Annotated in this window: 47 protein-coding genes, 3 tRNA genes and 1 pseudogene (2 of these 51 running past the window's edge); 31 read left to right on the top strand and 20 right to left on the bottom strand. The window is 68.3% G+C overall.

Annotation, left to right across the window (positions count from 1 at the left end; genetic code table 11):
- The 8 genes from pstA to rnt form a co-directional block, all read left to right on the top strand.
- Positions 1–504: the 3' portion of a phosphate ABC transporter permease PstA gene (gene pstA / locus AC5P9I_RS10800; protein WP_049466993.1), read on the top strand. The gene continues 360 nt to the left of window position 1, outside the view; only the last 504 of its 864 coding nucleotides appear in the window; the start codon falls outside the window, past its left edge; the stop codon is at positions 502–504.
- A 19-nt stretch (positions 505–523) separates the two neighbouring features.
- Complete coding sequence (gene pstB, locus AC5P9I_RS10795; protein ID WP_005408788.1) at positions 524–1354, top strand: phosphate ABC transporter ATP-binding protein PstB; 831 nt, start codon at positions 524–526, stop codon at positions 1352–1354.
- Between the two features lie 65 nt (positions 1355–1419).
- Positions 1420–2127 (top strand): phosphate signaling complex protein PhoU, encoded by a 708-nt coding sequence (gene phoU, locus AC5P9I_RS10790; RefSeq protein ID WP_005408787.1) that lies wholly within the window; start codon positions 1420–1422, stop codon positions 2125–2127.
- A gap of 236 nt (positions 2128–2363) precedes the next feature.
- On the top strand, positions 2364–2717 hold the full coding sequence (locus AC5P9I_RS10785) for an HvfA family oxazolone/thioamide-modified RiPP metallophore (RefSeq protein ID WP_049466995.1): 354 nt from the start codon (positions 2364–2366) through the stop codon (positions 2715–2717).
- A complete protein-coding gene (locus tag AC5P9I_RS10780) occupies positions 2704–3579 on the top strand; it encodes an HvfB family MNIO-type RiPP peptide maturase (RefSeq protein WP_049466996.1) in 876 nt (291 codons plus the stop codon). The genes AC5P9I_RS10785 and AC5P9I_RS10780 overlap by 14 nt, the downstream gene beginning before the upstream one ends.
- Positions 3572–4327, top strand: a complete 756-nt coding sequence (locus AC5P9I_RS10775; RefSeq protein ID WP_049466999.1) for an HvfC family RiPP maturation protein — start codon at positions 3572–3574, stop codon at positions 4325–4327. The genes AC5P9I_RS10780 and AC5P9I_RS10775 overlap by 8 nt, the downstream gene beginning before the upstream one ends.
- 24 nt (positions 4328–4351) lie before the next feature.
- Positions 4352–4873: an HvfX family Cu-binding RiPP maturation protein gene (locus tag AC5P9I_RS10770; RefSeq protein WP_049467001.1), complete on the top strand. Its 522-nt coding sequence runs from the start codon at positions 4352–4354 to the stop codon at positions 4871–4873.
- 144 nt (positions 4874–5017) lie between these two features.
- A complete protein-coding gene (gene rnt, locus AC5P9I_RS10765) occupies positions 5018–5668 on the top strand; it encodes a ribonuclease T (protein WP_014036542.1) in 651 nt (216 codons plus the stop codon).
- A 318-nt stretch (positions 5669–5986) separates the two neighbouring features.
- On the opposite strand, the pseudogene AC5P9I_RS10760 reads toward rnt, so the two are convergent.
- The 3 genes and pseudogenes from AC5P9I_RS10760 to AC5P9I_RS10750 form a co-directional block, all read right to left on the bottom strand.
- Positions 5987–9008, bottom strand: a pseudogene (locus AC5P9I_RS10760) (two-component regulator propeller domain-containing protein).
- 176 nt (positions 9009–9184) lie between these two features.
- Positions 9185–10594, bottom strand: coding sequence for an ATP-binding protein (locus AC5P9I_RS10755; protein WP_049467003.1), 1410 nt, complete (start codon positions 10592–10594; stop codon positions 9185–9187).
- Positions 10595–10600: 6 nt separating this feature from the next.
- On the bottom strand, positions 10601–11329 hold the full coding sequence (locus tag AC5P9I_RS10750; protein WP_005408779.1) for a response regulator: 729 nt from the start codon (positions 11327–11329) through the stop codon (positions 10601–10603).
- 204 nt (positions 11330–11533) lie between these two features.
- Here AC5P9I_RS10750 and AC5P9I_RS10745 point away from each other — a divergent pair, with 204 nt between their 5' ends.
- From AC5P9I_RS10745 to AC5P9I_RS10735, 3 genes are read left to right on the top strand one after another with little or no spacing between them, the layout of a single operon-like run.
- Entirely contained in the window at positions 11534–12775 is a 1242-nt protein-coding gene (locus AC5P9I_RS10745; RefSeq protein ID WP_049467004.1) for an efflux RND transporter periplasmic adaptor subunit, read from the top strand.
- A complete protein-coding gene (locus AC5P9I_RS10740) occupies positions 12772–14730 on the top strand; it encodes a MacB family efflux pump subunit (RefSeq protein WP_049467006.1) in 1959 nt (652 codons plus the stop codon). Before AC5P9I_RS10745 ends, AC5P9I_RS10740 begins: the two co-directional genes overlap by 4 nt.
- The gene (locus AC5P9I_RS10735; protein ID WP_049467008.1) at positions 14727–16178 is read left to right on the top strand and encodes an efflux transporter outer membrane subunit; all 1452 of its coding nucleotides are present in this window, start codon (positions 14727–14729) and stop codon (positions 16176–16178) included. The genes AC5P9I_RS10740 and AC5P9I_RS10735 overlap by 4 nt, the downstream gene beginning before the upstream one ends.
- A gap of 66 nt (positions 16179–16244) precedes the next feature.
- Here AC5P9I_RS10735 and rlmB read toward each other — a convergent pair whose 3' ends face one another.
- From rlmB to rnr, 3 genes are all read right to left on the bottom strand, one after another.
- Positions 16245–16988 carry a 23S rRNA (guanosine(2251)-2'-O)-methyltransferase RlmB gene (gene rlmB / locus AC5P9I_RS10730; RefSeq protein WP_049467010.1) on the bottom strand — a complete coding sequence of 248 codons (744 nt, stop codon included), beginning with the start codon at positions 16986–16988 and terminating at the stop codon, positions 16245–16247.
- 159 nt (positions 16989–17147) lie between these two features.
- The gene (locus AC5P9I_RS10725; RefSeq protein WP_049467012.1) at positions 17148–17630 is read right to left on the bottom strand and encodes a GFA family protein; all 483 of its coding nucleotides are present in this window, start codon (positions 17628–17630) and stop codon (positions 17148–17150) included.
- A 94-nt stretch (positions 17631–17724) separates the two neighbouring features.
- Positions 17725–20190 carry a ribonuclease R gene (rnr, locus tag AC5P9I_RS10720; protein ID WP_049467013.1) on the bottom strand — a complete coding sequence of 822 codons (2466 nt, stop codon included), beginning with the start codon at positions 20188–20190 and terminating at the stop codon, positions 17725–17727.
- Positions 20191–20318: 128 nt separating this feature from the next.
- Between rnr and AC5P9I_RS10715 the strand changes: the two genes are divergently transcribed.
- A tRNA-Leu gene (locus AC5P9I_RS10715) sits at positions 20319–20403 on the top strand.
- Between the two features lie 204 nt (positions 20404–20607).
- Positions 20608–20692 (top strand) — tRNA-Leu (locus AC5P9I_RS10710).
- Positions 20693–20748: 56 nt separating this feature from the next.
- Here AC5P9I_RS10710 and AC5P9I_RS10705 read toward each other — a convergent pair.
- On the bottom strand, positions 20749–21495 hold the full coding sequence (locus tag AC5P9I_RS10705; protein WP_049470799.1) for a sulfite exporter TauE/SafE family protein: 747 nt from the start codon (positions 21493–21495) through the stop codon (positions 20749–20751).
- Positions 21496–21595: 100 nt separating this feature from the next.
- Here AC5P9I_RS10705 and AC5P9I_RS10700 point away from each other — a divergent pair, with 100 nt between their 5' ends.
- Positions 21596–22495, top strand: coding sequence for a LysR family transcriptional regulator (locus AC5P9I_RS10700; RefSeq protein WP_088475795.1), 900 nt, complete (start codon positions 21596–21598; stop codon positions 22493–22495).
- 50 nt (positions 22496–22545) lie between these two features.
- Positions 22546–22630, top strand: a tRNA-Leu gene (locus AC5P9I_RS10695).
- Between the two features lie 155 nt (positions 22631–22785).
- Here AC5P9I_RS10695 and emrB read toward each other — a convergent pair.
- From emrB to emrR, 4 genes are read right to left on the bottom strand one after another with little or no spacing between them, the layout of a single operon-like run.
- Positions 22786–24372 carry a multidrug efflux MFS transporter permease subunit EmrB gene (gene emrB / locus AC5P9I_RS10690; RefSeq protein ID WP_049464943.1) on the bottom strand — a complete coding sequence of 529 codons (1587 nt, stop codon included), beginning with the start codon at positions 24370–24372 and terminating at the stop codon, positions 22786–22788.
- Between the two features lie 7 nt (positions 24373–24379).
- Entirely contained in the window at positions 24380–25561 is a 1182-nt protein-coding gene (gene emrA, locus AC5P9I_RS10685; protein ID WP_049464945.1) for a multidrug efflux MFS transporter periplasmic adaptor subunit EmrA, read from the bottom strand.
- An 11-nt stretch (positions 25562–25572) separates the two neighbouring features.
- Positions 25573–27066: a multidrug efflux transporter outer membrane subunit EmrC gene (emrC, locus tag AC5P9I_RS10680; RefSeq protein ID WP_049464947.1), complete on the bottom strand. Its 1494-nt coding sequence runs from the start codon at positions 27064–27066 to the stop codon at positions 25573–25575.
- Positions 27063–27506, bottom strand: a complete 444-nt coding sequence (emrR, locus tag AC5P9I_RS10675; protein WP_049464950.1) for a multidrug efflux system transcriptional regulator EmrR — start codon at positions 27504–27506, stop codon at positions 27063–27065. Before emrR ends, emrC begins: the two co-directional genes overlap by 4 nt.
- Before the next feature lie 172 nt (positions 27507–27678).
- Here emrR and AC5P9I_RS10670 point away from each other — a divergent pair, with 172 nt between their 5' ends.
- Both AC5P9I_RS10670 and parC read left to right on the top strand, forming a co-directional pair.
- The gene (locus AC5P9I_RS10670) at positions 27679–28560 is read left to right on the top strand and encodes a helix-turn-helix domain-containing protein (protein ID WP_049464952.1); all 882 of its coding nucleotides are present in this window, start codon (positions 27679–27681) and stop codon (positions 28558–28560) included.
- A 60-nt stretch (positions 28561–28620) separates the two neighbouring features.
- Positions 28621–30864: a DNA topoisomerase IV subunit A gene (parC, locus tag AC5P9I_RS10665; protein ID WP_049464954.1), complete on the top strand. Its 2244-nt coding sequence runs from the start codon at positions 28621–28623 to the stop codon at positions 30862–30864.
- Positions 30865–31225: 361 nt separating this feature from the next.
- Here the strand turns inward: parC and bfr are convergent, their stop codons facing one another.
- Positions 31226–31714 (bottom strand): bacterioferritin, encoded by a 489-nt coding sequence (bfr, locus tag AC5P9I_RS10660; protein ID WP_005415872.1) that lies wholly within the window; start codon positions 31712–31714, stop codon positions 31226–31228.
- 123 nt (positions 31715–31837) lie between these two features.
- On the opposite strand from bfr, the gene AC5P9I_RS10655 reads away from it, so the two are divergent.
- The gene (locus tag AC5P9I_RS10655; RefSeq protein ID WP_049464956.1) at positions 31838–34165 is read left to right on the top strand and encodes a penicillin acylase family protein; all 2328 of its coding nucleotides are present in this window, start codon (positions 31838–31840) and stop codon (positions 34163–34165) included.
- A gap of 82 nt (positions 34166–34247) precedes the next feature.
- Here the strand turns inward: AC5P9I_RS10655 and AC5P9I_RS10650 are convergent, their stop codons facing one another.
- The 8 genes from AC5P9I_RS10650 to map form a co-directional block, all read right to left on the bottom strand.
- Positions 34248–35636, bottom strand: a complete 1389-nt coding sequence (locus tag AC5P9I_RS10650) for a cation:proton antiporter domain-containing protein (protein WP_049464958.1) — start codon at positions 35634–35636, stop codon at positions 34248–34250.
- Between the two features lie 97 nt (positions 35637–35733).
- Positions 35734–37425, bottom strand: a complete 1692-nt coding sequence (gene asnB, locus AC5P9I_RS10645; RefSeq protein WP_049464960.1) for an asparagine synthase B — start codon at positions 37423–37425, stop codon at positions 35734–35736.
- Between the two features lie 373 nt (positions 37426–37798).
- On the bottom strand, positions 37799–38926 hold the full coding sequence (dapE, locus tag AC5P9I_RS10640) for a succinyl-diaminopimelate desuccinylase (protein ID WP_049464962.1): 1128 nt from the start codon (positions 38924–38926) through the stop codon (positions 37799–37801).
- On the bottom strand, positions 38923–39294 hold the full coding sequence (locus AC5P9I_RS10635; protein WP_176421996.1) for an arsenate reductase: 372 nt from the start codon (positions 39292–39294) through the stop codon (positions 38923–38925). Before AC5P9I_RS10635 ends, dapE begins: the two co-directional genes overlap by 4 nt.
- A 31-nt stretch (positions 39295–39325) precedes the next feature.
- On the bottom strand, positions 39326–40192 hold the full coding sequence (locus AC5P9I_RS10630) for a hypothetical protein (RefSeq protein ID WP_130768553.1): 867 nt from the start codon (positions 40190–40192) through the stop codon (positions 39326–39328).
- Positions 40193–40194: 2 nt separating this feature from the next.
- Positions 40195–41274 carry a 2,3,4,5-tetrahydropyridine-2,6-dicarboxylate N-succinyltransferase gene (gene dapD / locus AC5P9I_RS10625; RefSeq protein WP_049464966.1) on the bottom strand — a complete coding sequence of 360 codons (1080 nt, stop codon included), beginning with the start codon at positions 41272–41274 and terminating at the stop codon, positions 40195–40197.
- The gene (locus AC5P9I_RS10620; protein ID WP_462442525.1) at positions 41274–43883 is read right to left on the bottom strand and encodes a [protein-PII] uridylyltransferase; all 2610 of its coding nucleotides are present in this window, start codon (positions 43881–43883) and stop codon (positions 41274–41276) included. Before AC5P9I_RS10620 ends, dapD begins: the two co-directional genes overlap by 1 nt.
- Positions 43884–43903: 20 nt before the next feature.
- Entirely contained in the window at positions 43904–44689 is a 786-nt protein-coding gene (gene map / locus AC5P9I_RS10615; RefSeq protein WP_049464969.1) for a type I methionyl aminopeptidase, read from the bottom strand.
- Positions 44690–44919: 230 nt separating this feature from the next.
- Here map and AC5P9I_RS10610 point away from each other — a divergent pair, with 230 nt between their 5' ends.
- From AC5P9I_RS10610 to AC5P9I_RS10550, 13 genes are all read left to right on the top strand, one after another.
- Positions 44920–45450, top strand: coding sequence for a Csu type fimbrial protein (locus AC5P9I_RS10610; protein ID WP_049464971.1), 531 nt, complete (start codon positions 44920–44922; stop codon positions 45448–45450).
- On the top strand, positions 45450–46199 hold the full coding sequence (locus AC5P9I_RS10605) for a fimbrial biogenesis chaperone (RefSeq protein ID WP_049464974.1): 750 nt from the start codon (positions 45450–45452) through the stop codon (positions 46197–46199). The genes AC5P9I_RS10610 and AC5P9I_RS10605 overlap by 1 nt, the downstream gene beginning before the upstream one ends.
- A 7-nt stretch (positions 46200–46206) precedes the next feature.
- Positions 46207–48573 carry a fimbria/pilus outer membrane usher protein gene (locus AC5P9I_RS10600; protein WP_049464975.1) on the top strand — a complete coding sequence of 789 codons (2367 nt, stop codon included), beginning with the start codon at positions 46207–46209 and terminating at the stop codon, positions 48571–48573.
- Entirely contained in the window at positions 48570–49619 is a 1050-nt protein-coding gene (locus AC5P9I_RS10595) for a Csu type fimbrial protein (protein WP_049464977.1), read from the top strand. The genes AC5P9I_RS10600 and AC5P9I_RS10595 overlap by 4 nt, the downstream gene beginning before the upstream one ends.
- Before the next feature lie 161 nt (positions 49620–49780).
- Positions 49781–49996: a hypothetical protein gene (locus AC5P9I_RS10590; protein ID WP_049464979.1), complete on the top strand. Its 216-nt coding sequence runs from the start codon at positions 49781–49783 to the stop codon at positions 49994–49996.
- Positions 49996–50706, top strand: a complete 711-nt coding sequence (locus tag AC5P9I_RS10585) for a fimbrial biogenesis chaperone (RefSeq protein WP_049464981.1) — start codon at positions 49996–49998, stop codon at positions 50704–50706. The genes AC5P9I_RS10590 and AC5P9I_RS10585 overlap by 1 nt, the downstream gene beginning before the upstream one ends.
- A 220-nt stretch (positions 50707–50926) precedes the next feature.
- The gene (rpsB, locus tag AC5P9I_RS10580) at positions 50927–51733 is read left to right on the top strand and encodes a 30S ribosomal protein S2 (protein WP_005408748.1); all 807 of its coding nucleotides are present in this window, start codon (positions 50927–50929) and stop codon (positions 51731–51733) included.
- 125 nt (positions 51734–51858) lie between these two features.
- A complete protein-coding gene (tsf, locus tag AC5P9I_RS10575) occupies positions 51859–52734 on the top strand; it encodes a translation elongation factor Ts (RefSeq protein WP_049464983.1) in 876 nt (291 codons plus the stop codon).
- Between the two features lie 261 nt (positions 52735–52995).
- Positions 52996–54534: a GGDEF domain-containing protein gene (locus AC5P9I_RS10570; RefSeq protein WP_064237986.1), complete on the top strand. Its 1539-nt coding sequence runs from the start codon at positions 52996–52998 to the stop codon at positions 54532–54534.
- A 120-nt stretch (positions 54535–54654) separates the two neighbouring features.
- Complete coding sequence (gene pyrH / locus AC5P9I_RS10565; protein WP_019659122.1) at positions 54655–55383, top strand: UMP kinase; 729 nt, start codon at positions 54655–54657, stop codon at positions 55381–55383.
- A gap of 96 nt (positions 55384–55479) precedes the next feature.
- Positions 55480–56034 carry a ribosome recycling factor gene (gene frr, locus AC5P9I_RS10560; protein ID WP_014646499.1) on the top strand — a complete coding sequence of 185 codons (555 nt, stop codon included), beginning with the start codon at positions 55480–55482 and terminating at the stop codon, positions 56032–56034.
- Between the two features lie 5 nt (positions 56035–56039).
- Positions 56040–56807 carry a polyprenyl diphosphate synthase gene (gene uppS, locus AC5P9I_RS10555; RefSeq protein ID WP_049464404.1) on the top strand — a complete coding sequence of 256 codons (768 nt, stop codon included), beginning with the start codon at positions 56040–56042 and terminating at the stop codon, positions 56805–56807.
- Positions 56804–57129, top strand: the 5' portion of a protein-coding gene (locus AC5P9I_RS10550) for a phosphatidate cytidylyltransferase (protein WP_049464402.1). Its footprint extends 511 nt past the window's final position; only the first 326 of its 837 coding nucleotides appear in the window; its start codon is at positions 56804–56806; its stop codon lies beyond the right edge, outside the window. Before uppS ends, AC5P9I_RS10550 begins: the two co-directional genes overlap by 4 nt.

The following is a 57129-nucleotide window of genomic DNA, read 5'->3' as shown; positions in this document are numbered from 1 at the left end:
TCGATCGTGCTCGGCCTGTTCGTCTACACCCTGTACGTGATGCAGACCGGTGGCAACTTCTCGGCGTTCGCCGGTGCCCTGTCGCTGGCCTTCATCGTGCTGCCGGTGGTGGTGCGCACCACCGACGAGATGCTGCGGCTGGTGCCCTCGCAGATGCGCGAAGCGGCCCTGTCGCTGGGCATCCCGCAGTGGAAGGTGATCGTGCAGGTGCTGTACCGCAGTGCCTCGGCCGGCATCATCACCGGCATCCTGCTGGCGCTGGCCCGCATCTCTGGCGAAACCGCACCGCTGCTGTTCACCGCCTTCGGCAACCAGTACTGGAACAACAACATCTTCCAGCCGATGGCCTCGGTGCCGGTGGTGATGAACCAGTTCGCCGGCAGCCCGTATGAATCCTGGCAGGTGCTGGCCTGGGCCGGTGCCCTGGTGCTGACTGTCTTCGTGTTGCTGGTCAGCCTTGCCGCCCGCGGCATCCTGCTGCGCAACCGTATCTCCCATGACTGACCTTTCCGTGGATAACGCCATGAACGACCTTTCCAACGCCGTGCCGATGCAGCGCATCGCCGTGCCGTCCTCGCACGAGAGCCTGCACACGCCGTCGCCGGTGAAGCTGGCTGCGCGTGGACTGGACTTCTACTACGACAAGTTCCACGCCCTGAAGGGCATCAACCTGGAGATCCCGGAAAAGCGCGTCACCGCGCTGATCGGTCCCTCCGGTTGCGGCAAGTCGACCCTGCTGCGCATCTTCAACCGCATCTACGCGCTGTACCCGAAGCTGGAGGCGCGCGGCGAAGTGCTGCTGGACGGCGAGAACATCCTGTCGCCGAAGTACCCGATGAACCGCCTGCGCAGCAAGGTCGGCATGGTGTTCCAGAAGCCGGTGCCGTTCCCGATGACCATCTTCGAGAACGTGGCCTACGGCATCCGCCACCACGAGAAGCTGAGCAAGGCCGACATGGCCGACCGCGTCGAGCAGGCGCTGCGCCAGGGCGCGCTGTGGGACGAGGTGAAGGACAAGCTGGGGCAGAGCGCACTGGGCCTGTCCGGCGGCCAGCAGCAGCGCCTGTGCATCGCCCGTGCCGTGGCGCTGCGCCCGTCGGTGCTGCTGCTGGACGAGCCGACCTCGGCGCTGGACCCGATCTCGACCAGCCGCATCGAGCAGCTGGTGGAAGAGCTCAAGCACGAGTACACGATCGTGATCGTCACCCACAACATGCAGCAGGCCGCGCGCGTGTCCGACTACACCGCCTTCATGTACCTGGGCGACCTGATCGAGCACGACCGCACCGAAGTGATCTTCTCGCAGCCGTCGCAGCGGCAGACCGAGGACTACATCACCGGTCGCTTCGGCTGATCGACGCTGATCCTTCGCCACATGTCCCAGCCAGGCACGGCCTGGCTCTACCCGGATTGCAGACCATGAACCTTCCCAACGACCACATCGTCAAGAGCTACGACGAAGAGCAGCAGCGGCTGGTGGCCGAAATCGTGCGCATGGGCGAGATGGCGGTCGCCCAGCTCGAAGCGTCGATGGACGTGATCGAGAAGCGCGACGAGAACGCCGCCCATCGCATCATCGCCAACGACGAAGCCATCGATGCGCTGGAGCAGCAGATCAGCCATGACGTGATGCGCCTGGCCCTGCGCGGCCCGATGGCGCGCGACCTGCGCGAGATCCTTGCCGGCCTGCGCATTCCGGCCGACATCGAGCGCATCGGCGACTACGCGGCCAATGTTGCCAAGCGTTCGATCGCGCTGGGCAAGGTACCGCCGCTGCCGCAGATCCAGGGCCTGCGTGCGCTGGGCCGCCTGGCCGCGCAGCAGGTGCGCCGCGCCATTGCGGCGTACCGCGACAACGACGCCGACGCCGCGCTGGAACTGCGCGAGGACGACGCCCGCCTGGACGCGCAGTACACCGCGCTGTTCCGCGAGCTGCTGACCTACATGATGGAAGACCCGCGCAACATCACCCCGTGCACGCACCTGTTGTTCATGGCCAAGAACCTGGAGCGCGTGGGCGACCACGCCACCAACATCGCCGAGAACGTGTGGTTCCTGGTGCACGGTGAGCAGCCGCTGCCGCCGCGCGAGAAGCGCGACGAGACCTCCAGCACCGGCCAGCCCTGACGCTGCACTGCAACACCGGAGTCGACTCCAAGGTGGCCGCTGTCCTGGTGACAGCGGCCTTTTTCTTTGCGGTGTTCCCCAGGATTGTGGGCGCCGGGCTTGCCCGGTGCGGACCTGCCGGAGGCTTCTGTAACAGATCTCACGAAAATTTGAGGTCTCGGCGAGGATTCGTTGAGTAGGATCGCTGCAGCATCGAATCACCCCGGGCAACCGCCCACCACCCAGGAGTAATACCGATGAGCAGTTCGAACAAGACCCTGTCCCTGCTGACCGCGACCGCCCTGGCCGCCGGCCTGGGCATGACCGCCAGTGCCTCGGCCCTGAGCATGAGCGACCTCGCCCAGGGTTACCTGGTGGCCGGCCAGGCAGCCAAGGCCAGCACCGACGCCAAGGCCGCCGATACCAAGATGGCCGCCGACGCAACCAAGCATGCCGAAGGCAAGTGTGGCGCCGACGGCAAGAGCGGCGAAGGCAAGTGTGGTGCCGACAAGGGCAAGGCCGCAGGTGCAGCCGGTGCCAAGGCCAAGACCGGCGACACGAAGTCGGCCGAAGGCAAGTGTGGCGAAGGCAAGTGCGGTGGCAAGCACTGACGTCGGCGCCCGCCTCGTCCACCCGCAGTCGCCGCTTCGTGCGGCGGCTGCAGGGCTGGGCCTGCGCCGGGCGCTGCTGCAGGATCTGCGTGATGCCCCGGCAGGCGACTTCGACTTCCTCGAATGCGCGCCGGAGAACTGGATCCGTGTCGGCGGACCTGCCGGTGATGCGCTGGCCGAACTGGCGCAGCGCCATCCACTGAGCTGCCACGGCCTGTCGCTGTCGCTGGGCGGCAGTGCCCCGCTGGACACCCAGCTGCTGGAACAGGTCAGGCAGTTCCTGGAAACACACCGGGTACCGCTGTACAGCGAGCACCTGAGCTACTGCAGCGACGACGGCCACCTGTACGACCTGCTGCCGATTCCGTTCACCGATGAAGCCGTACGCCACACCGCCGCGCGCATCCGCAGGGTGCAGGAGCTGCTCGGCCGCCGTATCGCGGTGGAGAACGTGTCCTACTACCTGGCGCCGGAACCGGCGATGGACGAACTGGCGTTCACCAATGCGGTGCTCGCCGAAGCCGACTGCGACCTGCTGCTGGACGTCAACAATGTCTACGTCAACGCCTGCAACCACGGCTACGATGCCGATGCCTTCATCGCCGGCCTGCCCGCGCAGCGCATCGTCTGCCTGCACGTGGCCGGGCACCTGGACGAGGCACCGGACCTGAAGATCGACACCCATGGCAGCGCGGTGATCGATCCGGTCTGGGAGCTGCTGGCGCGTACCTATGCACGCATCGGCCCGCGCCCCACCCTGCTCGAACGCGATTTCAATTTCCCGCCCTATGCGGAACTGCGGGGCGAACTGCAGACCATCCGGCGCCTGCAGGCCGCCCACGCCGGGGCTGCATATGGCTGACGCCACCGACACCCTGCGCGCGCAGCAGCACGCGTTCACCGCGCACCTGCGCGACCCCCAGGCAGTCCCCGCGCCGGCCGGACTGGATCCCCGCCGCGTGGCGGTCTACCAGCACCTGCTGTTCAACAACCTGCTGGGCCTGCTGAGCAATGGCTTCCCGGTCTGCGTGCGCCTGCTCGGCGAACCGGCCTGGAGCGCACTGGTGCGCCACTACTTCGCCAACCATCGCTGCCAGACGCCGCTGTTCACCGAACTGGCCGCCGAATTCGTGCAGTGGCTGCAGGTGCAGCCGCAGCTGCCGCACCCGGCGCTGGCCGAACTGGCCCATTACGAGTGGGTGGAAACCGCGCTGTACCAGCTGCAGGCCGATCCCCTTCCCGCACCCGGCGCTGCCGATCCGCTGCACGTGCCGCTGCAGCGCTCGCCGCTGGCCTGGCCGCTGCTGTACCAGTGGCCGGTGCACCGCCTGGGTGCCGACGATGCACCGACCCGGCCTCCAACCGAACCGACCGGCCTGCTGGTCCGCCGCGACGCCGGCGGCGAAGTGCGATTCGCCGAACTCAGCCCGTTGGCGGTGTACCTGCTGTCCAGCATTGGCGAACAGCCCGGGCTGGAAGGCCAGGCCTACCTGCGGCAGCTGGCCCGCGCGCACGGGCTGGCCGAGGACGCCCTGGCCGAACCGGGTGCTGCGCTGCTGCAGCAGTTCGTGCAGGCCGGCGTGATCGGTCCGCTCGCCTCCCCACCCTGACACCCCCTCCCCGGAGATCCACCGATGAAGCTACCGCTCCTGGCCGCCGCACGCGGCCAGCTGGACCGTCTCGCCCCCTGGTTGGCCCCGCTCGGCCTGCGCCTGCTGCTGGGCTGGGAATACTTCGAATCCGGCCGCGAGAAACTGCATGGGCAGAACTGGTTTGCCGATCTGCAGGACGCCTTCCCGTTCCCGTTCAACCAGCTGCCCGCCGCGCTGAACTGGCAGCTTGCCACGTGGTTCGAACTGATCGGTGCGGCCTGCCTGCTGATGGGCTTCGGCACCCGCTTTGCCGCCGCCAGCCTGCTGGTGCTGACCATCGTGGCCACCTACGCAGTGCATTGGCCGATGGACTGGCAGTCACTGGGCGACCTCGCCATGGGCTATGTGATCAGTGACCAGGGCTTTGGCAACTACAAGCTGCCGGTGCTGTTCATGGCCATGCTGCTGCCGCTGGTCTTCACCGGCGCCGGCAGGCTGAGCGTGGATGCATGGTTGGCTCGGTGGCAGCCATCAGGTACCACGGCACGGCCTGCGGTCCGGTAAATGCCAACCCAGGTTGGCACCTCCCGGGATCCTGGGCGTGCGCTGCACCGGCAGCTGTCGACCTTGGTCAAAACTCGCCCACGCAGGAAACCCGGGCCCCACAGGCCAGCCGGGCGCTCAGGGGCGCTCTGCTAGAATTCACGCATGACTGACCCCACCCCCGCACCTGCCGCCGCTCCCGATTCCGCAGTACCCCAGGCGCAGCGCGCGATGTCCCAACGCTTCCGCGGCTTCCTGCCGGTGGTCGTGGATGTGGAAACCGGCGGCTTCGACAGCCAGCGCAATGCGCTGCTGGAAATCGCAGCCGTGCCGATCGAGATGGACGAGAACGGCCTGCTGTACCCCGGCCAGACTGCCAGCGCCCATGTGGTACCGGCCGAAGGCCTGGAAATCGACCCCAAGTCGCTGGAAGTGACCGGCATCATCCTTGACCACCCGTTCCGGCTGGCCAAGGAAGAAAAGGCGGCGCTGGACCACATCTTCACTCCGGTGCGCGCGGCGATGAAGAAGTACGGTTGCCAGCGCGCGATCCTGGTCGGCCACAACGCGCATTTCGACCTTGGCTTCGTCAATGCGGCCGTGGCGCGGACCGGCCACAAGCGCAATCCGTTCCATCCGTTCAGCGTCTTCGACACGGTGACCCTGGCCGGGATCGCCTACGGGCAGACGGTGCTGGCACGCGCGGCCACCGCGGCCGGGCTGGGCTGGGATGCCAACGAGGCCCACAGCGCGGTGTATGACACCGAACAGACCGCGCGGCTGTTCTGCACCATCGCCAACGCCTGGCCGCGGTGAAGCGGCCAGCGGCGGAGCCCCTCGTGGCGTGAAGCGAATCATCGGTTGGGCCGAGCAAGGTGGGTTCGCGCGGGACGCCGTCAACCCGTCCCTGCGGGCTTAGCCGCGCCATCCATGGCGCGGATACCCCCGCGCGCCCCCCTGCCCGGCCTTCGAAAGGTTGCTGGCCGCCACGGAAAGATCAGAAAAAGCGGGAGCAGCAGCGTGTCGCGGCGCTCGTCGGGGGCTGACGATCACTGCTGTGGTGGGTCACGTCTCTGGTGGATGCCGACCGTTGGTACGGCAACACCCGTAGCGCCACGCCATGCGTGGATGAACTCAACCAATGCTCGTCCGATCCCGGCCGTCACTCTTGGCGCGGTACAGCGCGCGGTCGGCGCGCTGGTACAGCAGCGCCGGGGTGCGGTCGTCGGCGTCCAGCTCCACCAGGCCGGCGCTGAAGGTCACGCGCAGTCCTGCCACCCCGGCCCAGTCCGGGTGGTCATGGAACAGGCCGCGCAGCCGTGCACACAGCTGTGCGGCCTCTTCCAGGCGGGTGTCGTTGAGCAGCAGCGCGAACTCTTCGCCGCCGGTGCGCGCCGGCAGGTCGGAGTCGCGGCAGGCCGCAGCGATCAACGTGGCCACCTGCACCAGCACGGCATCGCCGATGCTGTGGCTGTGGCGATCGTTGACGGCCTTGAAGTGGTCGATGTCCAGCACCACCAGGCACAGTGGATGGCCACTGCGCTGCGAGCGGGCGAAATCACGCGCCAGCGTCTCGTCGAAGCCACGGCGGTTGGCCAGGCCGGTCAGGGCGTCTTCGCGGGCCTGCCGCTCGAACGCCTCGGCCTGCCGCGCCAGGCGCTCGGCCAGTTCGGTCTTTTCCTGGTTCAGCGCCTGCAGGTGCACGGTCTTGGCCTGCAGGTCGAAGGTCGCTTCGTCCACTCGCCGCGCCAGGCGCAGGTTGCTGGCCTGCAGCTGCTGCAGCAGCAGCCGGTACAGCGCCACCAGGCCGCCCAGCAGCAACAGGCCCGCCAGTACCTGCACGCTGCGGCGCTGCCACCAGAACGGCTCGACACTGAAGCTCCACACTGCCTCCTGCTGGCCCCAGGTGCCTCCCGGGTGCGCCGCCGCCACGTGCAGGGTGTAGTCGCCCGGCGGCAGGCCGACGAACTCGACGCTGCGCTGCGGGCCGCGCTCGACCCAGCCGGCATCGAGCCCGTCCAGCCGCGTGCGGTAGCGGATCCGGTCGGACATCAGGTAGCTCAGGCCGACGTAGCTCACCGCCAGCCGGCGACCGCCGGGAATGGCGTTGCGCTCCGGTCCTTCCCAATGCACCGGCGCGCCGTCCACCTGCACGCTTTCGATCGCCGCAGGCGGTGACGGGCGCTCGCGGAAGCGCTGCAGGCGCTGCGGGTCGACCGTGCTCAGGCCGCCGGCGGTGACCACCCAGAACGTGCCATCCTGGCGCAGGATCGCCGATGGACCGGAACTGCCGTTGGCCTGTGCATTGGCCATGCCGTCGATCTCGTTGTAGCGCTCCACCACCACCCGCGGCGTACGGCCGTCGGCGACCGCGTTGAGGGTAGCCATGTCGGTGCGCAGCACACCGCGATTGCTGCTGATCCACACATTACCAAGGCGATCGGGCACCAGCTGGAACACCGCATCCACCGGCATGCCCTGCTCCAGCCCGTGCCAGCCTGCCATTGCGCCAGCGGTACAGGCCGCGATCACTGCTGATCCACATCGCGTCGCCCAACTGGTGGAAGCCGAACACGCTGCGGCCGCCGCCCAGCGGCGCCAGGTCGATCGACTGCACGTGGTCGCCGCGCAGCACGCGGATGCCTTCGATGGTGCCGATCCACAGGTTGCCCTGGTGGTCATGCTCGAGCGCGGTGATCAGGCCGCCGGGCATGCCGGGCACGTCCGAGACCTGCACGCGGTCGCCGTCGATGCGCACCACGCCCTTCTGCGTGCCGGCCCAGACCACGCCCTGCGGATCAACGCTGATCGCACGGATGTTGCCGCCCGGCATGCCATCGGCGGCCGCGTAGTTGTGGCGCAGCTGGCCGTCGCGGCCGAGCCGGTAGACACCATCGCCGAATGTTCCCACCCACAGGTCACCATCGGGCCCCTGCGCCAGGCTCAGCACCGACGGTGCCTTGCCGCCGCGGTTGTGCAGCGGCATCGCCCGGAAACGGCCATCGGCGGTCTGCAGGTCAAGCCCGCTGGCGCTGCCGACCCACAGCTGGCGGTCGCGGTCCTCCAACACCGTGCGCACGTAGTCGCCACTGAGCCCGTCGCGCTCGGTGTAGCTGCTGAACAGTGTCTCGCGCAGGCGGTACAGGCCGCCATTGGCGCCCACCCAGATGCTGCCTTCGGCATCCTCGCGCAGGCTGACCACGCGTCCACCCGGCAGGTTCAGGCCGGCCGGCAGCCGCTCCAGGCCGTGCCCGGAGATGCGCAGCAGCCCCTGGTTCTCGGTGCCCAGCCACAGGTCGCCGTGCCGGTCCTGCAGCATCGAGGTCATGTGCAGCTGGCCGGGCAGGCGGTGCACCAGCACCAGCCGATCGTCCTCCACCCGGTACAGGCGCTCGCCGGCGACGATCCACAACGCGCCGTCCGGCGCGCGGTACGGCCACGACAGGCCAGTGCCGGCGCCCAGCCCCCACGCCGCAGGCGCCCGCTTGAGTACGCCGTCGTTGTCGCGCAGCACCAGCCCGTCGAGCGTGCCGACCCAGACCCGGTCCTGCGCATCAACCACCAGCCTGGTGAAGCTCATCGCCATCGGCAGGTCGGCCGCCGGCGCCCGGTAGACGATGCCCGAGTCCGGCGTCAGATAGCCGATGCCCTTGCCTTCGTACAACAGCCACAGCCGGCCCTGGCTGTCCATCTGCATGGACTGGATCAGCACCTGCGGCGTATCCGCCTGGTGCTCCCAGACCCGCCACTGGCCATCACTGCCGCGGTGGCTGACATTGCCGCGCGAGTCGCTGATCCACAGCCCGCCCTGGCGGTCGACGAACAGCGCGCCGATGCCGTTGTCGCGCAGGCCCGGGCGCGTGCTGCGGTCGAACACGGTGAAATCCAGCCCGTTGTAGCGCACCAGCCCTTCCCAGGTGGCGAACCACAGATGGCCCTCCGGCGTCTGTGCGATGTCGCGCAGCGAGTTGTGCGGCAGGCCATTGCGCGAGGTCCATACGTCGATGGCGTAGTCGCGCAGCGGCGGTGCGCCCTCCTGCGCAGCCAGTGGCAGCGCCAGGGCCAGCAGCAGCCATAGCAGGCCCTGTCGCAGTGCCCGCTGGATGGCTGATGCGCGGCGCTCCACCCAGCGCCCCTGATCCCCCTGCCCGCCCATCAGCGCGGCGGCGGCGGCCAGGTGCGGCTGCAGGACGCGGCAGCGTGCAGGAACAACCGGGCAGCGCGCGCTGGCATGCCGGCAGGAACGGGCTGGCTCATCGGGGAGAGGCTGGGGAGATGCGCAGATGATAGGCCAAACCCCGGCCCGGGCGTCACCGCGTGCGGCGCCCCGGCTCAGCCGGCGCGGCCGGGCGCCACCACCTGGGCACTGGCCGGCCACTGCACCACCGCCTCCAGGCCCCCTTCGGCCCGGTTGCGCAGCCACAGCCGGGCCCCGTCCTTTTCGGCCAGGGCGCGGGCAATGGTCAGGCCCAGGCCGGCACCGCCGGTCTCGCGCGAACGCGAGGTTTCCACCCGCACGAACGGATCGAACACCGCCTCCAGCTGCTCCTCGGCCAGGCCGGGGCCATCGTCGGCCACCACCACGGTGATCGCACCGCCGCTGCGCTCGACCCGCACCCGTGCCCGCTGCGCATACATCACCGCGTTGTCCACCAGGTTGGAGAACAGGCGATGCATGGCCAGCGGCCGCAGCATCAGCACCGCACCGCTGCCGCCTTCGAAGACCACATCGGCGCCGCCTTCGGCGGTGTCCTCGACAATGCTCTCCAGCAGCGAATCCAGGTCCAGTGCGGCGCGCTGCTCGGCACTCTCGGCACTGCGGGCCAGTTCCAGGCCCTCGCGCACCAGCGCCTGCATCGCGGCCAGGTCACCGATCAGGCGCTCGCGCAGGGTCTCGTCGCTGACGTTCTCCAGGCGCAGGCGCAGCCGCGTCAACGGCGTCTGCAGGTCATGGGTGATCGCCGCCAGCATCTGCGTGCGTTCGGCCAGGTGCCGCTGCAGGCGGTGCTGCATGGCGTTGAAGGCTTCGGCGGCGCGCTGCACTTCGCGCGGCCCGCGCAGGGGCAACGGGTCGCGCTGCAGGTCATCGCCGAGGTCTTCGGCGGCGGCGGCCAGTTCCTGCAGTGGCGCGCTGGCCATGCGCGCAACGATGTAGGCCAGCACCGCGATCGCCAGCACCAGCAGGGTCAGGAACCACGGGTCCACGGCCAGGATGCCGTTGTGCGCCACCGCCGGCGAGTCCAGCGCCAGCTTCAGCAGCGTGCCGTCGTTGAGGGTCACGTCCACCGCGCGGCACTTGGGCGGGATGAAGGCCGGGTCGCGTTCGCGCGGTGGCCGCCGATGGCCCGGCGGCGGTGGCGGCAGCAGGTCCTGCAGCTTGGGAATGCAGGACCGGAATGAAGTGAAGTGCACATGTGCGCGCGACACCGGCCCCGGCCGGTCTTCCAGCACTTCCATCAGCGCCGTGTCGGCGCGTCCCAGCCGGGCGCCCGGCTGCAGCGCGCGCACGCTTGGCCCGCCGATCGCCAGCAGGCGCTCACGCAGCTCCGGATTGCCGTCCAGCAGGTTGACGTAGCCCTGCAGGCGGTCGGCGATCCGGTTCAGGTTCTGCCGCTCGAATTCCTGCTGGCGCTTTGACGTGGCCAGCATGGTCGCGCCGATCGCCGCCACCGCCATGCCCAGCAGCAGGATCACGAACAACCGCCCGACCATCGAGGACAGGAAATGGCGCAGGCGTTTCATCGCCGCTTATTCCAGGTTGACCGACGAGGCCAGCACGTAGCCTTCGTTGCGTACGGTCTTGATCAGCCCGTCCGGGCCGCCGTCGTCGCCCAGCTTGTTGCGCAGGCGGCTGACCTGCAGGTCGATCGCACGATCCTGTGCCTCATAGTTGCGGCCACTGCTGAGCGCGACCAGCTGCTCGCGCGACAGCACCTTGTTGGCGTGGGCGATGAACACCCGCAGCAGGCGGAACTCGGCACCGGACAGCACCACCACGCGGTCATCCGGGTCGACCAGGTGGCGATGCTCCAGGTCGAATACCCAGCGCGAGAAACGCGCGCGGCGTACCGCCAGCGGTTCCAGGTTGGCCGGCAGCGCCTCGGTCCGGCGCAGCACGTTGCGGATGCGCGCCAGCAGTTCACGCGGCTCGAACGGCTTGGCCAGGTAGTCGTCGGCGCCCATTTCCAGGCCCAGCACGCGGTCGATCGGCTCGGCGCGGGCGGTGAGCATGATCACCGGCGTGTTCGAGCGCGCACGCAGGTCGCGGCACAGGGTCAGGCCATCCTCGCGCGGCAGGTTGAGGTCGAGCACGATCAGGTCCACGTGCTCGCGGTCCAGCAGCTGGCGCATGGCGGTGCCATCGGCGGCAGTGCTCACCTGGTAGCCGGCGCGGCCGAGCTGCTCGGCCAGCAGCGTGCGGATGTCGTTGTCGTCGTCGACGATCAGCAGTCGATGCATCGTGTTTTCAGTCTCCATGTCGCGATCATCCCGTGTCGGCAGCTGAACCGCATCCGGGGCAATGCGTACCAGTGTATCCACCCGGGGACGGGATACCTGTGGTTACGCGTATTCACCGACAGTGTTACACACAGACATACCCCGAGGATTGAGCGGTCCATCGTCCGGTCTTCACAATGCCTGCCAACGCCGCCCGCGCGGTCCAGAGAGTGAAGCCACCACGTGACGTTCCGCCTGTTGCCCGCGACCCGCCGGGGTCGCCTGATGCTGATCGCCCTGCTTGCCCTGATCGTCGCCGCCACCGCCTGGTGGCTGCTGCGCAAGCCCGCCGCCCCGGCCGTGGCCACCTCGCCGGTCAGCCGCGGTGACATCGAGCAGACCGTGGACGCGACCGGCGTGATCGATGCCTACAAGCTGGTCAGCGTCGGCGCGCAGGCCTCGGGCCAGATCAAGTCGCTGAAGGTGCAGCTGGGCGATACGGTGAAGGAAGGCGACCTGATCGCCGAGATCGACGCCACCACCCAGCAGAACCAGGTGCTCAACGCGCAGGCCTCGCTGGACCAGGTCACCGCGCAGCGCGCCGTGCAGCAGGCCACCCTGCGCCAGGCCGAACTGGAATTCGCGCGGCAGCAGCAGATGCTGGCCGCCGAGGCCACCTCGCGCCAGGAGTACGATGCCGCCGAGGCACAGCTGAAGACCGCCCGCGCCCAGCTGCAGTCCTATGAGGCACAGATCAAGGGCCGCGAAACCGAGCTGGGCACCGCCCGCGCCAACCTGGCCTACACCCGCATCACCGCGCCGATGGATGGCACCGTGGTGGCGGTGGTGGCCGAAGAAGGCCGCACCGTGAACGCCAACCAGACCGCACCGACCATCGTGATGCTGGCGCGGCTGGACGTGGTCACCGTCAATGCCGAGATCTCCGAAGCCGACGTGGTCAAGATAAAGCCCGGCATGCCGGTGTACTTCACCACCCTGGGCGATCCGGACCGCAAGTATCACGCCACGCTGCGCCAGATCAATCCGGCGCCGGCCTCGATCGCCAACGAAAGCTCCTCCAGCTCCAGCAGTTCGTCCAGTTCCAGTTCCAGCAGCGCGGTCTACTACAACGCGCTGTTCGACGTGGAGAATCCCGACGGCACGCTGCGCATCGACATGACCGCGCAGGTCTCGGTACTGCTCAAGCAGGCCAAGGGCGTGCTGACGGTGCCGGCGGTGGCGCTGGGGCCGAAGCGCCGTGGAAACGAGCGCATGGTGCGGGTGCTGGACGACAAGGGCCAGCCGCAGCCGCGCAAGGTCACGGTGGGCATCAACAATGGCGCCTCCGCCGAGATCCTGTCGGGGTTGAAGGAAGGCGAGCGCGTGGTGGTCGGCGAAGCCAGCGCCGCCGGTGCCGGTGCCAGCGGCGGCAACCGCGGCGGCATGCCGATGCGGGTCGGTGGCCCGGGCATGGGGCGCCGATGAGCACGACGGCGCCGCTGCTGCGCCTGCGCGACCTGCGACGTGAATTCCCGGCCGGCGACGAGGTGATCGCCGTACTGCGCGACGTCAATCTGGACATCCACGCCGGTGAGATGGTGGCCATCGTCGGCCAGTCCGGCTCGGGCAAGTCGACGCTGATGAACATCCTCGGCTGCCTCGACCGCCCCACCCGCGGCAGCTACCAGGTGGCCGGCCGCGAAACCGGACGGATGCAGCCGGACGAACTGGCCGAACTGCGCCGCGAGCATTTCGGCTTCATCTTCCAGCGCTACCACCTGCTCGGCGACCTGGATGCGCGCGGCAACGTGGAGGTGCCGGCGGTGTATGCCGGCAGCCCCGGTGCCGTGCGCAACGCGCGTGCCGAGCAACTGCTGCAGCGCCTGGGCCTGGGTGATCGCATGCATCACAAGCCGGGCCAGCTGTCCGGTGGCCAGCAGCAGCGCGTGTCGATCGCGCGTGCCCTGATGAACGGTGGCGAGGTGATCCTGGCCGACGAGCCGACCGGCGCGCTCGACACGAAATCCGGCGAGGAAGTGATGGCGATCCTCGGCGAGCTGCATGCCGAAGGCCACACCATCATCATCGTCACCCACGACATGAACGTGGCCGAACACGCGCAGCGCATCATCGAGATCCGCGACGGCGAGATCATCGCCGACCGCGCCAATCCGAACGCACCGAGCTACCGCGCACAGCGCGAGGCCAGCACCGGCGTCGCCCACGGCAACAGCTGGCGGGCGGCACGCGACCGCTTCACCGAAGCGTTCCGCATGGCCCTGCTGGCGATGAACGCACATCGGCTGCGCACCTTCCTGACCATGCTCGGCATCATCATCGGCATCGCCTCGGTGGTGTCGGTGGTGGCGCTGGGCAACGGCTCGCAGCAGCAGATCCTGCAGAACATCAGCGCGCTCGGCACCAACACCATCGACGTCTACCCCGGTCGTGGTTTCGGCGACATGCGCTCGGCGCGGGTTCAGACGCTCAAGGCCAGCGATGCCGATGCGCTGGCAAGGCAGAGCTACGTTGACAGTGCCACCCCCAGCGTGTCGACCTCGGTCACCGCGCGCTACCGCAACCAGTCCTCCACCGCGCAGGTCAGCGGCGTTGGCGAGCAGTTCTTCCGGGTCAAGGGCGTGACCCTGCTCAGTGGCAGCTTCTTCGATGCCGACGCGGTGAAGGGCCTGGGCCAGGTGGCGGTGATCGACGAGAACACCCAGACCCAGTTCTTCCCGGATGTCGATCCGGTCGGCCAGGTGATCCTGCTCGGCAACGTGCCGGCGCGCGTGGTGGGCGTGGCCAAGCGGCAGAGCTTCGGTTTCGGTGGCAGCACCAGCCTCAGTGTGTGGGTGCCGTACACCACGGTGATGTCGCGCATGCTCGGCCAGAGCCACGTGTCCAGCATCACCGTGCGCGTGGACGACGACACGCCGATGGATGCGGCGCAGGAGGCAATTACCCGCCTGCTGACCCTGCGCCATGGCACCGAGGACTTCTTCCTCAGCAACAGCGCCGAGATCCGCGAAACCATCGAGCAGACCACGCGCACGATGACCCTGCTGATCGGTGCCATCGCCGCCATCGCACTGCTGGTCGGTGGCATCGGCGTGATGAACATCATGCTGGTGTCAGTCACCGAGCGCACCCGCGAGATCGGGGTGCGCATGGCGGTGGGTGCGCGTCAGAGTGATATCCGCCAGCAGTTCCTGATCGAGGCGGTGCTGGTGTGCCTGCTCGGCGGCGTGCTCGGCATCGGCCTGGCGCTGCTGCTGGGCTCGATGATCGGCCGCTTCGCCAGCGATTTCCAGGTGCTGTTCTCCCCGGCCTCGATCGTTGCGGCGTTCGCCTGCTCGACCCTGATCGGCGTGGCGTTCGGCTTCCTGCCCGCACGCAACGCTGCGCAACTCGATCCGGTGGAGGCCCTGGCCCGCGAATGAAGAAGATGACCCGACTGCCCTTCCCCGCTCCCCGGCACCTGCTGCTGGCCGGTGCCGTTGTACTTGCCCTGTCCGGCTGCGCGTCGGTCGGCCGCTACCCGGTGCATGACCCGGCCGTGGCGGGGCAGTATGGGCGTGGCGATGCCACCCTCAACGCGCCGGCCGACGACCCGCGCAGCAGCCTGGATACACCGGGCCGCGACATCCGCCAGGACACCTGGTGGACCGGCTTCGGCGATGAACGCCTGGACCGCCTGGTGGCGCAGGCGCTGGCCGCCAACAGCGATCTGGCCGCCGCCGGCCTGGCCGTGCAGCGCTCGCGCCTGCAGGCCGGCCTGGCCAGCAACGCGTTGTGGCCGCAGCCTTCGTCCTCCGGCGTGAGCGGCAGCGCCAGCCGCGCCACCGACCAGGCCGACGACTGGCGCCGCAGCTATTCCACCGGCGTCTCGCTGGGCTGGGAAGTGGACCTGTGGGGGCGCCTGAGGACCCAGCGCGACATCGCCCGCTGGGAGGCCGAAGCCAGCGAGGAAGACCGGCAGAACACCGCCCTGCTGGTGATCGGCGACACCATCACCCAGTACTGGAACCTGGCTTACCTCAACCAGTCGATCGCCACCGGCCAGGCCAACCTGGAGCGCCTGGAACGCACCCGGGAACTGGTGCAGGCCCGCTTCGACGCCGGCGCGGTATCGCGCCTGGAAGTGCGCCAGGCGCTGCAGAACCTGCAGTCGCAGCGCTCGGCGCAGAGTGCGCTGGAACAGCAGCGGGTGGAGGTGCGCAACGCGCTGACCGTGCTGCTGGACGGCACGCCGTGGCCGCAGGAGGACGAGCCGCAGGACCTGCTGGGCGCACGCAGTCCGCCCATCGCCGAAGGCCTGCCGACCGACCTGCTCGGCCGCCGGCCCGACCTGCGTGCGGCGGAACTGCGCCTGCGCAACAGCCTGAAGACGATCAAGGTCACTGCCACCCAGTACTACCCGGCGCTGAGCCTGACCGGCAGCCTGGGCTCCAGCGCGACGTCGCTGGGTGATGTGCTGCGCAACCCGGTCGCCACGCTCGGGGCCGGACTGTCGCTTCCCTTCCTCAACCTGCAGCGTGCGCAGCTGGATACCGATATCGCCGGCACCGCCTACCAGATCGCCGCGACCAATTTCCGCAAGACGCTGTACACCGCGCTCTCGGAAGTGGACAACGCACTGTCGGCCCGCGAGCAGCTGGCGCGCCAGGTGGCGGCCTCGCAGGCTTCGTACGACGAAGCAGTGGAAGTGGAGCGCGCGCAGGAAGTGCGTTACCGCGTGGGTGCCACCGACCTGCGCACCTGGCTGGAAGCGCAGCAGACCCGGCGCGACGCAGAGCTGTCGCTGGCGCGTGCGCGCCAGGGCCAGCTGAACAACGACGTGACCCTGTTCAAGGCACTGGGCGGCAGCGCGGGTCGACGCAGGACATGAAAAAGGGGTCAGATTCCTTTTCCCATTGGAAAAGCAATCTGACCCCGATCACATCGCGCTGGCTGGTCAACCGCGCTGGCGCACGGCCTCGAACAGGCTGACGCCGGCGGCGACCGAAACGTTCAGGCTCTCGATTTCGCCCGGCATCGGGATCTTGACCAGGCCATCGCAGTTCTCGCGGGTCAGCCGGCGCAGGCCGTCGGCTTCGCCGCCCAGCACCAGGGCGATGTTGCCCTTCAGGTCCAGCTGGTACAGCGAGGCGGTGGCCTCACCGGCCAGGCCGTAGATCCACACGCCCTGCTTCTGCAGGTCCTTCAGGCAGCGCGACAGGTTGGTCACTGCCACCACCGGGATGAGGTCGGCGGCGCCGGCCGAAGTCTTGCGCACAGTGGCATTGACCGTGGCCGACTTGTCCTTCGGGATGATCACCGCGGTGGCACCGGCGGCCGCGGCCGAGCGCAGGCAGGCGCCGAGGTTGTGCGGGTCCTGCACCTCGTCCAGCACCAGCAGCAGGGCCTTGCCCTCGGCCGCGCTGACCAGGCCTTCCAGCTCGTTCTCACTGTAGGTGCGGGCGGCGGCATAGCGCGCGGCCACGCCCTGGTGCCGCACCGAACCGCCGACACCGTCCAGTGCCTGGGCGTTCACCTTGCGCACGTCGATGCCCTTGCGGCGGGCGTTCTCCTCGATCTCGGTCAGGCGCGGATTCTTCGCACCGGCCTCGACCAGCACTTCGCGGACGTTCTCGGCGTCGTTCTCGATGGAGGAGGCGACGGCGTTGACGCCGACGATCCACTGGCTGTTCTTGCTCATGCGGGCGGGGACCGGAAAGGGGGTGGCTATGGTAGAGCATCGGCAGGCCGGGCGCTGCGACCGGCCGCCCCGCTGTAGCGCCGAGCCCCTGCTCGCCCGGCGGGGGCCGACGAAGCCTGGACCCAGAGCAGCCGAGCGTGGGCTCGGCCTGCAGGTGGATCATCGGCTGCGCGGCGGCCAGTGCGGGGTGTCGTGGTCGGGATGCTGGTGGGACTCGAGGGTGGCCAGGAAATCCAGCGCAGCGAGGTCCTCCTCGGTACGCCGTGCCGGCAGGCGGGCCAGGCTGTCGAGGAACGGCAGCTTGCGCTCGATCCCGTACTGGATCCTCGGCGGCAGGCGCTCGGGTTCGTCAAATGCGCCGGCAGCCACGGCCACGCCATCAGGCGCCTCGTAGGTCAACGGCGTGCCGCAGTCGCCGCAGAAGCCACGGCGGACCAGGTTGGATGACTGGAAATGGCGCGGCTGGCCGCGGGTCCAGCTGAACTGCACGCCGCGCACCGACACCAGCGGCGCGTAGTAGGCGCCGAAGGCCTTCTGGCACATGCGGCAGTGGCAGATCGAGCTGTCGGTCAGCGCGCCGCGCACGTGGAAGCGGATCGCGCCGCACTGGCAGCCACCGCTGTATTCGGGTTGGCCCTGCATGCGATGTCTCCTGGTGGTGCCGGCCGCTGGCCGGCAACCCGTCGGTGCCGAGGGTGCCATGGATGCCGGCCAGCGGCCGGCACTACCACGGTCATCAATATTTCTCTTTCTTCCGCTTGGCCGGCTTGCCACGCTCGGGCAGCGGCGGCAGGCTTTCGCCCTCGTCCTCATCCTTGTGTTCGACCAGGCGGAAGTCGATCTTGCGCTCTTCCATGCTGGCCTTCAGCACCAGGATGCGTACGCGGTCGCCCAGCCGGTAGCTGCTGCCGCGGCGCTCGCCGGTCAGCGTCTTGCGGGTCGCGTCGAACTTGTAATAGTCCTGCGGCAGCTGGGTGACATGCACCAGGCCCTGCACCTTCGACTCGTCCAGCTCCACGAACAGGCCGAAGCTGGTCACGCCGCTGATCACGCCGTCGAACTGGCCGCCGACGTGCTTTTCCATCCACGCCGCGCGGTAACGCTCGTCGACCTCGCGCTCGGCTTCGTCGGCACGGCGCTCGCGCTCGGAGCACTGCAGCGCCAGCGCGGCCATCTCGCGGGCGTTGTAGGTGAACTTGTCCAGTGGCTTGCCGGACAGCGCATGCTTGATCGCGCGGTGCACCAGCAGGTCGGGGTAGCGGCGGATCGGCGAAGTGAAGTGCGCGTACGCCTCCAGCGCCAGGCCGAAGTGGCCGTGGTTCTCCGGGCTGTAGATGGCCAGGCTCTGGCTGCGCAGCAGCACCGACTCCAGCAGCGTGGCATCGGGGCGGTCACGGATCTTCTTCAGCAGCTTGGTGTAATCGCCCGGGCGCACCTTCGACCACGGCGGCAGGCTCAGCTTGAACTCCTTGAGGAACTCGAGCAGGTCGGCGTACTTGGTTTCCGGTGGTTTCTCGTGGATGCGGTACGGCGCCGGCACGTGGCGCGACAGCAGGTATTTCGCCGCCTCGACGTTGGCCGCGATCATGCATTCCTCAATCAGCTTGTGCGCGTCGTTGCGCACCAGCATGCCGGCTTGGGTGACTTCACCGCGATTGTCCAGCACGAAGCGCACTTCGCTGCTTTCGAATTCGATGGCGCCGCGCTTGGCGCGCGCCTTCGACAGCACCTTGTACAGCTGGTGCAGGCGCTGCACGTGCGGCAACAGATCCCCCATCCAGGCCTGGGTCTCGGCATCGTCCTCGCCCACCGCCTTCCACACCTGGGTGTAGGTCAGGCGCGCGTGCGAGTTCATCACGGCTTCGTAGAAGCGCGAATGCGTGACCAGGCCATCGCGGTCGATCTGCATGTCGCAGACGAAACACATGCGGTCCACCTTCGGCATCAGCGAGCAGATGCCGTTGGACAGCGTCTCCGGCAGCATCGGCACCACGAAGCCCGGGAAGTACACCGAGGTGGCACGCTTCTGCGCCTCTTCGTCCAGCGGCGTGCCGGGGCGGACGTAATTGGAGACATCGGCAATCGCCACCACCAGGCGGAAGCCATCGGCATTCGGCTCGCAGTACACCGCGTCGTCGAAGTCCTTGGCATCTTCACCGTCGATGGTGACCAGCGGCGTGCTGCGCAGGTCGACGCGGTCGCCGATCATCGCCGGCTCGACCACCAGCGGCACCGAGGCGGCTTCGTCCAGCACCTCCTGCGGGAACTCGAACGGCAGTTCATGGCCGTGGATGGCGGTTTCCACCACCAGCGAAGCGGTCAGCTTGTCGCCGAGCACGGCAATGATGCGGCCGATCGGCGGACGGCGGCTGTCCGGTGCCTGGGTAAGTTCGCAGACCACCAGCTGGCCATCGCGCGCGCCGCCGGTCTGGTCCGGCGGCACCTGCACGTTGCGCTGCACGCGCTTGTCGTCAGGCACCACGTAATTGATGCCCATCTCGACACTGAAACGGCCGATCAGGCGGGTCATGCCGCGCTCCAGCACGCGGGCGATGCTGCCTTCGCGGCGGCCACGGTGGTCAATGCCGGTCACGCGGGCCAGCACCTTGTCACCGTGCATGACCTTGCGCATTTCATACGGCGGCAGGAACAGGTCGTCGCCGCCCTCGACCGGACGCAGGAAACCGAATCCTTCCGGGTTGGCGATCACCACGCCGGTGACCAGGTTCAGGGTCTGGATCGGGGCGAAGCCGCCCCGGCGGTTCTGCACCAGCTGGCCATCGCGGACCATGGCGCCGAGCCGGCGCGACAGTGCTTCGGCACGGTCCGGGGCGGTCAGGCCCAGGCGTGCGCCCAGTTCCTCTGCCGTCTGCGGCCCCTCGCAACGCTCCAGCAGGGCCAGGATGGCCTCGCGGCTGGCGATGGGCTGTTCGTACTTCTCGGCTTCGCGTGCGGCATAGGGATCGTCGATCACCTTGCCGGCCGGCGGCAGCTTGCGGCCCGGGGCCGGGCCGGGTGCCGCGGCGTCGGCGCCTCGGGCCTTGCGGCCGCGCGGCGGTGCGCTGCCTTCATTCAATTCGGGAAACCAGCCCGGCAATGGCTTGCCCGGCTTGGTGGTGCGGGCTGCGCCCGCCTTGGCGCCCTTGTTCGGGGCCTGGCCGCGGGATGGCTTCCCGCCCTTGCTTGGTTTTTTGGTAGTCATCGCCCTACATGGTAGCCGCTGGCGGCGTGCAGAACGGGTCAGCGGTCGCCTTCAGGCGATCGTGTCAAAAATATTCAGGAAGTCGTTGACAGCCTGCGAATTCATCTTCACAATTGCGCCTCTGGAACGCCCAGGTGGCGGAATTGGTAGACGCACTAGTTTCAGGTACTAGCGGGTAAAACCGTGGAGGTTCGAGTCCTCTCCTGGGCACCAACGAAAAAACTCCTCGCTTCGGCGGGGATTTTTTTTGCCTGTGATCCGGCAGCAGGTCGGATCCCTTTCCAGAGGAAAGGGCTCAGACTCCAAGCGAGTGGGATGGGGTCATAGCCCATCCCGCAGGCGAAACGGGGTCCACCCCCAGGCCCACGAAAAGTGTTGACACCCCCGTCACGGCACCCCATAATCTCGCTCCTCGACGCCCAGGTGGCGGAATTGGTAGACGCACTAGTTTCAGGTACTAGCGGGTAAAACCGTGGAGGTTCGAGTCCTCTCCTGGGCACCACGTCGAGAATGAGAAAAACCCGCGAAAGCGGGTTTTTTCATGCCCGGAATCCGGCATCAGAACAACGGCCGCAGCACCAGCTCCAGCCCGAGCAGCAGCAGGAACCCCAGGAAGCAGGCGCGGAACACGCGTGCGCTGATCCGCTGCCGGATCAGTTGCCCCAGCCACATGCCCAGCAACGCCGGCAGCACGGCCAGTGCACTCAGGCCCAGTTGCTGGATACCGAATGCACCGTGCAGCACCAGTCCGGCGGTCAGCGATATCGTCGACACGGTGAACGCCAGCCCCAGCGCCTGCACCAGTTCGTCGCGCTGCAGCCCGAGCGACTGCAGGTACGGCACTGCCGGCATCACGAACACGCCGGTGGCCCCGGTCACCACGCCCGACAGTGCCCCCACCAGCGGCCCCAGCCAGCGCTCGCGTCGCTGCGGCACGCGGAACACCGGCGCAAGCAGCGCATAGGCGGCATAGACCACCAGCGCCACGCCGAGTGCAATGCGCGATGCGGTGCGATCGACCCGCACCAGCAGCGCCGCTGAACCCAGCGTCACCCCCACCACCGCCAGCATCATCGGCCACAGTCGGCGCACGATGCGACCCAGCGACGGTCCGGACAACAGCTGCCATGCATTGGTGACGAAGGTCGGAATGAACAGCATCGACGCCGCCGCCACCGGTGACAGGGTGCTGCCCAGCAGGCCCATCGCCACCGTCGGCAACCCCATCCCTGTCACGCCCTTGACCACGCCGGCCAGCACGAACACCACCACCAGCAACAGATAGAAGTACGTCGATTCATTCATGCCGTCATTGGATCGGGCCGTTGCCAGGCGCACAATGCGGTCTTCCCGGCCTCGCCTTCGGCTGATCCGAAGGCTCAGCTGTTGCGATGAGGGCACCCCCATGCGGATGGATATCGCCGACCTGCGCCTGTTCCTTGCGATCGCCGAGGCCGGCAGCATCACGGCCGGCGCAGCGCAGGCGAACCTGGCACTGGCTTCGGCCAGCGAGCGCCTGCGCACGATCGAAACGGACGCCGGCACCGCGCTGTTGAACCGGCATCCGCGCGGCGTCAGCCTCACCGAAGCCGGTGCCGCCCTCGCCCACCATGCACGCCTGATCCTGCAGCAGCAGGCGCAGCTGCGCGGTGAACTGCAGGCGTTCGCGCAGGGTGCGCGCGGCACCCTGCACCTGTATGCCAACACCGCCGCGCTGACCAACTACCTGCCCTCGCGGCTCGCGCCGTGGCTGGCCGAGCGCCCACGCCTGCACGTGGAACTGCTGGAGCGCACCAGCCCCGAGGTCGTGCGTGCGATCAACGCGGGCCAGGCCGAGGCCGGCATCATCAGCGATGCGGTCGACGCTGCCGGCCTGCAGCAACACGTGGTCGCCGAAGATCCCCTGGTGATGCTGCTGCCTGCCGACCACCGCTTCGCGACCCGGCGCAGCCTGGCTTTTGCCGAGGTTGCCGGAGAGACCTTCGTTGCCCTGGCCGATGGCAATGCACTGCAGACCTACATCGAAGACCGGGCGCTCGACATCGGGCGCCGGCTGGACGTGCGCATCCGCATGAAGACCTTCGAAGGCGTGTGCATCATGGTCGGCCACGGCATCGGTGTCGGTATCGTGCCGCGGACCATCGCCCGACAGCATCGGCGCAGCACGCGCGCCGTCGGCGTAGCGCTCTCCGATGCATGGGCACAACGCCGCCTGTGCGCCTGTTTTGCCGAGTGGGCGCAGCTGTCACCGGCGATGCGCAGCCTGCTGCTGCACCTGGGCGTGCAGCCGCAGAAAAAAGCGTGAAATGTTGTTGACACATCTGCTGTGGTCCCGCACAATTCACCTCCTGAGTCGCCCAGGTGGCGGAATTGGTAGACGCACTAGTTTCAGGTACTAGCGGGTAAAACCGTGGAGGTTCGAGTCCTCTCCTGGGCACCACGACTCAAGATGATCAAACCCGCGAAAGCGGGTTTTTTCGTTTCCGGGGCCAGGGAATCCACACGCCCCGAGATCCATCCACGCATGGCGTGGATCCCCCAAAAGAAAAACCCCGCCTTGCGGCGGGGTTTCTGCGTTTCAACGGCACGGATCGATCAATGCCCACCGGCCGAAGCGGCACCGGCACCCGCCCCAAACGGCGGCTTGGCCAGCCACAGGAAGGTGATGATCGCCAGGAAGATCCAGCCGAGCAGGAAGAAGATGTCATTGAAGCCCATCTGCGACGCCTGGTGGTTGATCATGTTGTTCAGTACCGCCGCACCGTGCTGCAGGTCGCCCTGCCCCATCGCGGTGACCTGGTCCTGCATACCGGGCTGATAGGCCGAGATGTGTTCGGTCAGGTCGGCATGGTGCACCTGGGTACGCCGCGCCCACAGCCACGTCGTCAGCGAGGCCGCGAAGCTGCCGCCCAGCGTACGCAGGAACGTGGCCAGGCCCGAGCCCGCGGCGATCTCGCGCCCGTCCAGGTCGGACAGCAGGATCTGCAGCACCGGCATGAAGAACAGTGCCACGCCGATGCCCATGATCAGCTGCACGCCGGCCACGTGCATGTAGTCCACCTGCAGGTTGAAGTTCGAGCGCAGGAAACTGGTCATCGACAGCACGATGAAGGCGATCGTGGCCAGCATGCGCATGTCGAAGCGCGACGCATACTTGCCCACGAACGGGGTCATGATCACCGGCAGGATGCCGATCGGCGCCGTTGCCAGGCCCGCCCAGATCGCGGTGTAGCCCATGTCACGCTGCAGCCACTGCGGGATCAGCAGCGCCACGCTGAAGAACGCCGCGTAGGCCACCACCATCGCCAGCGTGCCGGCGCGGAAGTTGCGGTGCCGGAACAGCTTCAGGTCGACAATCGGATCCTTGTCGGTCAGCTCCCAGATCAGGAACACCGTCAGCGTCACCACGGCCACGCAGGCCAGCACCACGATCTTCATCGACGAGAACCAGTCCTCGTCGTTGCCCAGGTCGAGCACCAGCTGCAAGGCACCGACACCGATCACCAGGGTGACCAGGCCGACGTAGTCCATCTTCGGCTTCTCGATCTGCTCCGGGCGCCCCTTCAGCTGGTTGCCCACCACCAGCGCGGCGAAGATGCCCAGCGGCACGTTGATCAGGAAGATCCATTCCCAGCTGTAGTTGTCGGTGATCCAGCCACCGAGGATCGGCCCGCAGATCGGCGCCACCACCGTGATCATCGCCAGCAGCGCCAGCGCCTGCCCGCGCTTCTCGCGCGGATAGATCGAGACCAGCAGCGACTGCGTGATCGGGTACATCGGGCCGGCCACGAAGCCCTGCAGCGCACGCGACAGCACCAGCATGCCCATGCTCTGCGCCAGGCCGCACAGCAGCGAGGTGATGACGAAGGCCAGCGTGGCCCAGACGAACAGCTTGCGTTCGCCGAAGCGGCGGCTGAGCCAGCCGGTCAGCGGCAGCGCGATGGCCGTGCTGACCGCGAACGAGGTGATCACCCAGGTCGCCTGCTGCGAGCTGGCCCCCAGGTTGCCGGCGATGGTCGGCAGCGAAACGTTGGCGATGGTGGTGTCGAGCACCTGCATGAACGACGCCATCGCCAGGCCCACGGTGCACAGGGCCACGCTGGGCGGCAGGAACCCGGAGGCCGCACCCGGCGCCGCCGGTGCACCCGGAGCGCCGGGTGCGGCTGGAGCTTGTGCGGACATGGCGACCTCAGCCCACCTTTGCCTGTTGCTGCGGCAGGTTGCCCTGGATGATCGTGTGGATCACCTCGTCGGCATCATGCAGCTGCTTGGCGTACACGTCGGTATCGAACACGGTGCCCTTGGCCGGGGCGCTGGGCAGCACTTCGCCCTTCTGGTCGCGCAGGCTCACTTCGGCCTTCATCGACAGGCCGATGCGCAGCGGGTGCTCGGCCAGCTGCTTGGCATCGATGGCGATGCGCACCGGCACGCGTTGCACGATCTTGATCCAGTTGCCGCTGGCGTTCTGCGCCGGCAGCAGCGAGAACGCCGAGCCGGTACCCAGGCCCAGGCTCTGGATGCGGCCCTTGTACTTCACGTCACCCGCGTACAGGTCCGACTTCAGCTCCACTTCCTGGCCCAGGCGCATGTGGCGCAGCTGGGTTTCCTTGAAGTTGGCCTCGACCCACATCTGCTCGGTCGGCACCACCGCCATCAGCGCATTGCCCGGCTGCACGCGCTGGCCGACCTGCACCGAACGACGGGCAACGTAGCCGGTGACCGGCGCGACGATGCCGGCGCGGGCGTTGTTGAGGAAGGCCTGGCGCAGCTGCGCGGCGGCCGCCTGCACATCCGGCTGGGTGGCGATCACGGTGTCGTCGACCAGCGCGCGGTTGCGCTCGACGGTCTCGCGCGAACCGGCCACGGCCGCTTCGGCAGCGGCCAGCTCATCGCGGGCGTGGGCCAGTTCTTCGTTGGAGATGGCGCCGGTGGCGGCCAGGTCCTTGCGGCGGGCGAAGTCTTCGCGCACGCGCTTCAGGGTCACCTGGCGGGCATTCAAGTCCGCCTGCGCGCCTTCCACGCTGCGGTACAGGCCACGGGTCTGGCGCACGGTCTTGGCCAGGTTGGCCTCGGCCTGCTGCAGCGCCACCGAGGTGTCGGACGGGTCCAGCTGCACCAGCAGCTGGCCGCGCTCCACGCGCATGCCGTCATCGGCGTTGATGGCGACCACGGTACCGGCCACCAGCGGGGTGATCTGCACCAGGTTGCCCTGCACGTAGGCATCGTCGGTTTCTTCGAACCAACGGCCGAACATGAAGTACCACAGCGCCAGTGCGGCAAGCAGCAGCACGACGATCACGAACAGGCCGCGCAGCAGGTTGCCGCGGCGGTTGGGGGCGGCCGGGGCCGCAGTGTCTTGGGTCTGGCTCATGGCGGAAGTCTTCAGGAATGCGAGGATTCGGAACGGGAGGCGATCGGGGCGCGGTCGGCGTCAGTGGGCACGAAACCACCGCCCAGCGCCTTGCTCAGGCGCACCGACGTCTGTACCTGCTGCGACTGCAGGCCGGCCAGCTGCTGTTGCGACTGCAGCAGGGTGGACTGCGCGCTCAGAACGTCCAGGTAGCTGCCGATGCCGGCACGGTAGCGCTGCTGGGCCAGGTCGAAGGCAGCGCGTGCGGTGTCCACCGCCTGCTGCTGCGACTGCGCCTGCTGTGCCAGCGAGCGCACCGCGTTGACCTGGTCGGCCACATCGCGCAGCGCATCGAGCACGGTCTGGTTGTAGTTGGCCACCGCCAGGTCGTACTGCGCGTCGGTGTTGGCCAGGTTGGCGCGCAGCTTGCCGCCTTCGAAGATCGGCAGGCTCAGCGCCGGGCCGATGTAGGCGAAGGTGGAGCTGCTCTTCAGCAGGTCGCCCACGTTCGGGGCGACCACGCCAGCCAGCGCGGTCAGGTTGAAGCTTGGGTAGAACTTGGTCTTGGCGACCTTGATCTGCTTGTCGGCCGCTTCAACACGCCAGCGTGCGGCCACGATGTCGGGCCGACGGCCCAGCAGTTCGCTGGGCAGCACGCCCGGCAGCTGCAGCGCCAGCGGGTTCAGCGGCTGCGGGCGCTGGATCGACAGGCCGCGGTCCGGACCCTTGCCGACCAGCGCGGCCAGCGCGGTGCGCGCCGCATCGATGCGCTGCTGCGCCGCCTGCACCTGCTGCTGGGCGGCCGGCACGCGGGCCTCGGCCTGGCGCACCTGCAGGTCACTGTCGATGCCGGCGCGGCGGCGCTGGCGGGTCAGTTCCAATGACTTCTGCGAGCGGCCCAGCTCTTCCTCAGCCACGTCGTTGAGCTGCCACGCGTAGGCCAGGTCGGCATAGGCCTGGGTGATGCCGGTGGACAGGTTCAGGCGCGCGGCCTGCGCTTCAACGGTGGCGGCGTGCGCGCCGTCCACCGCCGCTTCCCAGGCGGCACGCTTGCCGCCCCACAGGTCCACGCCGTAGCTGAAGTCGAAGGCGACCTGGCTGCTGCCGCCATAGCGGCCGCCCATCTCGCTGCCGACCATCGACTCGGGCAGGCGCAGGCCGGTGTAGCCGCCGGACACCGACAGGCTGGGCAGCTCGTCGGCGCGCGCGGTACCGACCTGGGCCTGGGCCTGGCGCAGGCGCGCGTCGGCGGCGTCCAGGCTCGGATGACCGGCCAGGCCTTCGGCGACCAGTGCGTCCAGCTGCGCATCGCCCAGTGCCTTCCACCAGTCCTGCGCCGGGAAGCCGGTGGCGCTCAGGTCGGTGTCGGCCAGGGTGCGTTCGCTGTGCAGGCTGTCCACGTCAAGCACGTGGCCCTGCGGGTTGAGGCCACGACTGCTTGCGCAGGCGGCCAGGGCCAGCGCCAGCGCTGACACCAGCAGCGCGCGCCCGGACCGGCGGAAAGTGGAATGCGGGATCGGGTTCATGGGGTCGTCAGTGAATCGCGGATTCGGGTAAGGAGGGACAGCAGCAGCGTGCGCTCGGCGGCGGAAAGATCACGCAGCGCGTAATCCATCACCGCGTCGCCGCGCAGCTTCAGCCGCGCCCACAACGCACGGCCTTCGTCGGTCAGCACGATCTGCAGCGCCCGCCGGTCCTGCGCATGCGCCTCGCGGCGGACGCAGCCCAGCGCCTCCAGCTTGTCCAGCAGGCGGGTCACCGCGCTGGGCACCTGGTCGATGGCCTGGGCCAGTTCGTTGGCGGTGCAGGGCGCCATGTGGGAAAGCACCTTCAACCCGATGTAATGGGTGAAGCCGATTCCCAGATCTTCTTCCGCCATGGACGCGTCGAGCTGGCGCACCAGGCCGTCGCGCACCTGGCGCAGCAGCAGGCCGAAGCTGGGGGGAGTGGTTGCAGGACAGATCATGGGGGAGCATTCTCTTCCAAAAAAAATATTTCTCAATGGAAATATTCGATCTGGCATCGAATGCTGTGTTGCAGCAGCGGGCTCGATCAGTGAAGGCGCCTACCTTAATGATCTGGTCAGGTGGCCCGGTAGTACAATCCAGCCAATGGATGTCACATTTCAGCCAGCGGACATGATGAACAAGGCAGAAATTCAGGTTCCCAAACGCCTGCTCAGGGATGAGGCACTGGACTGGTTCGAGCGCAACGACGGCCCGCCGGTCATCGCCTTCCGCTTCGACAGCCAGCAGGGCCTGGCCCGTGAGGTCGACTGGCACCACCACGAGCGCGCCCAGCTGATCTGCGTCGAACGCGGCCTGCTGACCACCCGCACCTCGCATGGCACCTGGTCGCTGGCGCCGGGCTCGGCTGGCTGGATGCCGCCGCTGGAGCCCCATACGGTCACGCTCGACGGCCCGCTGCGCGGCTGGGGCATGGCATTGGCCGCGCCCGCCTGCGCCACCCTGCCTGCCGATCCGTGCGTGCTGGGACTGTCCAAACTGGCGCAGGCGCTGGCCGACCGCATCTGCGAATGGCCGCTGGGCGATGCCACCACGCCCGAGCGCCAGCACATCATCGACGTGCTGCTGGACGAGATCCGCGCCGCGCCGCGCCAGCGCATGCACCTGCCGATGCCGCACGACCGGCGCCTGCTGAAGATCGCCTCGCAGCTGCTGGCCGATCCGTCCGACGAACGCAGCCTGGCCGAATGGGCGCATTGGGCCGGCCTGTCGCCGCGCAGCCTGACCCGCCACTTCCGCGATGAGACCACGCTCAGCTTCGCCCAGTGGCGGCAGCAGGCACGCCTGGCCGAGGCCCTGCGCCAGCTGACCGACGGCCGCAGCGTGGCCGACATCGCCCATGCGCTGGGCTTCAGCAGCGCCAGCGCCTTCGTCACCGTGTTCCGCCGCCACTTCGGGCTGCCCCCCGGGCGCTACCTGGCGCGGGCCGGGCACGGCCTGGAAACCGGGCTGGACCCTGCACGCGGCTTGGCATCCCCCGCCGCATCCGGATAATCACAGGATTGCGAGCGGCGACCGCCGTCGCCGCCTCCCGACAACAGGTAACAACGCCGCATGACCGAACTTGCCCGCCCCGTGTTCCACGGATTCGAACAACTGCCGCTGCGCGAGTACGCCGAGCGCGCCTACCTCGACTACTCGATGTATGTGGTCCTGGACCGCGCCCTGCCGTTCATCGGCGACGGCCTGAAGCCGGTGCAGCGCCGCATCATCTATTCGATGAGCGAGCTGGGCCTGAATGCCGCGTCCAAGCCGAAGAAGTCCGCGCGCACCGTCGGTGACGTCATCGGTAAATACCACCCGCACGGCGACAGCGCGTGCTACGAGGCGCTGGTGCTGATGGCGCAGCCGTTCTCGTACCGCTACCCGCTGATCGAAGGCCAGGGCAACTTCGGCTCCAGCGACGACCCGAAGTCGTTCGCAGCGATGCGTTACACCGAATCCAAGCTGACCCCGATCGCCGAAGTGCTGCTGGGCGAGCTGGGCCAGGGCACCACCGACTGGGCACCGAATTTCGACGGTACCCTGCAGGAGCCGACCTGGATGCCGGCACGGCTGCCGCACCTGCTGCTCAACGGCACCACCGGCATCGCCGTGGGCATGGCCACCGACGTGCCGCCGCACAACCTCAACGAGATCGTCAGCGCACTGCTGCACCTGCTGGACAACCCCGATGCCAGCGTGCGCGACCTGTGCGAGCACGTGCAGGGCCCGGACTACCCGTCCAGCGCCGAGATCATCACCTCGGCCAACGACCTGCGGACCATCTACGAGACCGGCAACGGCAGCGTGCGTGCGCGTGCGACCTTCACCAAGGAAGCCAGCAACATCGTGGTCACCGCCCTGCCGTTCCAGGTGTCGCCGTCGAAGGTGATCGAGCAGATCGCCGCACAGATGCGCGCCAAGAAGCTGCCGTGGCTGGAGGACATCCGCGATGAGTCCGACCACGCCAACCCGGTGCGCGTGGTGCTGGTGCCGCGTTCCAACCGCGTCGACGCCGACCAGCTGATGGGCCACCTGTTCGCGACCACGGACCTGGAGCGCAGCTACCGCGTCAACCTCAACGTGATCGGGCTGGATGGGCGTCCGCAGGTGAAGAACCTGAAGATGCTGCTCAGCGAATGGCTGGTCTTCCGCAGCAACACCGTGACCCGCCGCCTGCAGCACCGCCTGCAGAAGGTCGAGCGCCGCCTGCACCTGCTGGAAGGCCTGCTGGTCGCCTTCCTCAACCTGGACGAGGTGATCCACATCATCCGTACCGAGGACGAACCGAAGGCCGCGCTGATCGCGCGCTTCGGCCTGTCCGAGGAACAGGCCGAGTACATCCTGGAAACCAAGCTGAAGCAGCTGGCCCGCCTGGAGGAGATGAAGATCCGCGGCGAGCAGGACGAACTGGCCAAGGAGCGCGAGAAGATCCTCGGCATCCTGGACAGCAAGGCCAAGCTGAAGAAGCTGATCCGCGACGAACTGACCGCCGACGCCAAGAAGTTCGGCGACGCACGCCGTTCGCCGCTGGTGCAGCGCCAGGCCGCCCAGGCGATCGACGAGACCGAGCTGGTGCCGAGCGAGCCGATGACCGTGGTGCTGTCGGAGAAGGGCTGGATTCGCGCCGCCAAGGGCCACGACGTCGATGCATCGGCCCTGTCCTACCGCGAAGGCGACGGACTGCAGGGCGCGGTGCGCGCGCGCAGCACCCAGCAGGTCGCGTTCCTCGACAGCGAGGGCCGCGCCTACTCGACGCCGGTGCACACCCTGCCCTCCGCACGAGGCAATGGCGAACCGCTGACCGGCCGCTTCTCGCCGGCGCCGGGCACCAGCTTCGTGACCCTGGCCAGCGCCGAGCCGGACACTCGCTTCGTGCTGGCCTCCAGCCATGGTTACGGCTTCGTCACCCGCTTCGAGAACCTGATCGGCCGCAACAAGGCCGGCAAGGCGATGCTGAACCTGTCGGCGGGCTCGTCGGTGCTGACCCCGTCGGTGGTCGCCAACGTCGCCACCGACCGCATCGTGGCGGTGACCAGTTCGGGCAACCTGCTGGCGATCGCCGCCAACGACCTGCCGGAACTGGACAAGGGCAAGGGCAACAAGATCATCGAGATTCCGAAGGCCAAGCTCGCCACCGAACGCGTGGTCGCCATCGTGGCGATCAGCCCGGGGCAGACCCTGCAGGTGCGCAGCGGCCAGCGCACGATGGGCCTGAAGTTCAACGAGCTCGACGCCTATCTCGGCGCCCGCGCCACCCGCGGCCACCTGCTGCCGCGCGGCTGGCAGAAGGTGGAAGGGCTGTCGGTGGAGTGAGGGCTTGGGGTCGGATCCCGTTCCAACGGAACGGGCTCTGACCCCGGACTATTGCTCCTGGCAGGTGTCAGCCTTGGTTGGCGCGCTGTGACGGACGTCAGGCACGAAAAGGCCGGGGCATTCCCCGGCTTTTTCGTTGTCGGCTGGCGGGCGGTGGAGCGGCTGGCGGGCGAAGGCGGGCTCGCGGTGCTCCGGTGCTGGCGGGCGACAGAACGCTGTGCTTCTGGTAGAGCCGACCGCTGGTCGGCTGCTTCCCGCTTCTGGTAGAGCCGACCGCTGGTCGGCTGCTTTCTGCAGAGCAGCCGACCAGCGGTCGGCTCTACCGGGTGGTCGCCGGGAATTACCCGGCGCCACCTGCGGCTCAGTGCGCCGGGGCGCCGCTGCCGTCGATCTTGCTCAGCTGGTACAGCTCCAGGCCGATGCGCTTGATCAGGCCCAGCTGCTGTTCCAGCCACCAGGCGTGGTCTTCTTCGGTGTCCTTCAGCTGCGCCAGCAGGATGTCGCGGCTCACGTAGTCACCCTTCTCCTCGCACAGCTTCATGCCGGCGGCGAGATTGTTCCGAACGGCGTATTCAGTATCGAGATCCTTCTGCAGCATCTCCTCCACGGTCTTGCCGGGCTCGGTGGCATGCGGGCGCATGTCCGGGTCGCCGCCCAGGAACAGGATCCGGCGCAGCAGCGCATCGGCATGCTGGGTTTCCTCTTCCATCTCGTGGTTCAGGCGCTCGTACAGCGCGAACAGGCCCTGGTCCTCATAGCGGCGGGAATGGATGAAGTACTGGTCGCGCGCAGCAAGCTCGCCGCGCAGCAGTTCCTTCAGGCAGGCGATGACGTCCGGGTTGCCTTTCATGGGGGGCTCCTGTGAATCGATGCGGCATAGGGTGACGCATTTCCGGCGACGGTGATCTAATCGGAATCAGTCGCAGTTGCGCCTGCGGCTACAATCGGCCCACGAGTTCGGAAAGGACGTGCGATGCGACGTACATGGCGTTGGATGCTGGGCGTAGTGATCGCCATCGTGCTGGTCACCGCCCTGGTCCTGTGGCTGCTGCTGCGCGGCAGCCTGGCCGACCTGGACGGCGAGCATCCACTGCCGGGCCTGGCCAAGCCGGTCACCATCGAGCGCGATGGGCTGGGCGTGGTCACCATCACGGCCGGCAGCCAGACCGATGCGATGCGCGCGCTGGGCCGCGTGCATGCGCAGGAGCGCTATTTCGAGATGGACCTGATGCGCCGCAGTGCCGCTGGCGAGCTGTCGGCGCTGTTCGGGCCGAAGGCCATCGACGCCGACAAGCGCATGCGCGTGCACCGGCTGCGAGCACGCACCGAGGCGAATCTGCAGGCCGCACTGGGCGGCAATGGCGAGGCCGTGCGCGCCTACGTGGATGGCGTCAACGAGGGCCTGGCCGATCTCTCCGTGCGCCCGTGGGCCTACCTGCTGCTGCGGCAGCCGCCGCAGCCCTGGCAGGCCAGCGACAGCGTGTTGACCGGGCTGGCCATGTACGCCGACCTGCAGGACCCCGGCAACCAGACCGAGCTTGCACTGAGCCGCATCCGCGCGGTGGTGCCGCCGGCGCTGTACGCGCTGATCGCCCACGACGGCACCGAATGGGATGCACCGCTGTTCGGCGAACCCACCGGCAACGCCGCCCTGCCCGATGCCAGCCAGCTCGACCTGCGCACATTGAAGGGAAAATCCGGCACCGCGCAGGAAGAGGTGGACGCCGTCGGCAGCAACAACTTCGCGGTGGCCGGGGCGCTTACCGCCGACGGTCGCGCGATCGTCGCCGACGACATGCACCTGGGCCTGCGCGCGCCGGGCCTGTGGTTCCGCGTGCGCCTGCGCTACCCCGACCCACAGGCCGCTGGCGGCCAGGTCGACGTCACCGGTTTCTCGCTGCCGGGCCTGCCGGCCGTGATCGTCGGCAGCAACGGACACGTCGCCTGGGGTTTCACCAACAGCTACATCGACACCGCGGACTACCGCACTGAACCGGCAAACGCCACGGTGACCGTGCATGAAGAACGCATCGCCGTGGCCGGCCAGGCCGATGTGCGGTTCCCGGTACGCGAAACCGCATGGGGGCCGATCCTGCATACCCACGCCGATGGCAGTGGTGATGCGCTGCGCTGGGTCGCCCACCTGCCCGGTGCGGTGCGCCTGGACTTCGGTGACTTGGCCCGTGCCGGTGACCTGGACGCTGCCCTGCGCTTCGCCGACCGCGCCGGCATTCCCGCACAGAACCTGGTGGTCGGCGACCGCAGCGGACGCATCGCCTGGCGCCTGATCGGCGCCCGTCCGGATCGCGGTCCCGGCTGTGCGCCTGCGGGCTTCACCGCCGCCAGCAACCAGGACTGCGCCCCCTGGCCGATCCGCAGCGACGCCTCGCCGGCATTGATCGACCCACCCAACCATCGCCTGTGGACCGCCAACGGCCGCGTCCTCGACGGCGAGTCACTGGCCAATGTCGGCAACGGTGGATATGACCTGGGCGCCCGCGCGCGGCAGATCCGCGATCTGCTCGCCATCCAGGACCGCTTCGACGAGCACGACCTGCTGGCGATCCAGCTCGACGACCGCGCCGTGTTCCTGCAGCGCTGGTGGGCCCTGCTGCACGACGTCATCGAACGCAGTGACGACCCTGCCCTGAAGCGTTTGAAGGAGGCCAGCCATCAATGGGGTGGCCGTGCCTCGGCCAGCTCGGTCAGCTACCGGGTGGTGCGGGAGTTCCGTACGCAGGTGATGCAGACGTTGTCCGACGCACTGTTGGCACCCGCCAACGCGCAGCTGGGCGATGCCTACCTGGAGCCGCGCCTGGCACAGCTGGAAGGCGTGGCCTGGCCGATGCTGCAACAGCGTCCGGCCAATCTGCTGCCCCCGGCCTTCGACAGCTGGGATGCGCTGCTGATCGACGCGGCACGCCGTACCGAAAGTGAGCTGGCCAAGCAGGGACCGCTGGCCAAGCGCAGCTGGGGCGAACGCAACACGGCGGCGATCTGCCACCCCATCGCACGGGCGCTGCCGGACATCGCCAAGCGCTGGCTGTGCATGCCGGCCGACCGCCTGCCCGGCGACCGCGACATGCCGCGCGTGCAGACGCCGAACTTCGGCGCCTCCGAACGCATGGTGGTTTCTCCGGGCCACGAGGCCGACGGCATCGTGCACATGCCCGGCGGCCAGAGCGGCCACCCGCTGTCACCGTACTGGGGCGCCGGCCACGAGGACTGGGTGCACGGGCGCCCGACACCGTTCCTGCCCGGCAAGGCGCAGCACACCATGACGCTGGTGCCAGCGCGGTAGTGCCGGCTGCTGGCCGGCATCCATGCAGGTGCATCCAGCATCATCAGGTTGCCGGCCAGCGGCCGGCACTACCGTTCAACGGTCAGCCCCTGCGCCGCTCGATCAGGTTCAGCAGTGGTCCGGTCATCGCCGTGGTCACCAGCGCCATGATCACCAGCACCGCGAACAGGCGGTCGCCGAGCAGGCCCAGCTCGTAACCCAGGTTGAGCACGATCAGTTCCATCAGGCCGCGGGTGTTCATCAGCGCGCCCAACCGCCACGCCTCGCGCGTGGGCATGCCGGCACTGCGCGCGGCACTGAAGGTGCCCAGCAGCTTGCCGGTCGTGGCCACCGCGATCACCACTACGCACAGCACGATGTCGCTGGCCTGCAGCGCATCGGCGCGCATGCGCAGCCCGGTCATGGCGAAGAACAACGGCAGCAGCAGCGTCACCGCGAACGGTTCGACGCGGGCCATCAACAGGTCACGCAGCTGCGCGTTGGACGACACCGCCACGCCTGCGGCAAACGCACCGAACAGCGCGTGGATGCCCAGCATCTCGGTGACCAGCGCACTGCCCAGCGACAGCAGCAGGATGCCGAGCAGCCAGCGTCCCTCACGCCCCGGCGCGACCTGCTGGCGGGCGAACCACGGCTTCACCAGCCCCAGCATCAGTGCCACGAACGCGACCACGCACAGCAGGTTGAGGCTGGCCGGCAACCAGCCGCCGGCCTGGGCAGCGGCCACGATCAATGCCAGCAGGCACCACGCGGTGGCATCGCCCAGTGCTGCGCAGGCGATGGCGGTCTGACCCAGCGGCGTCTGCGTGATGCCGCGATCGGCAAGGATGCGCAGCAACACGGGGAAGGCGGTGATGCTCATCGAAATGCCGACGAACAGTGCGAATGCCGTGAAGCCCACCCCCTGTGGGCCATGCTGCGGATACAGCCAGATGGCCAGGGCGACGCCGAGCACGAACGGCACCGCGATGCCGGCATGGCTGACGGTAAAGGCGAAACGCCGGCGTCCACGCAGTGCTGCCAGGTCCAGCTCGGCACCGGCCACCAGCAGGAACATCAGCACGCCCAGCTGGCTGAGCATGCCCAGCGGGCCCAGCGAACTGGCCGGAAACAGCGCCCCCTGCAGGTGCGGCAGAAGGCTGCCGAGCACCAGCGGCCCCATCATCAGGCCGGCCGCCATCTCGCCGATCACCGCCGGCTGCCCCAGACGCTTGAGCAGCGCCCCCGCGCCCTTGGCCACCAGCAGCAGCACCAGCAGCTGCAGCAGGAACAGGCCCAGCGGTGACGCCAGGTGCTGCGCCCAGCTGCCTTCGGTGGCGGCCGTGGCACGCGCAACCGCTTCGGGCGCAACCGGCCCGGCATAGCGGGCCAGCAGCACGCCGGCCAGCAGAGGTACCACGGCCCAGCCCAGGTAGCGCCATCCCCACTTCATCTGCGGCGCCTGGCCCCCGTTCTGTACGTCCATGAACATTCCCCAATGTACGGGGGGCGATCATACAAAAAAGGGGACGGAGGGGATTAAGACGTTTGTGGCTACGACGCGCCGTCCTCCCTCCCCTTTCTCGCGCCTAGGCCAGCGCCTGCTCGTGCACTCCGGCGATCGCCCGGCCCGACGGATCCGCCGCCGCGGCGAAACTGGCGTCCCAGGCGATGGCCGCGGGCGACGAACAGGCGATCGACTTGCCCCCCGGCACGGTCTCGGCCGCTGCCCGGCTCGGGAAGAACTGCTCGAACAGGTGGCGGTAGTAGTACGCCTCCTTGGTCTGCGGCGGGTTGTGCGGGAAGCGCTTGTCGGCGGCCGCCAGTACACGGTCGCTCACCTGCGCCTCGGCATGGGCCTTCAGCCCATCGATCCAGCCATAGCCCACGCCATCGCTGAACTGTTCCTTCTGCCGCCACAGGATGCTGTCCGGCAGGTAGCCATCGAACGCCTCGCGCAGCACGGCCTTCTCGATGCGACGGCCGCCAAAACCGGCACCGACCATCTTGTGCGCGGCATCGAAGCGCATCGCCACGTCAAGGAACTCACGGTCGAGGAACGGCACGCGCGGTTCCACGCCCCAGGCCATCATCGACTTGTTGGCACGCAGGCAATCGTAGTTGTGCAGGGCGTCGAGCTTGCGTACCAGCTCATCGTGGAACTCACGCGCGTCCGGCGCCTTGTGGAAGTACAGGTAGCCACCGAAGATCTCGTCGCTGCCCTCGCCGGACAGCACCATCTTCACTCCCATCGCCTTGATCCGTCGCGCCAGCAGGAACATCGGCGTCGATGCACGGATGGTGGTGACGTCGTAGGTCTCGATGTGGCGGATCACCTCCGGCAGCGCATCGAGGCCTTCCTCGAACGTGTACTCGAAGCCGTGATGCACGGTGCCCAGTGCTTCGGCGGCGATCGCGGCGGCAGCCAGGTCGGGCGAGCCCTTCAATCCAATCGCGAACGAGTGCAGCCGCGGCCACCAGGCTTCGGTCTGCCCGCCATCCTCGATGCGGCGACGCGCATAGCGTGCGGCCACCGCCGCCACCAGCGACGAGTCCAGGCCACCGGACAGCAGCACGCCGTACGGCACATCGCTCATCAGCTGGCGTTCCACCGCATGCTCGAACGCCTGGCGCAGTTCGGCCAGGTCGGCCTGGCGGCCCTGCACGTCGGCATAGTCGCGCCACGGTTGCTGGTAGTAGCGCACCAGCTCTCCACTGGCGCTGTCGAAGTAGTGGCCCGGCGGGAACTGCGCGACATCGGCACAGGTATCGACCAGCGCCTTCATTTCCGAGGCCACGCGCAGGCGGCCCTGGGCATCATGGCCCCAGTACAACGGCACCACGCCGACCGGGTCGCGCGCCACCAGTACACGCCCACTGTCGCGGTCCCACAGCGCGAACGCGAAGATGCCATTGAGCTGTTCCAGCCACTGCGCCGGCGAAGCGCCCTGGCGGTACAGCGCGTTGATCACCTCGCAGTCCGATCCGGTCTGGAAGTCGTAGGCGGCGGTCAGCGCCGCCTTCAATGCCTGGTGGTTGTAGATCTCACCGTTCACCGCCAGTGCCAGCTGGCCGTCGGCCGACAGCAGCGGCTGCGAACCACCGGCCGGGTCGACAATGGCCAGCCGTTCGTGGACCAGCAGCGCGCCTTCGTCGAGATACACGCCGCTCCAGTCCGGGCCACGGTGGCGCTGGCGCTGCGACAGTTCCAGCGCATGGCGGCGCAGGGCCGGAAGATCGTCACCGGCCTGCAGGCCGAAGATTCCGAAGATCGAACACATGGGGGAGCTCCTGTTGGGGGAATTTCACGGGTGGGAGGTGTTCGACCGGCCATCCAGGCCCGGGCAGGCTGCGCCCGGGCACAAAAAAACCCGCATCGACCGATGCGGGTTTTCTGGTGTCCGGGCGTGTGTTGCTGTCTATCTACCCAGGGCGCAGTCCCGCATCGGCCACGCACGATTATTCGCGCGCAGATTATTGCGGTTGTTGTTGACGGCGGTGGCCAGGCGGATCGACATGGCATCGACCCTACCCTGCTTTCCGGCGCAGCGCAACCGTTGCATTGGCAACCAGGTGAAGGTGTGCCGACCAACGGTCGGCACCCAGCAGTCGGCGCCCACAGGGGTAGCGCCGGGCCGTGCCCGGCGCCATGCCTCACACCAGCAGCCGTTCCACCAGCCGCTGGTACAGCCCCGGCAGTGCTTCCAGATCGTCCACGCGCACGTTCTCGTCCACCTGGTGGATGCTGGCGTTGACCGGCCCCACTTCGATGCACTGCGCACCCAGCGGCGCAATGAAGCGTGCATCGGACGTGCCGCCGCCGGTACTTTCTTCCGGCGCACGGCCGATGTGCTCGGCCAGCACCGCCCGCGCGGTGGCGCGCAGCGTGCCCTCCGGGGTGTAGAACGGCTCGCCGCTGCGATGCCACTTCAGCGCGTACTGCAGGCCGTGCCGGTCCAGCAGTGCGGTGATCTCCGCTTCCAGCTTCGACGCATCCCAGTGCGGGTTGTAGCGGATGTTGAAATCCACTTCGAGCTCGCCGGGAATCACGTTGTTGGCACCGGTACCGGCGTGGATGTTGGAGATCTGCAGGCTGGTCGGCGGGAAACTCTCGTAGCCGTCATCCCAACGCCGCGCACTCAATTCGGCCAGAGCCGGCGCCGCCTGGTGAATCGGGTTGCGCGCCTTTTCCGGATACGCCACATGGCCTTGTACGCCCTGCACGCGCAGCTTGGCCGACAGGCTGCCACGACGCCCCACGCGCAGCAGGTCACCGAGCGTCGCGGTCGACGACGGCTCGCCGGTAATGCACCAGTCGATGCGTTGGCCGCGTTCGGCGAACAGCCGCGCGACGTGGCGCACGCCATCAATGGCATCGCCCTCCTCGTCGCTGGTCAGCAGCACCGCCAGCGTGCCGGGGTGATCGGGGTGCGCGGCGACGAACTGCTCGGCGGCCACCACGAATGCCGCCACGCTGCCCTTCATGTCGGCGGTACCACGGCCATACAGCACGCCGTCACGGACCTGCGGCGTGAACGGGTCGCTGGTCCAGGCCTCGCGCGGGCCCGTCGGCACCACGTCGGTATGGCCCAGCAGCACCAGTACCGGCGCGCCCTGGCCATGGGTCGCCCACAGGTTGTCGACCTCGCCCAGCCGCAGGTGATCGCACTGGAACCCGGCCTGCTCCAGGCGCGCCGCCAGCAGTGCCTGGCAGCCAGCATCGTCCGGCGTCACCGAGGGCCGTGCGATCAGCTCGCAGGTCAGGTCGAGGACCGCGCTCATGCGTCACCGACGCCGAAGCGGGCCTTGAAGCCGTTGTCACTGAAGCCCTGGCTGACCGCGCCGTCGGTAGTGACCACCAGCGGGCGCTTGATCAACTGCGGGTACTCGCGCAGCAGCAGCTTCCATTCGGCCTCGGAGTCCGCGGCCTTGCGGTTGTCCGGCAGCTGCCGCCAGGTAGTGGAGGACCTGTTGACCATCGCGGCCAGCCCACCCAGCTGCGCGGCCCACGCCAGCAGCATTTCCGGGCTGGGTTTGTTGTCGCGGTAGTCGATGAAGGTGTACGGCACGCCGAAGCGGTCCAGCCACTTGGTCGCCTTCTTGCAGGTATCGCAGTTCTTCAAACCGTAGACAGTGGTGCTCATGGCCATCTGTGATGCTGGAAAACAGAGGGCCAGAATCTCACAACAGGCGCTCGGACACGACCCGGAACGGCACCTGCGGCAACCGGAAGGCCAGCCCCTCCTGCAACGCCACGCCCATGGCCTGCAGCCGCGGGCACTGCGGCTCGCCGTCCAGCCGCAACGGTTGCAGGTGGGCGATTTCCACCGGCAGCGCGATGCGGGTGCTGGCCCAGCGGTGATCACAGGTCCGGGCGATGGCCTGGTCCTGGCAGGTCAGGAAGCGCAGCAGGGCCTGGTGGCCGCCGAAGGCCGCCGCCCACCCGGCATCGTCCCAGCCCGCAGCCGCCTGCCACTGCAGGTGCAGCGCTGGCGCGCTGCCCTGCCCGCCTTCGACCACGGTGTGCCCACCACCATCGGTGCGCACCACATGCGCGAAGCGCGTGGACAGATGCGGCTGCATGACATCGCTGAAGGCGCGCGCGCCGGCGACGAAGGCCAGCTGGTCCATCACGTTGCGATCGAACAACACCACCGGCGTCCCGTCCGGATCATCGTCACGGCGCAGGTACCAGCGCCAGTTGCTCTGCCTGGGCGACGGCATCAGCGAGCGCAGCGGCCCGGCCAGCGCCGGCCCGAAATGGCCGTGCCGATAGCTGAGGATGGTGTAGGGCGTGCGTCCGGCATGGACCACGTAGTGATGGCCGGGTGGTGGCATCGGCGCGTGGCGCACGTCGACCCACCAGCTGACGTAGACCACGTCGCGCACATCGCTGGCCAGCGCCGGCATCGGCCAGCGCCGCGACAGCGCGCGGCGCAGCCGGGTCCAGCGCGGGGCGTGCAGCAGGCGCGGCAGCATCCGCCCGAACAGGGTGCCGGACGGATGCCGGTAGATCGCGGACGGCGCCAGATCCTCCGGCGCAGTCATCTTCAGTCGGCCAGGCCGCGCAGCAGGTCGTTGACGCTGGTCTTGCTGCGGGTCCTGGCATCAACCTGCTTGACGATCACCGCGCAGTACAGCGAATGGGTACCGTCCTTGCTTGGCAGCGAGCCGGACACCACCACGCTGTACGGCGGAATGTAGCCGTAGCTGATCTCACCGGTGGCGCGGTTGTAGATGCGGGTGCTCTGGCTGAGGAACACGCCCATGCCGATCACGCTGTGGTGGCCGACCACCACGCCTTCCACCACTTCCGAGCGGGCACCGATGAAGCAGTGGTCCTCGATGATGGTCGGGCTGGCCTGCAGCGGCTCCAGCACGCCGCCGATGCCGGCGCCGCCGGACAGGTGGCAGTGCTGGCCGATCTGCGCGCAGGAACCGACGGTGGCCCAGGTGTCGACCATGGTGCCTTCGCCGACGTAGGCACCGATGTTGGTGAAGCTCGGCATCAGCACCACGTCCTTGCCGAAGTACGTGCCGCGGCGGGCAATCGCACCCGGCACCACGCGCACGCCGCCACGGCGGAACTTCGCTTCGTCATAGCCGGCGAAGCGCGATTCGACCTTGTCCCAGAACGGTGCCGGGCGTGCATCGACCACCGCCATGTCGTTGACGCGGAAATACAGCAGCACCGCCTTCTTCAGCCACTCGTTGACCTTCCAGCCGCCCTGGCCGTCCGGCTCGGCGACGCGGAATTCACCGCTCTCCAGGCCGTCGATCACGCGGTTGACCAGCGGCCTGGTCGAGCCTTCCAGCTCGTGCAGGGTCAGCGTCGCGCGGCGCTCGAAGGCGCTCTCGATGCCGAACTTCAGCTCTTCAACGCCCGGTGCCGACGGCTTGCGCAGCGACTTGCGGGCAATGGTTTCGGCGCGGACGGCTTCGGCGCTCTTGGCCGGCGCCGGCTTCTTCACAGCACGCTTCACCGCCGTCGTTTTCTTCGCCGGGGCCTTCACCGCAGCGGCCTTCTTCGGCGCAGGGGTCTTCTTCGCGGCCGGTGCGGCGGCAGCAGGTTTCCGGGCCGCTGCGCTCTTGGGGGTCGCGGCGGTCTTCTTGGCGGGCTTGGTGGCCATCAGGCGGGGTCTCCGGCGTTTCGATCAGGGTCCAGGCAGGCCAGCATCGCGTCATGCAGCTGCTGCCGGGCAGGTTCAGTCAGGGGGAGGTCGTGTTCGTCACTGATCACGAAGGTGTCTTCGGCGCGTTCGCCGAACGTGGCAATGCGCGCATCATGCACGCGCAGGCCCTGGTTTCGCAGCACGAACGCCACATCGGCCAGCAGGCCGGGACGGTCGGGGGCGACCAGGGCAAAACGGGTCGCGCCCGGTTCATCGCGGAATTCGATGCGCGGCGCAAAACGGAAATGACGCAGCTGTCGCGGCACCACCCGGCGTGACGGCCGCAGCCGCGTCAGGTCGCCGCTCAGGGCCTCACGCAGCGCCGCCTCCAGGTTGGCACTGCTGCCATCGGCAAAGGTGTCGGCCGGGTTGACTTCGAAGGTGTCGAAGATGGTGTCGGCCGGGCCGTCCAGCACGCGTGCACGGTGGATCCCGTAGCCCTTACGGTCCAGGGTCATTACGATCGCGGCGAACAGGCCATCGCGGTCGGGCGAGTGCACGAACACTTCCAGCGCGGGGTCGTCGACACTGATCCGGCGCACCTTGACCAGGGTCTGGCCCTGCTTCACGGGCACCAGTGCGGCGGCCTGCCAGGCCAGCTGCTCGGGCCGCAGGCGGATGAAGCCCTCATCGGGCATCACCGCGAACTGGCGGTCGATGGTGGCGTCGTCATAGCCCTGCTCGCGCACCAGTGCGCGCACGCTGTCACGCGCCTCGGCCACGCGCTCGGCAGCGGGCACCGGATGCTCCAGTCCTTCGCGCAGCGCGCGCCGGGTGGCGAAGTACAGGTCGGCCAGCAGGCGATCCTTCCAGGCGTTCCACAGTTTCGGGCTGGTGCCGGCGATATCGGCACAGGTCAGCAGGTACAGGTAGTCCAGGCGGTCGCGGCTGCCGACCAGGGTGGCGAAGCGATGGATCACCACCGGATCGGCGATGTCCTGCTTCTGCGCCGTCACCGACATGCGCAGGTGCTGTTCGACCAGCCAGGCGACCAGCTCGGTATCGGTGCCACTCAGTGCATGTGCCTGGCAGAACGCACGCGCGTCCACCGCACCCAGCTCGGAGTGGTCGCCGCCGCGGCCCTTGGCGATGTCATGGAACAGGCCGGCCAGCAGCAGCAGTTCCGGCTTGCGCAGGCGTGGCCACACTTCGTGCGCGATCGAGAAGCGTTCGTCGGCACGGCTGCTGGCGAACTGGCCGATGTTGCGTAGGACCATCAGCGTGTGCTGGTCGACCGTATAGACATGGAACAGGTCGAACTGCATGCGCCCGCTGACCTGGGCGAACGCGGGAATCCACTGGCCAAGCACGCCCAGCCGCGCCATGCGCGAAAGCGTGTCGACCGGGCGCTGGCCACGCAGCAGGGCAAGGAAATGCTCGCGTGCGTCGGCGTCGGCCTGGTCATAGGCCGGCAGCAGCGGCAGCGACTCGGCCAGCGCACGCGCGGTCAGCGAGTGCAGGCCGCGCACCTGCGGGTTGTTGGCCCAGCTGGAAAACAGCGCGAACACCTGGCCGATGTCGCCCTGCGGCCAGTCGGCCTCGTTGGCGGCCAGGTAGCCACGACGCAGGGAAAAGCCCACGGTCAGCGGCTCCGGCTGCGCCTCGCCGTCGAACTGTTCCTCGAAGCGCTGCAGCAGGCGGTCGCTGATCCGGCGCACCACCAGCGCGGCGCGGTAGAAGCCCTGCATCATCTTCTCGACGCCGAGGTTCTCGGCATCGTCTTCGAAGCCCAGGCGCGCGGCCAGGGTCTTCTGGTAATCGAAACGCAGGCGCTCTTCCGGGCGGCGCGCCACCAGATGCAGGCCGAAGCGCAACCGCGCCAGCACTGCACGCTCGCGCTTCAACGCCGCAGCTTCGTCGGCGCCCAGATGGCCGAGCCCGACCAGGGCCTCCAGGTCGCGCACGCCAAAGGCGCGCAGCGCCATCCAGCCCAGCGTATTGAGATCACGCAGGCCACCGGGACCGTCCTTCAGGTCCGGCTCCAGGTTGTCGGCGGTATCGCCGAAGCGCTGGTGGCGGACGCGCAGCTCTTCCAGCTTGGCCAGGAAGAAGGCACGCGCCGGCCACAGCTCGCGGTCGTCGATGGCCTCGCGCAGCGCGCGGCGGGCGGCGTCATCGGCCAGGATCGGACGCGCCTCGATCAGCGCGGTCAACACGGTCTGGTCAGCCGCCGCCTCGCGGCACTGCAATGCAGAGCGCACCGCATGGCTGACCGCCAACCCGCAGTCCCACAGCAGCGCGAACAGCCGCGCCAGGGCCGCTTCGTGCGCCAGTTGCGCCGGCGGATCACCGAACACCAGCAGGTCGATGTCCGAACGCGGGAACAGTTCGCCGCGGCCATAACCGCCCACCGCGAACAGCGACAGGCCGCTGCCGGCCGGCAGGCAACGCTGCCAGGCCAGGCGGATCAGGTGGTCGGCGGCACGTGCGCGCAGCGCCAGCAGGCGCTCGATGTTGTCGCCCTGGTCGAAGCGGCGGTACAGGCGCGCGTCGGCCTGCTGCAGCGCGTGGCGCGCGGCAGCCGCCCAGTCCGGGTCGTTGAGCGACGCGGCCGGCGTGTCCAGCAGCGAACTCGCCGGCAACATCGTCAGGAGACCTGCGACTCGCCCGGCGACAGGGTCAGCACGTCGACGCCGGTCTCGGTGACCGCGACCATGTGCTCCCACTGCGCCGACAGCTTGCGGTCCTTGGTCACCACGGTCCAGCCATCCGGCAGCACCTTGTTGTAGCGGGTGCCCTCGTTGATCATCGGCTCGATGGTGAAGGTCATGCCCGGCTGCAGCACCAGGCCCTGGCCCGGACGGCCGTAATGCACCACCTGCGGCTCGTCGTGGTAGACCTTGCCGATGCCGTGGCCGCAGTACTCGCGCACCACGCTGAACCGCTCGCCTTCGGCATAGCTCTGGATGGCATGGCCAATGTCGCCCAGGGTGGCGCCCGGACGCACTGCGCGGATGCCGCGCCACATGGCTTCGTAAGTGGTCTCCACCAGGCGGCGGGCCATCACCGACGGGGTGCCGACGAAATACATGCGGCTGGTGTCGCCGTGCCAGCCGTCCTTGATGACGGTGACGTCGATGTTGATGATGTCGCCATCCTTGAGCACCTTCCCTTCGCTGGGGATGCCGTGGCAGATGACGTTGTTGACCGAGGTGCACACGGTCTTGGGGAAGCCGCGGTAGCCGACGTTGGCCGGAATGGCGCCCTGCACGTTCACGATGTGATCGTGGCAGATGCGGTCCAGTTCCTCGGTGGTGACACCGGGCTTGACGTGGGGGGCGACGATGTCGAGCACTTCGCTGGCCAGGCGGCCGGCGATGCGCATCATCTCGATTTCCTGCGGGGTTTTCAGATTCACGCTCATGGCACCCATTATCGCCGATCCGGCCGCAATCTGAACGAACGCCACCCAACTGGCGTTCCAAGCCATGCACAGTTCCGGCAAAGAAAGTGAAAGCGTGATGGCGTCCGCTCTTTCACTCTCTTATTTATCACGTATTACAGACACTTACGCTTCCTAAGCTGGCCTCGCAGTCGTCACCGCGGCGCCGAACGTGCCGTCTTCGCCTTGTTCAACGGACCTTCGGGTCAGGGAGGTTGTCCATGCGATTCCCAGTTCGATCCCCGCTGGGCTGGGCCCTGGCCGGGCTGCTGCTTTCCGGCCAGGCGCTGGCCGCCGACACCACCACCTTCAATGTCACCCTGGTGGTCACCAAGGCCTGCACCATCACGGCGGCGGCGGCCACCAACGTCGACTTCGGCACCGCCGCCTCGACCACCGCCACGCCTACCCTGGGCCAGGGCACGGTGACCGCGCAATGCTCGGCACTGACGCCCTACACGATTGCGCTGAATGCGGGCGCCAACGCCGGTACCGCCAACGACGTCACCACCCGGCGCATGAAGAACACCAATGCCGCGGTGACCGCCAACAACTATGTCGGCTACCAGCTCTACCAGGATGCCGCGCATACCCTGGTCTGGGGCGCCACAACCGGCACCAATACCCAGGCCGGCATCGGCACCGGCCTGGCCGTGCCGTACATCGTCTACGGCCAGATCCTGAACCTGAGCACCAACAATCCGGCCACGGGTAACTACCTGGATACGGTTACCGCCACGATCACCTATTGATGGAGCACGCCCGCATGGCCGGACCCCGCCCGTGGCGCGCCACCGGCGTGGCGCTGCTCGCCCTGTGCCTGCTGGGCGCCGCCCCTGCCGGCGCCACCAGCCTGCAGGTCGCGCCCACCAGCCTGCAGCTGGAGGCGCGCCAGCGTGCCGGTGAGCTGTGGCTGACCAACAGCGGCACCTCGCCGGTGACGCTGCAGGTGCGCCTGTTCCGCTGGGTGCAACAGGACGGCCAGGAACAGCTGCTGCCGACCGACGAGCTGATCGCCACACCCCCGATGCAGGAGCTGGCCGCTGGACAGCAGCAGCTGGTGCGGGTGATGCGTCCGGACAACGAGCCCCCGCCTGCACAGCGGCACTACCGGCTGATCGTGGACGAGGTACCCGACCTGGCCACCCGTGCCGAGGGCATGCAGTTCGTACTGCGCTATTCGATCCCGGTGTTCGTGCAGCCTTCCACCGGCCGCCTGGCCCCACGGCTGCAGGCCCGCCTGATGACACTGGCGGACGGCCGCAATGGCGTGGAGGTCGCCAATACGGGCGACAGCTACGCGCAGATCGCCGATCTTGCGCTGGGCAGCGCCGCGCGCCCGCGCATTGTCCACCCCGGACTGCTGGGCTACGTGCTGCCGGGCCAGGTGATGCGCTGGCCGATCGAACGCACGGCGATCGACCGCGACAACGACCAGATCACGGCCAAGCTCAATGGCGAGTCGGAACAGACGCCACTGTCGCCCCCACCGGCTCGCTGAGGCGTTGATGGGCGCAGTGCTGGCGGCCCTGGCTCCCGCGGCGACCGCAGCCGCCGATGTCTCCGGCGTCGCCGCCGATGTCTCCGGCGTATCGGCCGACGCCGTGCTGCCGCCCCCGACCCCGCTGACCGCCAGCCAGACGCTGTACCTGGATGTGTCGCTCAACAGCACGCCACGCGGCCTGCTGCCGTTCATCGAGAACCGCGGCCGGCTGCAGGCCAGCCCCGAGGTGTTGCGCCAGCTCGGCTTCAATGCCAGCGGCGATGCACCGGTCTACCTGGATCAGATCAGCGGCGCGGTGGTGCGCTACGACGCGCACATGCAGACCCTGGCGCTGGATGTACCACTGGACCAGCTGACCCTGCCGACCACGGTGCTCAGCCGGCCGCAGGCGCGTGCGCCGGCCGGCACTGCCTCGCCCGGCGTGCTGCTCAACTACGACGTCTACGGCAGCCGGGTGGACACACTGGGCAATCTCAGCCTGAGCTCGGAGCTGCGCGTGTTCGGCATCGGCAACGGGACTTTTGAGAACACCGCCATCAGCCGTCGCTACCAGCAACCCGGTGATCGCCATTGGCGCGGCGAAAGCGTGCGGCTGGACACCCGCTGGAGCCTGGACTTCCCCGACAGCGCAACGACCCTGGAGGTCGGTGACTTCTACAGCGGCTTCGTCGACTGGACCCGCCCGGTGCGCCTGGGCGGGCTGCAGATCGGCCGCAACTACGGGCTGCAGCCCTACCGCGTACTGACGCCCACGCCGAGCTTCCTCGGCCAGGCCGTGGTGCCCTCCACGGTCGAGCTGTACGTGGACGGCCTGCGCCAGTACAGCGGGCAGGTACCGGTCGGCCCGTTCCAGCTGGCGGCACAGCCCGGGATCAGCGGCACCGGTAATGCGCAGGTGGTGGTAACCGATGCCTTCGGCCGCATGCAGACGCTGGATTTCAGTTTCTATGGCACCCAGCAGCTCCTGGCCAAGGGCCTTTCGGACTGGTCGGCCGGCGTCGGCCACCTGCGCGAGGACTTTGGACAGCGCTCCTTCGCCTACGACGATCGCACCGTGGCCAGTGCCAGCTGGCGCGGAGGCATCAGCGATACCTTCACTGGCGAGGCGCATGCCGAAGGCGGCGGCGGCCTGGCCCAGGCCGGCGTCGGCGGCTGGTGGCTGCTCGGCACGGCCGGCGTGTTCAATGCGGCCTATGCACGCAGTGATTACCACGGCCTGCAGGGCGGGCAATGGGCGCTGGGCTACAGCTGGAACAACCGCCGCTTCAACGTCAACCTGCGCAGCGTGCGCAGCCACGGCGACTACCGCGACCTGGGTGCGCTGCAGGGCAACCTGCCGCCGAGCATCAGTGAACAGGCCACGCTGGGCCTGGACCTGCTGCGGCTGGGCACGCTCAGCGCAAGCTACCTGCGCCTGCGCTACCCCGACGGCGACGACAACCGCTACGCCAGCCTGTTCTGGTCACGCAGCTGGAGCCAGCGCTGGTCGGCCTACCTGTCGCTGAACCAGAACCTGGACCGCAGCGACGACCGCAGCATCTACCTGTCGGTGACCGCCAGCCTGGGCAACAACCGCCAGGCCAGCCTCTCGAGCCAACGCAACGGCGATAGCCAGAGCTGGGTGGCGGACGTGACCCAGCCGGTCCCGGGCGACGGCAGCGCGGGCGGCGTCGGCTGGCGCGCGCAGCTGCGCCACGGCGAGGACGGCAACGGCGGCCTGGCCGAGGTCGGCATCCTCAACGATGTCGGCCGCTATTCGTTCGGCGCCTCGCGCCAGGGCGGGCTGAACTATGCCTACGCCAGCGCCAGTGGCAGCGTGGTGTGGATGGGCGGCCACACCTTCGCCACGCGCGAGGTGTCGGACGCGTTCGCGGTGATCAGCACCAATGGCGTCGGCGGCGTGCCGGTGCGGCTGGAGAACCGCCTGATCGGCGTCACCGATGATCGCGGCCTGCTGCTGGTCAGCCCGTTGCTGTCCTGGCAGCGTAATCGTGTCTCGATCGATACCCTGGACCTGCCCGAGGACATGCGCGCCGATCGCATCGAGGATTGGGTGACCCCGCGCCAGCGCGCCGGTACCCGCGTCACCTTCCAGCTGCGCTCGCGGCCGTCACTGAGCCTGACCCTGCTGGCAATGGACGGACAGCCGCTGGAGGTCGGCAGCGAGGTGCGGTTGCCCGATGGCCGCCAGGCCACGGTCGGCTACGACGGCCTGCTCTATCTGGAAGACGTTGTCGCCGGCAGCGTGCTGTATGTCACCACCAGCCGCGGCCCCTGCCGGGTGAAAGTGCCGGACCTGCCCAAGGTGGTGGCGTCCGGCGCGCGGCCGAAGCCGGCGCCGCAGCAGTGCATCCCGGAGGTGGCGCCATGAGGCACGCCCGGTGGGCCGTGCTGCTGGCCGTCATCCTGCTGGGCAGCCTGCTGGCGCCGGCGCCCGCGCGTGCCACCGCGGTCTGCACGGCAGTCGCCGACCCGACCCTGCCGTTCGGCAACATCAACAGCAATGCGCCCGGCCCCAGCACGGCCAACCTCAACATCACGGTGACCTGTACCACCGCCGCGCTGAGCCTGCTGGCGACGACCGGCGTGCGCGTCTGCGTGGGCGTGGGCGCCGGCAGTGGTGGCGGCAGCAGTTCCACCTTCCGCACGATGACCACCACCAGCAGTGACACCCTGAATTTCCAGCTGTACAACAACGCCAGCTTCGGCCAGGTCACCGGACTGGTGCCGCGCGGCACGCCACCGGCGCAGGAACTGACCATGACCTACAACGTGCCGCTGGTGACGGGCGGCAGCGGTGCGCAGTCGGTGCAGCTGTTCGGGCAGATCCCGGCCAACCAGGTCCTGGCCTCCGGCGCGTACAGCAGTACCTTCAGCGGGGCCAACGTGGTCCTGACCTGGGCCTGGAACGAAGTCCTGCTCGGTACCGCTACCGTGCCCGCCACCTGCAATGGCGGCGCCACCGGCACCAACAGCGCGAGTGCAGCCTTCAGCTTCACCGCCACCGCCAACGTGCTGCCGCAATGTGGCAGCTACGTCACCACCACCATGAACTTCGGCAACGTCACCGGCGGCATTCCGGCCAACATCGACCGGACCGCCACCCTCACCCTGACCTGCCTGAAGAACACCGCCTTCCAGGTCGGCCTCAACAATGGCCAGAACAATCCTGCCGCCACTCCGATCCGGCGCATGGCCACCACCGTCGGCGGCAGCACCTATTACCTTCCCTACGAGCTGTACCGGGACTCGGCGCGGAGCCTGCGCTGGGGCAATACCTTGACCGTCGACACGGCCAGCGGCACCGGCACGGGCAGCGCACAGCAGCTGACCATTTATGGCCGGGTGCCGCCGGTCAGCGGCCAGCCGCCCGCGGGCACCTACAACGATCTGGTGCAGGTAACGATCACCTATTGAGCCCCCGGTAGCGCCACGCCCATGCTCGGCTGCACTTTCTGGCACCCGGCACGCCGGGTACGGGCTCGGCGCTACAGTTCCGGCCCATCCGGCCGATACCGCGCAGCGATATCTTTCAGCACGGTGGTTGGCAGGTGGTTCGCGCATTTCTGATCGGGGCGATGCTGGTCGCCAGCACGCCGGCATGGGCCGAACCCAGCAGCCCCCTGCAGATCCGGCTGACCGTGGTCGACGCCTGCAGTGATGACGCCGGTGGCACCGGCTGCCCGGCGCCGCACCAGCGCAGCGACGCACCGCAGCTGCCGCCCCAGGTCCGCGACCTCGCGCCGCCTGCGGCAGACGACGATGAAAGGCCGGCCGTGACGCTCATTTACTGATGCGCGCGCTGCTGCTCCTGCTGGCCCTGCTGCTGGCCCTGCTGCTGGCCCTGCCCGCCGCAGCGCTGGATCTGCTGCCAACCACCCTGCAGCTGCCAGCCGAAGGTGGCCGTGCCGAACTGTGGCTGCACAATCCCGGCCCCGGCCGCTGGCAGGGCCGGGTGCAGGTGCTGGCCTGGGATCAGCAGCTGGACGCCGAACGACTGCACCCGAGCGACCAGATCCGGGTCAGCCCTGCGCAGCTGGACCTGGCACCTGGCGGCACCCAGCGCGTCTGGCTGCTGCCCGGCGACCCCGTGCCGGCAACCGCCGAACAGGCCTATCGGATCGTCCTGGCGCCCGCGCTGCCAGGCCTGCCGCGCTATTCCCTGCCGCTGTTCCGCGGCCCGGCGACGCCGCCCCGGCAGGCCCTGGTACAGGGCCGCCTTGAGGCGTACGCGTCGCAAACCACTCTGCGACTCGGCAATTCCGGTAATCTGCACGCTCGCCTGCATGATCTGCGCTTCGTCACCGCGGACGGCCGATCATCGCTGTTGCTGCCCGGGCTGGCCGGCTACATCCTGGCCGGGCATGATCGCCGATGGCCCCTGCCCGCCCGCGCCGATGGCTACGCAGGTGGCCGCTTCCAGGCCCGCCTGCAGGACGGCCGCGACATTGATCTGGTCACGCCCGCCCCTGCGATTGCAGCACGTGCCCGCGACGGGCTATAATCGACCGGATTCCTGCCGCCTGCGTGCGCGGGAGCCCGTCCACACCGGACGTCACCGGTGAATCCACACCTGCTGCCCCCATCCGTGCCGGGGTGCTCCGCAAGGAGTTCGGCCACGGAGGCAACAGGGAAGCCCAACCCCGGAACCGATCGCGCTTCCACGCGTCCCGCATACCTATCCCCGCGGGCGGAATCGCTGGTTCCATATCAGGAGTATTGCAATGCCCCAGGTCACCATGCGTCAGATGCTGGAAGCCGGCGTCCACTTCGGCCACCAGACCCGCTACTGGAACCCGAAGATGGCTCCGTACATCTTCGGCGCCCGCGGCAAGATCCACATCATCAACCTGGAAAAGACCGTCCCGCTGTTCAACGATGCGATGAACTTCATCTCGTCGGTTGCCCAGAAGCGTGGCACCGTCCTGTTCCTGGGCACCAAGCGCAGCGCCCGCGAAACCATCAAGGAAGAAGCCGAGCGTTGCGGCATGCCGTTCATGAACCAGCGTTGGCTGGGCGGCACCCTGACCAACTTCCGTACCGTCAAGCAGTCGGTTGCCCGCCTGAAGGAACTGGAAGCCGGTGAAACCGACGGCACCTTCGAGAAGCTGGTCAAGCACGAAGTGCTGGGCCTGCGCCGCGAGCGCGACAAGCTGGAAGCCTCGCTGGGCGGCATCAAGGACATGAACCGCCTGCCGGACGCCATCTTCGTGATCGACATCGGCCACGAAGACATCGCGATCAAGGAAGCCAAGAAGCTGGGCATCCCGGTCATCGCCGTGGTCGACACCAACTACAACCCGGAACTGGTTGATTACGCCATCCCGGGCAACGACGACGCCATCCGCGCTGTGCAGCTGTACGCCCGCGCTGCTGCCGACGCCGTGCTGGAAGGCAAGGCGGCTGCCCCGCACGCCGCTTCGGTGCGCGAGGAAGAGTTCGCTGAAGCCGCTGCTGAAGGCGAAGAGAAGCCGGCCCGCCGCGCTCCGGCCAAGAAGGCTGCCAAGAAGGGCGACGACGCCCAGGCCTGATCCAGGCCCCGGGTGGACGCCCGGCGTCCACCCTCCCTGCACGCAGCCATCGGCGCGTGACAGGACCGTGTCACACGGGCCGGCCACCATGCCGGCCCAACCCCTTTCTTTCGTGAGGTAATCCCGTGGAAATCACTGCTTCCCTGGTCAAGGAACTGCGCGAGCGCACCGGCGCCGGCATGATGGAATGCAAGAAGGCGCTTACCGAAGCCAACGGCGACATCAACGCCGCTGCTGAAGCCATGCGCAAGTCCGGCGCTGCCAAGGCCGACAAGAAGGCTGACCGCGTGGCCGCCGAAGGCCGGCTGGGCCTGGCCCAGGACGGCGGCAAGGCCGTGCTGATCGAAGTCAACTCGGAAACCGACTTCGTCGCCAACGATGACAACTTCAAGTCCTTCGTCAACGCCGTCGCCGCTGCTGCCCTGGCATCGGGCGCCAACGACGTCGAAGCCGTGAAGGCCGCCACGCTGGCCGACGGCCGCACCGTCGAGGAAGCCCGCGCCACCGCCGTGCAGACCCTGGGTGAGAACATCCAGATCCGCCGCATGGTCAAGGTCGACACCACCGGCAACATCGGTGCCTACGTCCACACCAACGGCAAGGTCGGCGTGCTGGTCGACCTGATCGGCGGCGACGTCGAGCTGGCCCGTGGCCTGGCCATGCACGTGGCCGCGCTGAAGCCGCCGCACAACAAGGCTGCGGACGTCCCGGCCGAGTTCGTCGAGAAGGAAAAGGAAATCGAGCTGGCCAAGATGACCGAGAAGGACAAGGCCAAGCCGGCCGACATCCTGGAAAAGATCATCAGCGGCAAGATCAACAAGATCGTCAGCGACGTGACCCTGTACGGCCAGACCTACGTGCTGGGCGACACCACCGTCGAGCAGGTGGTCAAGGCCGCTGGCGCGGACGTGGCAGGCTTCAAGCTGCTGATCGTCGGCGAAGGCATCGAGAAGGTGGTGGAAGACTACGCCGCCGAAGTTGCCAAGGCGATGCAGGTCTGATTCCAGCCTTCCGGCTGTGATGCGACCAGAAGGAGCCGCGGGAAACCGCGGCTCTTTTTTTGTGCCCACTGCACCGGTGGCTGCGCACCGCGGGTGCGCACAGCGGCGCCGGGCACAGCCCGGCACCAGGGATCTTTGCGTTGCGCGCGAATCAAGCCGATACTCGGCGCAGGGAAACCGCAGTCACATAGCAGGAAGGAAAATCGCGGACTGTGATGCGTTCCTAGGTATTCTTGTCCCAATGGAATTGAACGACCCGACATGCCTCCCGAGCTGACAGCTGCCCTGGCGCTCTGCCGCAACCTGCCTTCGCCCCCCGGTATTGCCCTGCGCATCATCGAACTGGCGCAGGACCCGGAAGCGGACATCGCCACCGCCGCCGACATCATCGCCATCGACATGGCGCTGAGTGCTCGCATGCTGCGCATCGCCAATTCGCCGCTGTATGCCAGCCGCCGCCGCATCGAGAACCTCGGCCAGGCGCTGACCATGCTGGGCCTGAACGCCACGATCAGCCTCGCCCTGGGCTTCACTGTCACCCAGGGCCTGACCGGCGGCAGCGGCGCCGACCACGACCTGCGCCAGCGCGCGTGGAAGCGCAGCATCCTCAGCGCGCTGGCCGCCAGCCAGCTGGGCCAGGCGCGCGGCCTGCGCAGGCTGGAAGAGCTGATGCTGGCCGGCCTGCTGCAGGACCTGGGCGTGCTGTGCCTGGCCCAGGCCGAGTCGGAGCGATACCTGCCCCTGCTGCGCGAAGCGCGCGACAACACCGACCTGGTCGCCCGCGAGCGCGACGAACTGGGCTGCAGCCATGCCGACGTCGGCGCCTGGGTGGCCGAGCAATGGGGCCTGCCGCGCTACCTGGTGGAGAGCATCCGCCTCAGCGAGGACGAGGACGCCGCCGGATCGCCGTTCCAGGCGTGCGTGCAGCTGTCCGGCGCGGTGGCCGACATCTGGCTGGACGCCGACGCCGATGCGGCGCGCGAGCGCGCCCTGCACCAGGTGCACGACCGCCTGGAACTGGACAGCGCGCGCTTCGACCAGGTGCTGACCCGCATCAGCGAGGCCCTGCCCGACATCGCCAGCCTGTTCGATGCCGGCCTCAATTCACCGCTGCGGGTGCGCGAGCTGATCGATCACGCGCAGGAGCTGGCCACCCTGCGCAACCTGCGCGAACTGCAGGATGCCGACCAGGCACGCCGTCGCGCCGACGAATTCGAAGCGCGGGCCAAGCGCCTGGCCGACCAGGCCCATCGTGATGCATTGACCGGCGTGCTCAACCGCCGCCAGCTGGAAGCGGTGCTGGAGCAGGAATTCCTGCGCGCCGGGCGCCAGGGCTGGCCGCTGTCGGTCGCCTTCATCGACCTGGATGATTTCAAGAAGATCAACGACGCCCACGGCCACCTCACCGGCGACGAGGTGCTGCGCGCCTTCGCCGGCAAGCTGCAGGGCCAGCTGCGCAACAGCGACACCGTGGCGCGCTTCGGCGGCGAGGAGTTCGTCGCACTGCTGCCCAATACCAGCGAAAGCGTGGCCCTGGACGTGATCCGCCGGGTGCTGGCCAACATCGTCGCCACGCCGATGGCCGAGCTGGAGGGCGGGCCGCTGTTCGTCACCTTCTCCGCCGGCGTGGCAACCCAGGGCGGTTACGAGCGCTTCGCTGACGTGCAGGACCTGCTGCGCGCCGCCGATGACGTGCTGTACCGCTCCAAGAACCTGGGCCGCAACCGGGTGATCGCGCGCTCGCCGGGGGCCCTTGGCCACGACGAGCTGTCGGCCACGGCCAGCGCCGAACTCGGCTGAACGGGACGCCCCACGGACCGGGGCCAACCTCCGGATTCTGCGCCGCAGTGCACAAAACACTTTGGCCCGACGCCGCATGCGCGTAGAATCGCCCGCGATTTCCACGCACCCGAGGTCCCCATGTCCAAGCTCGCCTATCGCCGCATCCTTCTGAAACTGTCCGGGGAGGCGCTGATGGGAGACGAGGACTACGGCATCGACCCGAAGGTCATCAACCGGCTGGCCCGCGAGGTCATCGAAGCCCAGCAGGCCGGCGCCGAAGTGGCCCTGGTGATCGGCGGCGGCAACATCTTCCGCGGCGCCGGCCTGGCCGCCGGCGGCATGGACCGGGTCACCGGCGACCAGATGGGCATGCTGGCCACGGTCATCAACGCCCTGGCCATGCAGGACGCGCTGGAGAAGCTAGGCGCCAAGGCCCGGGTGATGAGCGCGATCAAGATCAACGACGTGTGCGAGGACTACATCCGCCGCCGCGCCATCCGCCACCTCGAAAAGGGCCGCCTGGTCATCTTCGCCGCCGGCGTCGGCAGCCCGTTCTTCACCACCGATTCCGGCGCCGCCCTGCGTGCCATCGAAATCGGTGCGGACCTGCTGCTGAAGGCCACCAAGGTCGATGGCGTGTACGACAAGGATCCGAACAAGCACAGCGACGCGGTCCGCTTCGATAGCCTGAGCTACGACGAAGTGATCCGCCGCGGCCTGGAAGTGATGGACACCGCCGCCTTTGCACTGGCCCGCGACAGCGACCTGCCGATGCGCGTGTTCGACATGGGCCAGCCGGGCGAGCTGCTGAAGATCCTCAGCGGCGCGAACATCGGCACCCTGGTCCAGGGCCGCGACCCGGCCTGAGCCTGAGCGCAAAGCGACAACCGGGCCGATTCAGGCCCGGCAGCGTCCCGTATTCGCCTATAATCGCCCGATTCCAGTGACACCCAGGACCGGGCGATGCTCAACGACATCAAGAACAACGCGCAGACGCGCATGGCCAAGAGCATTGACGCTCTGAAGCACACCCTCACCTCCATCCGGACCGGCCGCGCTACCCCGGCCCTGCTGGACCGCGTGACGGTCAGCGCCTATGGCAACGCCAGCACCCCGCTGAACCAGGTCGCGTCGATCTCCAACGCCGACGCGCACTCGCTGCTGGTCACCCCGTTCGACAAAGGCATGATCAAGGAGATCGAAAAGGGGCTCTACAACGCCGAGTTCACTCCGAACACGCTGGGCACCGCGATCCGCATCAACATGCCGCCGCCGACCGAAGAGCGCCGCAAGGAGCTGGCCAAGCAGGTGCAGAAGGAAGGCGAAGGCGCCAAGATCGCGATCCGCAACATCCGTCAGGACGCGAACAAGGAAATCGCCAAGCTGGTCAAGGACAAGGCGATCAGCGAAGACGAGAAGAAGCGCGGCGAAGACGACATCCAGAAGCTGACCGACGCCAACATCAAGGACGTCGACAAGGTCGTTGCCGACAAGGAAAAAGAACTGCTGTCGGTCTGAAGTCGATGCCTTCAGTCCCGCCTCCGTTGCCGTCCGCCCTGCCCCGTCACCTTGCCATCATCATGGATGGCAATGGGCGCTGGGCACAGCAGCGCCGTCGCCCGCGCGTGATCGGCCACCGTGCCGGCGCGCGCGCGGTCAACCGCACCATCGAGCGCTGCCTTGAACTGGGCATTCCCGCGCTGACCCTGTTTGCCTTCTCCAGCGAGAACTGGGGCCGGCCGCAGGAGGAAGTGGATGCGCTGATGAAGCTGTTCCTCGGCGCGCTCGACCGCGAAGTGGACGAGCTGCACCGGCGTGGCGTGCGCGTGCGCTTCATCGGCGAACGCGAGCGCTTCGGTGCCGGGCTGGTCAGCCGCATGCAGCTGGCCGAGCAGCGCACCGCCGACAACACCACCCTGACCCTGTCGATCGCCGCCAGCTATGGCGGCCGCCAGGACATCGCCCGCGCCGCGCGCGCCCTGGCCGTCGAAGTGGCGGCCGGTCGCCTGCTGCCCGAGCAGATCGACGAAGCGCTGCTGGGCAGCCAGGTTGCCCTGGCCGACCTGCCGCCGCCGGACCTGTTCATCCGCACCGGTGGCGACACCCGCATCAGCAACTTCCTGCTGTGGCAGCTGGCGTATACCGAGCTGTGGTTCACCGAGGCCCTGTGGCCGGACTTCGATGCCGATCAGCTGCAGCAGGCGCTGGACGCCTACGCCGGCCGCGAGCGTCGTTTCGGCCTGACCAGCGCCCAGATCGCCGCACTGGCCACCGAGACTTCCAGCCCATGACCAAGACCCGAGTCCTTGCCGCGCTGATCATGGCACCGGTTGCCATCGCGGCGATCCTGCTGCTGCCCACGCAGTGGCTGGCTGCCGCTGCCGCCGCCGTGCTGCTGATCGGCCTGTGGGAATGGCTGAAGCTGGCCGGCATCGAAGACACCCTGGCGCGGACCGTGCTGCTGGTGCTGAACCTGCTGCTGATGGTGCTGCTGGTCTGGGCCGACGGCAGCACGCTGGTGCTGTTCCAGATAACCACCCTGGCCGGTGTTGGCTGGTGGCTGGCCGCGCTGGTCTGGCTGCGCTTCTTCAACTTCGGCGCACAGCCGTCGGC

The organism is Stenotrophomonas sp. YJH_SMC_29 (assembly GCF_059371235.1).
This window is presented reverse-complemented; position numbering and strand designations above follow the sequence as displayed.

Coding starts and splice junctions, on each gene's coding strand:
- rlmB (WP_049467010.1), bottom strand. CDS start 16,988: ATGAGCAAGAACAGCCAGTGGATCGTCGGCGTCAACGCCGTCGCCTCC.
- rnt (WP_014036542.1), top strand. CDS start 5,018: ATGACTGACCCCACCCCCGCACCTGCCGCCGCTCCCGATTCCGCAGTA.
- AC5P9I_RS10610 (WP_049464971.1), top strand. CDS start 44,920: ATGCGATTCCCAGTTCGATCCCCGCTGGGCTGGGCCCTGGCCGGGCTG.
- AC5P9I_RS10770 (WP_049467001.1), top strand. CDS start 4,352: ATGAAGCTACCGCTCCTGGCCGCCGCACGCGGCCAGCTGGACCGTCTC.
- pyrH (WP_019659122.1), top strand. CDS start 54,655: ATGTCCAAGCTCGCCTATCGCCGCATCCTTCTGAAACTGTCCGGGGAG.
- dapE (WP_049464962.1), bottom strand. CDS start 38,926: ATGAGCGCGGTCCTCGACCTGACCTGCGAGCTGATCGCACGGCCCTCG.
- AC5P9I_RS10785 (WP_049466995.1), top strand. CDS start 2,364: ATGAGCAGTTCGAACAAGACCCTGTCCCTGCTGACCGCGACCGCCCTG.
- rnr (WP_049467013.1), bottom strand. CDS start 20,190: ATGACTACCAAAAAACCAAGCAAGGGCGGGAAGCCATCCCGCGGCCAG.
- AC5P9I_RS10650 (WP_049464958.1), bottom strand. CDS start 35,636: ATGTTCATGGACGTACAGAACGGGGGCCAGGCGCCGCAGATGAAGTGG.
- asnB (WP_049464960.1), bottom strand. CDS start 37,425: ATGTGTTCGATCTTCGGAATCTTCGGCCTGCAGGCCGGTGACGATCTT.
- AC5P9I_RS10585 (WP_049464981.1), top strand. CDS start 49,996: ATGCGCGCGCTGCTGCTCCTGCTGGCCCTGCTGCTGGCCCTGCTGCTG.
- AC5P9I_RS10725 (WP_049467012.1), bottom strand. CDS start 17,630: ATGCAGGGCCAACCCGAATACAGCGGTGGCTGCCAGTGCGGCGCGATC.
- AC5P9I_RS10670 (WP_049464952.1), top strand. CDS start 27,679: ATGATGAACAAGGCAGAAATTCAGGTTCCCAAACGCCTGCTCAGGGAT.
- AC5P9I_RS10635 (WP_176421996.1), bottom strand. CDS start 39,294: ATGGCCATGAGCACCACTGTCTACGGTTTGAAGAACTGCGATACCTGC.
- AC5P9I_RS10590 (WP_049464979.1), top strand. CDS start 49,781: ATGCTGGTCGCCAGCACGCCGGCATGGGCCGAACCCAGCAGCCCCCTG.
- AC5P9I_RS10735 (WP_049467008.1), top strand. CDS start 14,727: ATGAAGAAGATGACCCGACTGCCCTTCCCCGCTCCCCGGCACCTGCTG.
- AC5P9I_RS10705 (WP_049470799.1), bottom strand. CDS start 21,495: ATGAATGAATCGACGTACTTCTATCTGTTGCTGGTGGTGGTGTTCGTG.
- emrC (WP_049464947.1), bottom strand. CDS start 27,066: ATGAACCCGATCCCGCATTCCACTTTCCGCCGGTCCGGGCGCGCGCTG.
- frr (WP_014646499.1), top strand. CDS start 55,480: ATGCTCAACGACATCAAGAACAACGCGCAGACGCGCATGGCCAAGAGC.
- parC (WP_049464954.1), top strand. CDS start 28,621: ATGACCGAACTTGCCCGCCCCGTGTTCCACGGATTCGAACAACTGCCG.
- AC5P9I_RS10775 (WP_049466999.1), top strand. CDS start 3,572: ATGGCTGACGCCACCGACACCCTGCGCGCGCAGCAGCACGCGTTCACC.
- pstB (WP_005408788.1), top strand. CDS start 524: ATGAACGACCTTTCCAACGCCGTGCCGATGCAGCGCATCGCCGTGCCG.
- phoU (WP_005408787.1), top strand. CDS start 1,420: ATGAACCTTCCCAACGACCACATCGTCAAGAGCTACGACGAAGAGCAG.
- emrA (WP_049464945.1), bottom strand. CDS start 25,561: ATGAGCCAGACCCAAGACACTGCGGCCCCGGCCGCCCCCAACCGCCGC.
- AC5P9I_RS10570 (WP_064237986.1), top strand. CDS start 52,996: ATGCCTCCCGAGCTGACAGCTGCCCTGGCGCTCTGCCGCAACCTGCCT.
- uppS (WP_049464404.1), top strand. CDS start 56,040: ATGCCTTCAGTCCCGCCTCCGTTGCCGTCCGCCCTGCCCCGTCACCTT.
- AC5P9I_RS10600 (WP_049464975.1), top strand. CDS start 46,207: ATGGGCGCAGTGCTGGCGGCCCTGGCTCCCGCGGCGACCGCAGCCGCC.
- AC5P9I_RS10700 (WP_088475795.1), top strand. CDS start 21,596: ATGCGGATGGATATCGCCGACCTGCGCCTGTTCCTTGCGATCGCCGAG.
- AC5P9I_RS10740 (WP_049467006.1), top strand. CDS start 12,772: ATGAGCACGACGGCGCCGCTGCTGCGCCTGCGCGACCTGCGACGTGAA.
- emrB (WP_049464943.1), bottom strand. CDS start 24,372: ATGTCCGCACAAGCTCCAGCCGCACCCGGCGCTCCGGGTGCACCGGCG.
- dapD (WP_049464966.1), bottom strand. CDS start 41,274: ATGGCCACCAAGCCCGCCAAGAAGACCGCCGCGACCCCCAAGAGCGCA.
- AC5P9I_RS10755 (WP_049467003.1), bottom strand. CDS start 10,594: ATGAAACGCCTGCGCCATTTCCTGTCCTCGATGGTCGGGCGGTTGTTC.
- AC5P9I_RS10630 (WP_130768553.1), bottom strand. CDS start 40,192: ATGACTGCGCCGGAGGATCTGGCGCCGTCCGCGATCTACCGGCATCCG.
- bfr (WP_005415872.1), bottom strand. CDS start 31,714: ATGAAAGGCAACCCGGACGTCATCGCCTGCCTGAAGGAACTGCTGCGC.
- AC5P9I_RS10605 (WP_049464974.1), top strand. CDS start 45,450: ATGGAGCACGCCCGCATGGCCGGACCCCGCCCGTGGCGCGCCACCGGC.
- emrR (WP_049464950.1), bottom strand. CDS start 27,506: ATGATCTGTCCTGCAACCACTCCCCCCAGCTTCGGCCTGCTGCTGCGC.
- AC5P9I_RS10595 (WP_049464977.1), top strand. CDS start 48,570: ATGAGGCACGCCCGGTGGGCCGTGCTGCTGGCCGTCATCCTGCTGGGC.
- map (WP_049464969.1), bottom strand. CDS start 44,689: ATGGGTGCCATGAGCGTGAATCTGAAAACCCCGCAGGAAATCGAGATG.
- AC5P9I_RS10655 (WP_049464956.1), top strand. CDS start 31,838: ATGCGACGTACATGGCGTTGGATGCTGGGCGTAGTGATCGCCATCGTG.
- AC5P9I_RS10750 (WP_005408779.1), bottom strand. CDS start 11,329: ATGGAGACTGAAAACACGATGCATCGACTGCTGATCGTCGACGACGAC.
- rpsB (WP_005408748.1), top strand. CDS start 50,927: ATGCCCCAGGTCACCATGCGTCAGATGCTGGAAGCCGGCGTCCACTTC.